Origin of the sequence: Puniceibacterium confluentis (genome assembly GCF_007923445.1) — a bacterium.
Classification (GTDB): Bacteria; Pseudomonadota; Alphaproteobacteria; order Rhodobacterales; family Rhodobacteraceae; genus Puniceibacterium; species Puniceibacterium confluentis.
The window spans coordinates 1-56309 of record NZ_VOJI01000015.1; the positions used below are offsets into that span (position 1 = coordinate 1).

At 62.0% G+C, this 56309-nt stretch carries 55 protein-coding genes (1 of these 55 running past the window's edge); 36 read left to right on the top strand and 19 right to left on the bottom strand.

Going from position 1 to position 56309, the window contains the following annotated elements; translation table 11 throughout:
- Both FOY53_RS16220 and FOY53_RS16225 read left to right on the top strand, forming a co-directional pair.
- Window positions 1-744: peptidoglycan-binding protein (locus FOY53_RS16220; RefSeq protein ID WP_222435273.1), on the top strand; the 744-nt coding region annotated here is incomplete at its 5' end.
- A 102-nt stretch (window positions 745-846) separates the two neighbouring features.
- Window positions 847-1059, top strand: coding sequence for a hypothetical protein (locus FOY53_RS16225; RefSeq protein ID WP_146590773.1), 213 nt, complete (start codon window positions 847-849; stop codon window positions 1057-1059).
- Window positions 1060-1503: 444 nt separating this feature from the next.
- Here FOY53_RS16225 and FOY53_RS16230 read toward each other — a convergent pair whose 3' ends face one another.
- A complete protein-coding gene (locus tag FOY53_RS16230; protein WP_146590776.1) occupies window positions 1504-1824 on the bottom strand; it encodes a hypothetical protein in 321 nt (106 codons plus the stop codon).
- Between the two features lie 868 nt (window positions 1825-2692).
- Between FOY53_RS16230 and FOY53_RS16235 the strand changes: the two genes are divergently transcribed.
- Window positions 2693-3421: a Crp/Fnr family transcriptional regulator gene (locus FOY53_RS16235; RefSeq protein ID WP_246107436.1), complete on the top strand. Its 729-nt coding sequence runs from the start codon at window positions 2693-2695 to the stop codon at window positions 3419-3421.
- Between the two features lie 15 nt (window positions 3422-3436).
- Here FOY53_RS16235 and FOY53_RS16240 read toward each other — a convergent pair whose 3' ends face one another.
- Window positions 3437-3697 (bottom strand): hypothetical protein, encoded by a 261-nt coding sequence (locus tag FOY53_RS16240; protein ID WP_222435274.1) that lies wholly within the window; start codon window positions 3695-3697, stop codon window positions 3437-3439.
- Window positions 3698-4962: 1265 nt separating this feature from the next.
- Between FOY53_RS16240 and FOY53_RS16245 the strand changes: the two genes are divergently transcribed.
- Complete coding sequence (locus FOY53_RS16245) at window positions 4963-5913, top strand: hypothetical protein (RefSeq protein WP_146590780.1); 951 nt, start codon at window positions 4963-4965, stop codon at window positions 5911-5913.
- Window positions 5914-6168: 255 nt separating this feature from the next.
- Here the strand turns inward: FOY53_RS16245 and FOY53_RS16250 are convergent, their stop codons facing one another.
- On the bottom strand, window positions 6169-6801 hold the full coding sequence (locus tag FOY53_RS16250) for a tyrosine-type recombinase/integrase (RefSeq protein WP_146590782.1): 633 nt from the start codon (window positions 6799-6801) through the stop codon (window positions 6169-6171).
- A gap of 373 nt (window positions 6802-7174) precedes the next feature.
- Between FOY53_RS16250 and rsgA the strand changes: the two genes are divergently transcribed.
- From rsgA to FOY53_RS16265, 3 genes are all read left to right on the top strand, one after another.
- Window positions 7175-8260, top strand: coding sequence for a ribosome small subunit-dependent GTPase A (gene rsgA, locus FOY53_RS16255; protein WP_146590784.1), 1086 nt, complete (start codon window positions 7175-7177; stop codon window positions 8258-8260).
- Window positions 8257-8685 (top strand): GNAT family N-acetyltransferase, encoded by a 429-nt coding sequence (locus FOY53_RS16260; protein WP_146590786.1) that lies wholly within the window; start codon window positions 8257-8259, stop codon window positions 8683-8685. Before rsgA ends, FOY53_RS16260 begins: the two co-directional genes overlap by 4 nt.
- 492 nt (window positions 8686-9177) lie before the next feature.
- Window positions 9178-9846, top strand: coding sequence for a MarC family protein (locus tag FOY53_RS16265; RefSeq protein ID WP_146590788.1), 669 nt, complete (start codon window positions 9178-9180; stop codon window positions 9844-9846).
- Window positions 9847-10255: 409 nt separating this feature from the next.
- Here FOY53_RS16265 and FOY53_RS16270 read toward each other — a convergent pair whose 3' ends face one another.
- The 4 genes from FOY53_RS16270 to FOY53_RS16290 form a co-directional block, all read right to left on the bottom strand.
- Window positions 10256-11536, bottom strand: coding sequence for a Tad domain-containing protein (locus tag FOY53_RS16270; RefSeq protein ID WP_439332547.1), 1281 nt, complete (start codon window positions 11534-11536; stop codon window positions 10256-10258).
- On the bottom strand, window positions 11536-11949 hold the full coding sequence (locus tag FOY53_RS16275; protein WP_186766635.1) for a TadE/TadG family type IV pilus assembly protein: 414 nt from the start codon (window positions 11947-11949) through the stop codon (window positions 11536-11538). Before FOY53_RS16275 ends, FOY53_RS16270 begins: the two co-directional genes overlap by 1 nt.
- A 781-nt stretch (window positions 11950-12730) precedes the next feature.
- On the bottom strand, window positions 12731-12997 hold the full coding sequence (locus FOY53_RS16285) for a hypothetical protein (protein WP_146590795.1): 267 nt from the start codon (window positions 12995-12997) through the stop codon (window positions 12731-12733).
- 1059 nt (window positions 12998-14056) lie between these two features.
- A complete protein-coding gene (locus tag FOY53_RS16290; protein WP_146590797.1) occupies window positions 14057-14947 on the bottom strand; it encodes a LysR family transcriptional regulator in 891 nt (296 codons plus the stop codon).
- Window positions 14948-15055: 108 nt separating this feature from the next.
- On the opposite strand from FOY53_RS16290, the gene FOY53_RS16295 reads away from it, so the two are divergent.
- A complete protein-coding gene (locus FOY53_RS16295; protein ID WP_146590799.1) occupies window positions 15056-15553 on the top strand; it encodes a lactoylglutathione lyase family protein in 498 nt (165 codons plus the stop codon).
- A 204-nt stretch (window positions 15554-15757) separates the two neighbouring features.
- Here the strand turns inward: FOY53_RS16295 and FOY53_RS23165 are convergent, their stop codons facing one another.
- Complete coding sequence (locus tag FOY53_RS23165; protein WP_186766636.1) at window positions 15758-15916, bottom strand: hypothetical protein; 159 nt, start codon at window positions 15914-15916, stop codon at window positions 15758-15760.
- A 1648-nt stretch (window positions 15917-17564) separates the two neighbouring features.
- Between FOY53_RS23165 and tsaE the strand changes: the two genes are divergently transcribed.
- From tsaE to FOY53_RS16345, 10 genes are all read left to right on the top strand, one after another.
- Complete coding sequence (gene tsaE, locus FOY53_RS16300) at window positions 17565-18104, top strand: tRNA (adenosine(37)-N6)-threonylcarbamoyltransferase complex ATPase subunit type 1 TsaE (protein WP_146590801.1); 540 nt, start codon at window positions 17565-17567, stop codon at window positions 18102-18104.
- Entirely contained in the window at window positions 18101-18748 is a 648-nt protein-coding gene (gene tsaB, locus FOY53_RS16305) for a tRNA (adenosine(37)-N6)-threonylcarbamoyltransferase complex dimerization subunit type 1 TsaB (RefSeq protein ID WP_146590804.1), read from the top strand. Before tsaE ends, tsaB begins: the two co-directional genes overlap by 4 nt.
- A gap of 172 nt (window positions 18749-18920) precedes the next feature.
- Window positions 18921-19547, top strand: coding sequence for an L-threonylcarbamoyladenylate synthase (locus FOY53_RS16310; protein WP_146590807.1), 627 nt, complete (start codon window positions 18921-18923; stop codon window positions 19545-19547).
- Complete coding sequence (gene tsaD, locus FOY53_RS16315; RefSeq protein WP_146590809.1) at window positions 19544-20542, top strand: tRNA (adenosine(37)-N6)-threonylcarbamoyltransferase complex transferase subunit TsaD; 999 nt, start codon at window positions 19544-19546, stop codon at window positions 20540-20542. The genes FOY53_RS16310 and tsaD overlap by 4 nt, the downstream gene beginning before the upstream one ends.
- A 43-nt stretch (window positions 20543-20585) precedes the next feature.
- Complete coding sequence (locus FOY53_RS24070; protein WP_342784266.1) at window positions 20586-21308, top strand: TRAP transporter large permease subunit; 723 nt, start codon at window positions 20586-20588, stop codon at window positions 21306-21308.
- Window positions 21309-21587: 279 nt separating this feature from the next.
- Entirely contained in the window at window positions 21588-24101 is a 2514-nt protein-coding gene (locus tag FOY53_RS16325; protein ID WP_146590813.1) for a PIG-L family deacetylase, read from the top strand.
- Window positions 24102-24278: 177 nt separating this feature from the next.
- Window positions 24279-24566 carry an Asp-tRNA(Asn)/Glu-tRNA(Gln) amidotransferase subunit GatC gene (gene gatC, locus FOY53_RS16330; RefSeq protein WP_146590815.1) on the top strand — a complete coding sequence of 96 codons (288 nt, stop codon included), beginning with the start codon at window positions 24279-24281 and terminating at the stop codon, window positions 24564-24566.
- Window positions 24566-26053 carry an Asp-tRNA(Asn)/Glu-tRNA(Gln) amidotransferase subunit GatA gene (gene gatA, locus FOY53_RS16335; RefSeq protein WP_146590817.1) on the top strand — a complete coding sequence of 496 codons (1488 nt, stop codon included), beginning with the start codon at window positions 24566-24568 and terminating at the stop codon, window positions 26051-26053. The genes gatC and gatA overlap by 1 nt, the downstream gene beginning before the upstream one ends.
- 34 nt (window positions 26054-26087) lie before the next feature.
- Window positions 26088-26792, top strand: coding sequence for a hypothetical protein (locus FOY53_RS16340; protein ID WP_146590819.1), 705 nt, complete (start codon window positions 26088-26090; stop codon window positions 26790-26792).
- Window positions 26753-27448, top strand: a complete 696-nt coding sequence (locus FOY53_RS16345; protein WP_372833771.1) for an N-acetylmuramoyl-L-alanine amidase — start codon at window positions 26753-26755, stop codon at window positions 27446-27448. The genes FOY53_RS16340 and FOY53_RS16345 overlap by 40 nt, the downstream gene beginning before the upstream one ends.
- 15 nt (window positions 27449-27463) lie before the next feature.
- On the opposite strand, the gene FOY53_RS16350 is transcribed toward FOY53_RS16345, so the two are convergent.
- Both FOY53_RS16350 and FOY53_RS16355 read right to left on the bottom strand, forming a co-directional pair.
- A complete protein-coding gene (locus FOY53_RS16350; protein WP_146590821.1) occupies window positions 27464-28864 on the bottom strand; it encodes a helix-turn-helix domain-containing protein in 1401 nt (466 codons plus the stop codon).
- A gap of 45 nt (window positions 28865-28909) precedes the next feature.
- Window positions 28910-30136, bottom strand: coding sequence for a multidrug effflux MFS transporter (locus FOY53_RS16355; protein ID WP_146590823.1), 1227 nt, complete (start codon window positions 30134-30136; stop codon window positions 28910-28912).
- 174 nt (window positions 30137-30310) lie between these two features.
- On the opposite strand from FOY53_RS16355, the gene FOY53_RS16360 reads away from it, so the two are divergent.
- From FOY53_RS16360 to FOY53_RS16390, 8 genes are all read left to right on the top strand, one after another.
- Complete coding sequence (locus tag FOY53_RS16360; protein WP_146590825.1) at window positions 30311-31843, top strand: acyl-CoA carboxylase subunit beta; 1533 nt, start codon at window positions 30311-30313, stop codon at window positions 31841-31843.
- Window positions 31844-31899: 56 nt separating this feature from the next.
- A complete protein-coding gene (locus FOY53_RS16365) occupies window positions 31900-32355 on the top strand; it encodes a hypothetical protein (protein ID WP_246107437.1) in 456 nt (151 codons plus the stop codon).
- Window positions 32355-32852 carry a DUF6497 family protein gene (locus FOY53_RS16370; RefSeq protein ID WP_246107438.1) on the top strand — a complete coding sequence of 166 codons (498 nt, stop codon included), beginning with the start codon at window positions 32355-32357 and terminating at the stop codon, window positions 32850-32852. Before FOY53_RS16365 ends, FOY53_RS16370 begins: the two co-directional genes overlap by 1 nt.
- Before the next feature lie 214 nt (window positions 32853-33066).
- Entirely contained in the window at window positions 33067-33210 is a 144-nt protein-coding gene (locus FOY53_RS23170) for a hypothetical protein (RefSeq protein WP_186766638.1), read from the top strand.
- A 90-nt stretch (window positions 33211-33300) separates the two neighbouring features.
- On the top strand, window positions 33301-33660 hold the full coding sequence (locus tag FOY53_RS16375) for a hypothetical protein (RefSeq protein WP_146590827.1): 360 nt from the start codon (window positions 33301-33303) through the stop codon (window positions 33658-33660).
- Between the two features lie 349 nt (window positions 33661-34009).
- A complete protein-coding gene (locus FOY53_RS16380) occupies window positions 34010-34216 on the top strand; it encodes a DcrB/PsbP domain-containing protein (RefSeq protein WP_146590829.1) in 207 nt (68 codons plus the stop codon).
- 144 nt (window positions 34217-34360) lie between these two features.
- Window positions 34361-36361 carry an acetyl-CoA carboxylase biotin carboxylase subunit gene (locus FOY53_RS16385; protein WP_146590831.1) on the top strand — a complete coding sequence of 667 codons (2001 nt, stop codon included), beginning with the start codon at window positions 34361-34363 and terminating at the stop codon, window positions 36359-36361.
- A gap of 37 nt (window positions 36362-36398) precedes the next feature.
- The gene (locus tag FOY53_RS16390) at window positions 36399-37148 is read left to right on the top strand and encodes a hypothetical protein (RefSeq protein WP_146590833.1); all 750 of its coding nucleotides are present in this window, start codon (window positions 36399-36401) and stop codon (window positions 37146-37148) included.
- A gap of 85 nt (window positions 37149-37233) precedes the next feature.
- Here the strand turns inward: FOY53_RS16390 and FOY53_RS16395 are convergent, their stop codons facing one another.
- A complete protein-coding gene (locus tag FOY53_RS16395; RefSeq protein WP_146590835.1) occupies window positions 37234-37695 on the bottom strand; it encodes a DUF4174 domain-containing protein in 462 nt (153 codons plus the stop codon).
- A gap of 166 nt (window positions 37696-37861) precedes the next feature.
- Between FOY53_RS16395 and FOY53_RS16400 the strand changes: the two genes are divergently transcribed.
- From FOY53_RS16400 to FOY53_RS16430, 7 genes are all read left to right on the top strand, one after another.
- Complete coding sequence (locus FOY53_RS16400; RefSeq protein WP_146590837.1) at window positions 37862-38803, top strand: hypothetical protein; 942 nt, start codon at window positions 37862-37864, stop codon at window positions 38801-38803.
- On the top strand, window positions 38766-40895 hold the full coding sequence (scpA, locus tag FOY53_RS16405) for a methylmalonyl-CoA mutase (protein ID WP_146590839.1): 2130 nt from the start codon (window positions 38766-38768) through the stop codon (window positions 40893-40895). The genes FOY53_RS16400 and scpA overlap by 38 nt, the downstream gene beginning before the upstream one ends.
- Before the next feature lie 142 nt (window positions 40896-41037).
- On the top strand, window positions 41038-41652 hold the full coding sequence (locus FOY53_RS16410; RefSeq protein ID WP_146590841.1) for a VOC family protein: 615 nt from the start codon (window positions 41038-41040) through the stop codon (window positions 41650-41652).
- Window positions 41649-42128 (top strand): GNAT family N-acetyltransferase, encoded by a 480-nt coding sequence (locus FOY53_RS16415; protein WP_146590843.1) that lies wholly within the window; start codon window positions 41649-41651, stop codon window positions 42126-42128. Before FOY53_RS16410 ends, FOY53_RS16415 begins: the two co-directional genes overlap by 4 nt.
- Window positions 42129-42226: 98 nt before the next feature.
- Window positions 42227-42910 carry a molecular chaperone DjiA gene (locus tag FOY53_RS16420; protein WP_146590845.1) on the top strand — a complete coding sequence of 228 codons (684 nt, stop codon included), beginning with the start codon at window positions 42227-42229 and terminating at the stop codon, window positions 42908-42910.
- 23 nt (window positions 42911-42933) lie between these two features.
- Window positions 42934-43944, top strand: a complete 1011-nt coding sequence (locus FOY53_RS16425; RefSeq protein ID WP_146590847.1) for an endonuclease/exonuclease/phosphatase family protein — start codon at window positions 42934-42936, stop codon at window positions 43942-43944.
- Between the two features lie 38 nt (window positions 43945-43982).
- Window positions 43983-44339: a hypothetical protein gene (locus FOY53_RS16430; protein ID WP_146590849.1), complete on the top strand. Its 357-nt coding sequence runs from the start codon at window positions 43983-43985 to the stop codon at window positions 44337-44339.
- A gap of 12 nt (window positions 44340-44351) precedes the next feature.
- Here FOY53_RS16430 and FOY53_RS16435 read toward each other — a convergent pair whose 3' ends face one another.
- From FOY53_RS16435 to FOY53_RS16450, 4 genes are all read right to left on the bottom strand, one after another.
- On the bottom strand, window positions 44352-45896 hold the full coding sequence (locus FOY53_RS16435) for a Ppx/GppA family phosphatase (RefSeq protein WP_146590851.1): 1545 nt from the start codon (window positions 45894-45896) through the stop codon (window positions 44352-44354).
- 100 nt (window positions 45897-45996) lie between these two features.
- Window positions 45997-48174 (bottom strand): RNA degradosome polyphosphate kinase, encoded by a 2178-nt coding sequence (locus FOY53_RS16440; RefSeq protein ID WP_146590853.1) that lies wholly within the window; start codon window positions 48172-48174, stop codon window positions 45997-45999.
- Window positions 48175-48213: 39 nt separating this feature from the next.
- Window positions 48214-48909 (bottom strand): P-loop NTPase family protein, encoded by a 696-nt coding sequence (locus tag FOY53_RS16445; protein ID WP_146590855.1) that lies wholly within the window; start codon window positions 48907-48909, stop codon window positions 48214-48216.
- 3 nt (window positions 48910-48912) lie between these two features.
- A complete protein-coding gene (locus FOY53_RS16450; RefSeq protein WP_146590857.1) occupies window positions 48913-50001 on the bottom strand; it encodes an AI-2E family transporter in 1089 nt (362 codons plus the stop codon).
- Window positions 50002-50229: 228 nt separating this feature from the next.
- Here FOY53_RS16450 and proS point away from each other — a divergent pair, with 228 nt between their 5' ends.
- From proS to FOY53_RS23990, 3 genes are all read left to right on the top strand, one after another.
- Entirely contained in the window at window positions 50230-51573 is a 1344-nt protein-coding gene (gene proS, locus FOY53_RS16455) for a proline--tRNA ligase (protein WP_146590859.1), read from the top strand.
- 77 nt (window positions 51574-51650) lie between these two features.
- Window positions 51651-51854: a DUF2937 family protein gene (locus FOY53_RS23985; RefSeq protein WP_146590861.1), complete on the top strand. Its 204-nt coding sequence runs from the start codon at window positions 51651-51653 to the stop codon at window positions 51852-51854.
- 13 nt (window positions 51855-51867) lie between these two features.
- Window positions 51868-52140, top strand: a complete 273-nt coding sequence (locus FOY53_RS23990; RefSeq protein ID WP_281289581.1) for a DUF2937 family protein — start codon at window positions 51868-51870, stop codon at window positions 52138-52140.
- Between the two features lie 117 nt (window positions 52141-52257).
- Here the strand turns inward: FOY53_RS23990 and glmM are convergent, their stop codons facing one another.
- From glmM to FOY53_RS16485, 4 genes are all read right to left on the bottom strand, one after another.
- Window positions 52258-53601: a phosphoglucosamine mutase gene (gene glmM / locus FOY53_RS16470; RefSeq protein WP_146590865.1), complete on the bottom strand. Its 1344-nt coding sequence runs from the start codon at window positions 53599-53601 to the stop codon at window positions 52258-52260.
- A complete protein-coding gene (folP, locus tag FOY53_RS16475) occupies window positions 53591-54610 on the bottom strand; it encodes a dihydropteroate synthase (RefSeq protein WP_146590867.1) in 1020 nt (339 codons plus the stop codon). Before folP ends, glmM begins: the two co-directional genes overlap by 11 nt.
- A 40-nt stretch (window positions 54611-54650) precedes the next feature.
- Entirely contained in the window at window positions 54651-55577 is a 927-nt protein-coding gene (locus FOY53_RS16480; protein ID WP_146590869.1) for a dihydroneopterin aldolase, read from the bottom strand.
- A gap of 103 nt (window positions 55578-55680) precedes the next feature.
- Window positions 55681-56309 carry the 3' portion of a cell wall hydrolase gene (locus tag FOY53_RS16485; RefSeq protein ID WP_146590870.1) on the bottom strand. 10 nt of this gene lie beyond the right edge of the window, so the window shows 629 of its 639 coding nt (coding positions 11-639); the start codon falls outside the window, past its right edge — the gene reads right to left on this strand; its stop codon occupies window positions 55681-55683.

Consider the following 56309-nt stretch of genomic DNA (forward strand, 5'->3'; position numbering starts at 1 on the left):
GACCTGCACACCCGCCCCGCCATCGCGCGGGGCTTTTCCTTGGAGCGGACAATGACCTTCACCAAATGGCTGCAGTCACGGCTGACAGCGCACCAGTTCCCCTGTGGCCCCATCGACGGCATCGTCGGCGATCTCACCACCGCCGCGCTGCGGGCGTTTCAGGCGGCAAAGGGTCTGAGTGTCACCGGCACCGCCACGCCCGAGACCGTGACCTTCCTGCGGATGAGCGCCACCGATTTCGCGGCCCCGATGCCGGAGCGCGAACATATCGACCCGGCGGCCGTCTGGCCGCGCCAGAGCGATGTGCCGGAGCATTTCGGCGCGGTTGGTGAAAACCAGACCACGATCGAGGTGCCCTTCGACATGGTTTTGGCCTGGGACACCTCGCACCCACTGCGCCGCATGACTCTGCACCGGCAGGTGGCCGGCAGTGCGCTCGCCGTCCTGAACCGGGTGGCGGAGATCTATTCGGAGCGCGAGATCAGGGATCTGGGCCTGCACCTGTTCGGCGGATCGCTGAACGTCCGGCGCATGCGCGGCGGCAGCAGCTATTCCATGCACAGCTGGGGCATCGCGATCGACTTTGATCCGCAGCGCAACCAGCTGAGCTGGAACCGGCCCCGGGCGCGGCTGTCGCAGGAGGATGCCGAACCGTTCTGGACCGCCTGGGAGAACGAAGGCTGGGTGAGCCTTGGCCGGTCGCGCAATTTCGACTGGATGCACGTGCAGGCGGCGCGCCTGTGATCCGCTTCCCCCTGATCCCCATCACCGACCGGCGCCTTGCGCTGGCCCTCTCCGCGGCTGCGGCCGCCTCCACGCGGCGTGGCCGCTGAAAGGAACTGACCCATGAACAACCAAGTGAAATCGTTTCTCGCCTCCAGGACGATCTGGGGCGCCGCGATCGCGGTGGCCCCGCAGGTGCTGAGCCTGCTGGGCCTCACCGTCACCGCGGACGACGCGGCGGAGACCGCACGGCTGATCGAGGCGATCGTCACCGCCGCTGGGGGGCTGCTGGCGATCTACGGCCGCGTGACAGCCACCAAGGGAATCGGGCTGTGAAACGCCTAGCCCTGTGTCTCTGCGCATCCGGCGCGTTTCGTGTTTCCACTCTATCGCAAAGCTATTGATGTTCGGGCGGGGGCTGAGCTTCCCAGGAAGTAATATGCGGCGGAGTCAGTCAATATCATAAGTTTCTGTTAACAGGAACTTTGTCAAAAAGCCAAGGGGCTGAAGCGGTATTGGGATTGAGCAAATTGAGCGCAAAGATCCCTTCCTTGGGAAGCCATTTCCTTATGAGAATGAAGGGGCAGAGACGCGGCGCTCAAGAGCGTTGAAGAGCTAAACGTAGGCTTGAAAGCTCCTCTGGTGACACAATTCTGGTCAAGCCCCTGTAAGGGCCGGGGATTCGGGCAGGGTTCCCGACAGTCGGCGTGATCTTGCGTCGCCAGCCAGAGGGCTCCACCGGTCGCAGTGAGAACAGTGATCCAGCCAGCAAATGTCGTGTCACTGATCTGGTCCCAATACCCCGGTTTCCGCAAGGGCCAGCACCGCAGGGCGGGCCTGCGCTTTGACGCTGTGCCGTCTTGACGTCCCTACGCGATTAATATTGGCATGTGTCGAGGTTCTTATTTCCGACCGTACGGCGACAGCGGTAATAAATCCTGACCTTTCAATAGCTTCTTTCTCACTTTCGGCTGCAACAGCCTTGATGTCCAAGAGGCGGTCGTCAAGACTGTCGAGCGAAATAACCAAGTACATTGAAGACATGGCAGTTCCCGATTTCTGCAGTTGGCTTTGGGTCTTCCAGTTGGAAGCGTTGGCCAAGATCCAGTTCTTCGAGCCTATGGCCGACTCGCGGGAGGCCCTGGCCGACCCAACATAACACACTGCCTCTCAGAGCGTGCAGGTGCGTGCGGTTGCGCACCAAACTCGCTCGTGCTGATTTCGTTATGCTGTCGTTTCCGAGAAGTCGTGAGGGCATGATCTCGTGACCTTGGTGGTCATGCCGAGTGGAGTGGAGGATCTCCTCCTTGTCGATCCGGGTCAGCGCCTTGCTCACCACGCACCGGGCGGAGGTCTGCCAGTTGATGGCACAAACCGATTCCACATTGTCGTCGCCATGAGACGCCAGCGAGGTGGGCAATGCGTCCATCGTCACCATAGACCATGCCGTCTGGTTCCGATGTGACCGGGGGCGGAGTGCTTTCGGAGGCCCGAGACCAGGAAACCGGTCACAGGCCAGATGACCGGGATGAGATTCACTCAGGCAAAGCGGCGGTCAGTGCGACGTCAGGCGGAACACCGGGGGAGAGCGATGAAGGTACGAAAACGTACCCGGAGTTGTTGCACAACCGACAAAATAGTAACTTTGCAGGTGATGTTCGCGGTGCATATTCAAACTGGCGAGCTCTATATGGCACGAGAATGTATTCTACGGCAACTTTTCTACGGTTACCATTCCTATGGTGCTGCGAACATCACTTCGATTGCCGATGCAAGTGCGACTTCTCATCTTGATCCCACCGGCTTCCGACGCTGGCCATTGGGTACGGTTCCGTACACAATCTGAAAATGGACTCCGAGAAATGTAACCGATTGTGCTACGATGCCCCATTGGTTGCCATTCAATCAGGGCGGCGCTGACTAAGAGACGCCGTACACCGAGCTCTTGCCCCAAGGCCAAGGGTTCGCCGTGATCAAGGAACATTCTTCCCCGTATGGGCAAAGCAATCTGATCTTAACACTGTCCTCCATTGATCGAAACCTGATCGAACCACATCTGAAACCCGTGGCTCTCGATAAGGGAACCGTTCTGGAAGACGCCAACACACCGATCAAGACTGTGTATTTCCTCACGTCAGGGATCGGCTCGACCGTCGCATCCACCAAGAAGGGCCGTTCGGTCGAAGTCGGCCTCTTCGGCTACGAAGGAATGTCGGGAACGGCAATCGTGACGCAAGGCGAGTACTCCTCCCTCTCGTCGTTCATGCAAATAGGTGGAAAGGGGTTGACTATCGAGGCTGACAGACTTCTTGAACTGATGCAGCTGAGCCCGACCTTGCAGCGCCATTTGCTACGATATGTTCAGGTCCTGATGACCCAAACCTCCCAGACAGCGCTGTCGAACGGCCAGTCGGGATTGGAAGAACGGCTCGCCCGGTGGCTTCTGATGTGTCACGACCGGATAAGCGGTAACGTGATCAAGCTGACTCACGAATTCCTGGCGATCATGCTGGGTGTGCGACGCGCGGGGGTAACCGTCGGTACGCATGTTCTCGAGGGCCAGGGACTGATCCGAGCCGAGCGCGGCAAGATCGTCATTCTCGACCGCGATGGACTGGTGAGAAGAGCGAAGGAGACGTACGGAGTTCCCGAAGCCGAATATGCACGCCTGATCGGCTTTGATCAACCGGGCCCGTAGAGCAAGAGGTAACTCTCAAGCATCATCAATGGTGAATTTCAGCTTCACCAAACCCTCCAGGATCATCTCCAGCGGCAGGCCGGAAGTGCGGCTTATTTCAAGTGGATCAAGGCCGAGATCAAGGAACATCACCAGGATAGACTGAAGCATTTCTTCGCTAATCAGCGTTGATCGTGCCTTGCGAGGCGCTTCTCGCCGACGTCGCATGATTCCTTGATTCGCGGCGAAAGAATTCTGGCATTGAAGTTTGATCATATTGAAAGTACCGCCCTTCATAAAAAGCAACGATAAATCGTGCGGTTCAGCTGACCATTTGCGTGCTGATCATAAATGAAACCAAGCCCTTACATCTGCGGGCCATCGGCCCTGTCGGGGCTCAAGCTTGCGATGTCTTGCTGAAACTTCCTTGACAGTTCCTGAGCATGATCACGGTATTGAGTCACAGCTCTTACCAAATATCCCCACTGCACCCCAACCACCTCCGCGGAATGTCGGCAAGACGTCAACGAATTCCAGGCATCAAGGTTTGCGCGCCGCCGAGTGTGCATAAACAAGTTCATGGTTTCTGCCATATCGATGGTCCGGCTTATCAGGATGCTCTTAGTTTGCATCCAGCAATCCATGTCGAGATTGTTGACCAGAGCGTCATCTGGTGTCTCTGGGATAACCCGCGACCGAGCGTTCGCCTTTCTGGCGATTTGTGATTGAGTACTGGGCATATGACCGCTTCCCGTTTGAAGTGGCGTTTCTGACTGTCAATGCGGCAGTGTCGATTCGCACAGGAATATAGCACACCGCTTTTTAGCGAGCGCAGGTGGGTACGATTGCGCACCAAACACGACCTTGCGTCCTCATTCCGGTGTCGACGGTCCCTGATAAGTCCGCCCGTGGTGCAACCGCCATCGGCGCCGAACACCAAAGCCGTCGGCGAACGCCTCGCGCTTGGGCGCACATCGAAGGTCGCACCCTGGCTTGCGCAGCAATGCGTGCCGTTGCCCGACAGTCTGGACGGGGACAGTTGAAATGCTGGGGATCCGCGGTTTTTCGCTTGACTGCTCGGCCCTTCCCCAGCTGCCATTCGGCTTGCTGATCGTCCCAGCAGCGAGAGTGCGTTTGACTCTTGAAGCAAGAACACAGCCTCTATGCAACGCATAGGCTACCGCGGTAGCGGACTTTGGTCATGAACGGCCGGTGGTGCCGGTTGCAGGCTTGGGCTTTGCAGCTTCAGCGACACCCCGAAATCCGCCCATCGTGACTGTGGCACCTGTCAGGCGGAGTGTCCCGACGAATGTCTTGTAAGGGCTGGGTGCGGTCTCATGCGCGAGCGCCAACAGGTGGATCTGATGTTCCAGCGCAACGACCACCACGCTGCACTGCCGCAAGGCAGCTGTGAGCCCCCTTTACCGATTTTCTGTAATGCAGCTAATGTCCGCAACCACGTGAAGGCCAAAAGCCTTCGACAATTTCTTAGATTAGATATCTGGACCGCAAACAGTGTGCGGACCTTCGTCACCATGTATCATTGCTGAGGAGAAGCAGCTATGTCCGACAATCTATGCCACATATCTAACTTTCAAGAACGCGACATCGACCTCCTCCTCGCGGAAGAGCTACGAATGAATAATGCCTTCGCAACCTGGTTCACGAACCAAGTTGCGCCTGACGTCCAGGTTGAGGTTCCTGCCTTTCGAACCCGCGTCTCTGTAGTCGAGGACGGATCTGAAGCTGACGTGATCGCTTGTTTCCACCGTGAAGATGGCGGCATCCACAGAGTCTTTATCGAGGACAAGATTACGGCCTCAATGATGCCCGAACAACTTGAGCGTTACCAACGGAGAGCCACCGCCGAGTATGCCCGAAGCGAAAACCAGAGCTTCTCCGTGGTGCTTTTCGCCCCTGAGAGTTACCGTGCATTGCTGCCTGATGGCGTCGCTCATGTGACGTTTGGGGAGGCCGCAACAGCACTGGATCAGTCAACCGACGACCCCCGGGCAGCATACAAAGCATCCTTCTTGCGCGCTGCACGTCCATACTATTCGCCAGCGTCGAGAGATCTGCACGTTGCTGAAGTCGAGCCGTATGTAGTTGAATGGTGGGATGCCGTTTACGAAATGCTCGACCGCGAGTTTCCCAGCTTCTTTTTGCCACCAAGAACCAGGTATCCGCGAAGTGTCTACTTCGCACCGCGCACGAGCGGAATGGCCGAGTATATCCGAGTTGATTTCAAGGGGCATGCGGGAGAGGTCGACCTCGCCATCAAGAACGTAGGGTATTCGGAACTTGCAGAAGCACTCGCAGGGCTCGACCTGCCTGGGCGGCTGGTCGAAAATGGCAAATCGTCCGCGATCCGGGTCGACGGACTTTCAAAATTCGTAATTTCAGACGGATTTGCCGTAATTGAAACCGATGTTAGGGCCGCCTATGCAGCGACTGTAACCCTTCTTGAATTTTGGAAGGCCAATAGAGGCCAGTTCGACAGCCTTGTGCGATAAGTAGTGTCTTTACTCATCCACGCCAAAGACCAACGTTTGTTGAACGGTTAGAATTTTTGGGAGGTTGTGTCTGTTTCTGGGAAGCAGCCATTGATGCCATCAAGGGCAAGGCCCGCTAGGTCCGCTGACCGACGTTCTGGCCTACAAAATGCTACACGATCCACGAATGTCTCCTTCGACGGGCCGCACCGCAGCATTATTGGGTGATGGCCAACGGCAGCTCTGGGCCGGCCGCGACAGACCGGCCCCTGGCGCTTAGATCTCTACCGACTCTGCGATCGCGAGCGCATCCTCCAGTTCGACGCCGAGGTAGCGCACGGTGCTGTCCATCTTCGTATGGCCAAGCAATAGCTGCACTGCTCTAAGATTGCCGGTCTTCCGATAAATCTCCGCAACCTTGGTGCGACGCATGGAATGGGTGCCGTAGGCGCTCGGCTCGAGACCGATGGAGGCCACCCAGTCCCGGACGAGGCGAGCATACTGCCGCGTCGAAATGTGCAGCCGTTCGTGGAACCGTCCCGGCCAGAGATGCTCCGACCCAATCATGAGCGGGGATTCGAGCCAAGCTTCGATTGCTTTCCGAGTCCCTTCGGTAATCTCGAAGCTCACGGGCCTGCTTGTCTTGCTCTGGACAATCGCAGCGCGGTGCCTGACCTGCCCCGCGGCGTAGACGTCGGCGACCTTGAGCCGCACCAGGTCGCAGCCACGCAACTTGCTATCGATGGCGAGATTGAAGAGCGCCAGTTCTCGGGTCCGATGGGCGATCTCCAATCGGACCCGGATCGCCCAGACATGCTTCGGTTGCAGCGGACGTTTCTGGCCGACGATGCGCCCTTTGTTCCAAGCGGGACGGCAGGCACGGATTGCTGGTAGGTTGGCGGTAGGCATAGCGGTTCCTCCAATCCACCGGTCCCGCCACGTCTTCGGCGTTTCGCCGACGGCCAACTTTACAATTGATCTGCGGCGAAAGTCGGCTTCGAGCCCTAATTACCTGATGCTGCGGTGCGCATGACTGTCCGCTTTTCACATCCTGCATAGCTAAATAGCTTGCAAAAATTGCCGACTAGAGCTACTCATGCCGCACTTTCATGGAGATTTTATGTCCCGATAATGTGGGGAGGCAAAGCGTCCTCCCGGTGCAAATTTAAACCAAGCTAACGCCTCGCTTTATTGTCGGCGGCGAATGGTTTTTTGCAATCTAGTTAATCTACACATTTTGGCGTGGACTTGGCCTGCGCCCAGAACATGAAAGTTCACAACAATGACACGGGACTATTCCCAATTTTTGCCACCTTCGGGTTCCGGAAAGCTTCCAACACGCGAGCGTTCGTCATTGGAAAAACTTGGTTGGAAGCCTTTCTTTAGCCAACAAACCAGCATTGACACCGCTGTTGACACGCAGCCCGTTCGAGTGGTTGAAGTCCACAGAACAGGCCTGCATGCACTGGGTGAAGGTTTTGATGACGTTATTCCCCCGCGGCCTGACGCGACAGTCGGTGACTGGTTGCTCTATGATCAGCAACACCCATCCAACAGCAAGGTTTTGGAACGTAGCAGCGTTTTTGAGCGCCGTGCGCCCGGATCAGACCGCAAGAGGCAACTGATTGCTGCTAACGTGGATACGGTTTTTATCGTGTCTTCGTGCAACAAGGATTTTAATATCGCGCGGCTTGAGCGCTATGTTGCCTTGGCATTCGAGGCTGAAGTAACGCCTGTAATCTTGCTCACGAAGGCTGATCTCTGTGATGATCCTAATCTCTACGCCGACGAAGCAAGCGCGATCTCAAACCGTGTTCTGGTGGAAGTGCTTAATGCCTTGGGTGAGGAGCCAATTGCCAAGCTCGCTCCATGGTGCAAGCCTAGACAAACGGTTGCGTTTCTAGGGTCGTCAGGTGTTGGAAAATCCACATTGGTCAATGCTCTATTTATGGACGGTGTCGCTGATACGGCTGCCATTCGCGAAGAAGACAGCAAAGGTCGCCACACGACGACACGGCGACAATTGCACTTCACATCCGATGGCTGCGCGGTGTTGGACACCCCTGGAATGCGAGAGCTTCAGCTAACAGATGTCGAGGCGGGGATTGCCGACGTGTTTGCAGACATGGTCGCTTTAGCGGGCCAATGCCGTTTCGCCGATTGCAAACACGACACCGAACCCGGTTGTGCCATTCAAAGCGCATTGGAGCGCGGGGACATCGATTCCGTCAGACTTGCACGATGGACCAAGTTGACTGCGGAAGAGCGTTTCAACTCTTCCTCACTGGCCGAACGCAAATCCGCTGAAAAGTCCTTTCAAAAAATGATCAACACGGTTCAACAAAAAACCAGAAAGCGAAAAAAATGATCCGTAAATACAAAACTGAAGACGCCGATGCCCTGATTGCAATCTGGGATAACGCAGAAGCACTTGCTCATCCTTTCCTGTCGGATGACGTCAGAAACCAAGTGCGCAAAGACATACGTAACATGTATCTCCCGAATGCCGAAACATGGGTGCTGGAAGATGACGGGACCCCTGTCGGTTTCATTGCAATGATCGACAAAGAAATCGGCGGACTGTTTCTTGACCCTTCTCAACAAGGCAAGGGCATGGGCCGCCAGATGGTCGATCATGTCGTGTCGTTGAAAGGACCACTCACAGTGGAAGTGTTCAAGGACAACAAAATCGGTCTGCCGTTCTATAAAAGGTATGGATTTGAGGTAACCGGTGAGGGCACATTTGACGTCACCGGCGATGAAACATTCAAGATGGCTATGCCAGCCTCATAACAACCATGTGGAAGGCACCCTAAGTCGGTGCCTTCCAAACTCGGCCTATGCCTTTAGGAGACATTGGGATGGCTTGGGCGAGCGGCAGCAAGGTCCGCTCTGTTGCCGGTCGGGTGTTCTCGAATGAAGCAGCTGCAGCGAACGGCGGCTTCTGCTTTCGGCAGTGCAGCACGAAAAGTCGCCTTATAGCGTCAAAGGGCTGAGTTTGCAAAGGGCGCTATCTGCGCATTTCTGACGGTCGAACAACCTACAGCATCTTCGAGCGCCTCAAGCACCGTGCGAAGGAGAATAGGAGCGCTTCCTGGTCCATGAGCGCCAACCCAATCGGAAGCCGGATGTTACCGGCATCCTGCTGCGCCAGGGCGGAGGCAACTGCGAGGTTCAGAATCAGAAAAGATTTCAGTATCAGTGCTCTTAACATGACATTTGCCCCTCTTGCCCAACTTGCGGACGCAGGAGGCTGCAACCTATCAGGAAGAATGCTGACCGACCATGGACTGGGCCGCGCTTGCCAAGGAATTGATCACGCTGATCGTCGTCATTGACCCGGTCGGGTCTATCCCTGTATTTCTGTTTGCCGTTCAAGGGGTGCCTCGAACGCTGCACCGACGCTTCGCACTTCGCGCTGTCGTTATCGCAGCGCTTGTTCTGCTCGCGTTCCTTGTTGGAGGGCAGTTGCTTCTTGAAACGCTTGGCCTTCGCTTCGGCTCATTTCAGATCGCTGGCGGTGTTATTCTGTTCCTGTTCGCCATGACCATGGTTTTCGGTGAATCCAAACCCGCACGCGAGATCGAAGAAGCTGAGCGCGATCACCTCGCCGGGGCAGTGTTCCCGCTTGCGATGCCGTCCATCGCCTCACCCGGTGCGATGCTGGCCATTGTGATCCTGACGGACAATCACACCGAGTCGATTTCCGAACAGGCCGTCACCGCGGGCCTTCTGATGATCGTTCTGCTTATGACATTAGTCCTCTTGCTCGTGGCCAGCGCCGTCCACAAAGTGATCGGCAACACCGGTGCCAGTGTCATCAGCCGGGTCATGGGGATCATTCTGGCAACAATCGCTGTGGATTCTATACTTGGTGGCTTGGATGCACTCGGTGTTATGGATATTGCTCCGCCGCCGGTTGAAAGCCCCCTGACGCCATTGGAAACAGAGTGAATGCGGTCATTCGAAGTTGATCCGCCGAGCGGCAGGTTCGTCAGCACTGCAGCCCGTCGGCCGTGCTTTGGTAATGCGCCTGCGGCGAACGTCAGCTTCTGCTTTCGGCAGTGCAGCACGAAAAGTCGCCTGATCGCGTCAAAGGGCTGAGTTTGCAAAGGGCGCCTTCTGCGCTTGCCCGACTGTTAGGCGACCGCTTCCCTCGGGCCCGCCCCGGCGCTACATCTGCGCCATGCACTACCTCCACCTCATTTGAAGTTGCGGCCATTCGGCTGAGATCCCCTGGCGTTCGCCGTCTGGAGTCGTCCGCGCTGAGATTCAACCTCGGGCGCGTTGCTCGGTCTGCTGCGTTCCCGGGGCCGTCGACATGCGGCTTATCTGGTCGCCGGACCGCGCTGCACACACGCGCCTAGCGCAGGGTGACGGTATCGCCGTCTATCATCGTGGCCACGTTCTGGCAGACCGGCAGCAGGTCGAAATTCGTGGTGATCTCGCTGACATCTTCAGCGATGCCGCCGATGACCGGTCCCAGCGTAGCCAGTGTCTGATCGAGCACTGTGCCGGTGTCCGCAACGGTCTGATCGATCAGCGCGCCGAGCGGCGTTTTGGTGGATGCCAGTGCCGGGATATTGGACACGGCGTGCAGATCCGCATTCAGCAGCACCCGGAGGCCATCTCCCGGAGCGCAGGCCGGAGAGCCGGTGAGCACCGCATCCGGTGTCACTGAGATATCGCCAAGCCCATGCAAGACTGAGACGAGGTTGGAAACGACGAGGCTTGCCTTCAGCTTGACCTCGCCCTCGAACTTGATTGGGCAATCAGAGAAGATCGCCGCGTTTTCGACTACGAAACCTTCGCTCAGGCGCACTACTTCGTTGTCATCGCAGTCCACCCGGAAACTGCCGTTGCTCAGCACCGAGATGTTGTTCAGGTCTCTCGCATGAATATTCCGAGTTGCGGTGTTAACAGCCCGCTGCACTTCGCCGCGACTGATTCCCCGGCCGCCGAAGACGTTGAACTCCGTCGGGGTGACGGCCATGGTCAGAAGTTCGTCGATCAGGCCTGTGACATGTTTATGGTCCCAAACCGGCATGTCCCCATAAGTGGCGTCGGCCCTTGCCTTCAGGCAGATCCCGATAAAGGCGTTGGTCGACGACAGGTCGACGCGCGCCTGCAGTGACAGCAGCGGGTCGGTGCAGGCGGGGCCGGAGCGGGTCTTGATCAGGGCTGTGGCGCGGCCACGGATGTTCCAGGGGTCGTAATTGAACACCTTGAGGAACAACAGCGGTTCTGGATTGCCCTGCATGCTGTTGCGGTCAAGCGTCACCCGGACCGAATTGGCGGGATAGCTGTTGGGTGAAAATTCCCGGCTGGCTTCGTCGAGATAGCCCATTTCAAAGCTGCCCGGATGCCAGGCGTCTTCAAGCTTCGCGACTTGCAAACCAGTCATAGCGGTGCGTCTGGCAACGTCGAGCGGAGTCTCGCCAAGCCGGGGCTCCGAGGCGCGGATGGCCGCGCTGAGCGCCGCTGTCTCGGCGTTGGTCTGCAAGATTTCGCGGACGCGCCAGGCGTTGGCAGTGTCAATTGCCGCGCCGCCCACAAGAAGCGAAACAGTAAGCACAAAGAGGCAAGTCAGGGTGGCATAGCCGTCCTCGTGCCGCGCAAGGCCGACGAAGGAGAAGGTCTGCATTAGACAGGCTCCCGCAGCATGGACACTTTGGCCGACAGGGAGCCGGGCATGTAGCGGGACAGGAACGGCGTCATCGCCGCCTCTCCAACCGGCAGAGAAACTTTGACGAAGACGTCGTCGCGCGTGAGATCGATGCCGATCTCGTAAGGCTTGTCGGTAAAGAACATCGCGTTGCGTAGGTACATCTCGCCCTCATCGGCGGAGATGGTATGACGCGATAGTGCCCGGGCGGTTTCGCGGGAGGCGTTCCACATGCTCGCATTCAAGGTCAGAGAATAGGAAAAGTCGATGATGAGCATTATTGCCGTGACGATGAGCGGGGTCCAGATGACAAACTCGATGGTCGAGCTTCCGTCTTCGTCCAGCGCAAAATCCTGACCGAGATTTTTTAAATTATTATTGAAACGTTTCAATTTATTCTCCTGTGGTTGACCCAAGGTCACAGGCAATTTTCTCTTTTATTAAGGCAAAAATTTGACGACGCTCCCGATTAAGTTGCCAAAACTGCAAATTAAAAAATTTCAAGCTATTAAAGCGGAGAATTGTTCAAAAGTAGTATGGAAAATATCAACGGCGAGCATGAGTTTTGCGTGACCAGTGCCTTACTGGAGTGGCGGCCTTCGCAAAAGCGGCAATATTTCTAATCTTGAGAATCTTCGCCAGTAACTCCAGATCTCTGCGAGTGCGATTGAGGAAGGAAAAGGCATTTCGGCAGCGGTCGTGGCGCCGTGCCACACGTCACCTGTCCTTCAGCCTACCAAAACATGATCTCGATCCAATTACGGCACTTGTATCGTCGGTTGTTGTATTTGACGGTTGTCGTTCGCTGCCTTCCACTCGGGATACAGGCCTTTATCCCTTTGCCGTTCCAGCGCTTCCAAAAATCGTAGAACGTTTTGTGAAGGCCGCATTTTCCCGGCGCATCACGTTACCGTAAGCTACTGTGATTGATGAATATAATCCCGCTAAGCGCACGCCTGTCTAACCGCATGACGTGCCGTGGAGTTTGGGGAGGAAGGGTCAAAGTCGCGCCATGTGCACGTCGGTCCACTTAAAAAGATCAGATATGTTTACTGGCCGTTTTAAGCGTGGTGAATCACGCAGCACGACAGAAATTGATGGGGATTGATCCTGGAATTTTGACAGCGAAAACACTGGGATTTCAACAATGAGTAATGGTCAATGATTTTGGAGTTAATCCGAAGTCTTGGGGGTCAGAGTATTGATCGCGACCATGATCAATATGGACGCAGTCCCGAGTACGGCGTGCAACGGCACTGCCCACGCAAAGTGCAGATCGAATTTGACGATCACACCGGCCGTCAGAAGCAGTCCGGCAACGAATCCGATAAATAAAAGCGCCAGGCATTTGCTCGGAGGGCTGAGCTCAAGCTCGTATCGCGTGCTTATCGGCTGTCCGGTATTCTCGAACGAGCCATATTCAACGGATTGGTAGGCCATGACGAAAACTTTCCTGCTAAGGGCAACTCCGCGTCACAGCTTTATGAAGGTAAAACTCAGTTCCACCTTCTTCCGGCATGCAACGAAACCGAGCAGCCCTGAAGCCCAGCACAACCCAAGATAGCTCCTTTTTTGTCAACCAATCTAGAAGCAGTTTGTGTTAGGGTTGACCGGAATTGTGTCAGCAGGGGTGTTTTTAAGTCTACGTTTAGCTCTGGAACGGCATTGTTGCGCAACTCAGACCTGAGGACTGACAGCCCCATTCCCCTTTCCCTTAAGCCTCAGGCCACGCAAACGATCTCGGCCGTTCCAGGGGCGGAGAAGCCGTTGATCAGAGTCACGCGGATCTGGGCCGCCAGCGCCCTCTGCCGTCGGCACAAGGTGGTATCGTCTGGCTCGGACCAAGTCCCTGGCCTGCCATCTTCAAGATGCTGGCAACCACGCCCGTCGTTTATCGCAAAGGTAGTATGAACAGGGCCTAGATCGCAGGCAGTGCTGGATCGCTCCGTCGGCGAACACAGCGGGCCGCCCGGGGCTACCGTCGTGCGGCGCGAGCCAGGCCATATCCTTGTCCAACTAGATCAGCTGAGACTCGCGCTTGCGCACCGCCGCAGTGTAGCTGAACCAGTTTGGTGTGCGATAGCGGGCGGGTGATGGCTAGCTCATGCTGCCCGTCTAAACGCGTAGATTCACGCTGTGAATCCTCTCCCGCTAGGGCTGTGCAACAACGCCCGTTGAGAGACTCGATGTATGCCTGCTTGCGGGATGTACCGGCTGCCTGCCTGCCTGCCCGAAGCTTTGTCTGCATAATTCGCGGGCAGAGGATATGCGGTTAATCTGGCCGCCGGAAGCCAATGCGCTGGACAGGGCGCGGGTGGATTAGACGCGGCAGGTCCGGGCTCTCTGGGGATAACTCTGTGTATTATATTCCCAGATACCCGCAAATGTTCACGATTTTGCCCTTGTGATATTAGCGGGCTTGTTCCGCTAATGCCGCATAAAATTTGGGGGTGTCCGCATTTCGTGTTGGCCTGCCGTTTTAAGCGGACGATTTTGCGTTCATCGGAGTAGGTCAGCCGCTTCTTCGACCAAGTCCCGCGCGTAGCGGGCCCTGGCCGACAAGCAACGGCCGCGGCGCACGACGAGCCAAAGTTCGTGCCAACGGCGCTTCGGGAGCTGGAAGACGGAGAGGCTCGCTTTGTCGGCGAAAGCTTCCACGCCGCTTCGGGGCAGGAGTGTGTAGCCGATCCCCTTGGCCACTGGGGCAGGGATTTGACCTATCTGGTTGACTGAACCGCGCACGCTTAGCCGGTCGGCGCCAAGATAGTCGTCCGGGAAATTCAGCCGCAGCAAGTCATCGGCATAGCTGTAGCCATCGGGGTGCGAGATGAAACCACGAGCCTCGAGATCGGCGAAAGACATAGGCGTGTCGGCTGCGTCTGCTGGCAGGACAAGACACAGCTCTTCGCGTCCTAGGTTTTTGGCCTCCAGCCGCGCGTGGTCGGGGTCCGCCCCCAGCACGCCCAGGTCGAAACGTCCTTCCAGCAGCCCTGCCAGGATCTCGGCCTGCGGCGCCGCCTCGAGGTGAACACTCAGTTCGGGCGCAGCGCGCATCCAAGGCAGCAGGGTCGGGTAGAGTAGCATCGCGAAGCTGCCAGAGCATGCGATGTGAACCGGTCCCGCGTTCCGGTCGTCTGCCTCGATGGCGTCGCGCAGACGTTTCTCCTCGGCGCGGCGCGACAGACCAAGCTCAAAGACTACTTCACCCGCTGGGGTCAGGCTAAAGCTCTTGCCGTGTTGACTGATCAGCCCGTGTCCGACCTGCTGCTCGAGTTTCCTGAGATGCTGGCTCACGCCCGGTTGGGTCATGTTCAGACGCTCTGCGGCTTGGGTGAAGTGCTCGGTTTCGCAAAGAGTGGTGAAAGTCTCGAGCCAAGTGGCGTTGAGCATCGAATGATAACACTTCGTTTGGATTTCTATATCGATTGATATTTTCACAAAACGGTACGCGCAGTCCATATCGGCGTCAACGCAACGCAACTTGAATGGAGATATGAGATGACCCAGACACCACGCACTTTTTCCCACATCGGCCTGTCCGTTCCGGACCTCGATGCTGCCGTGAAATTCTACTCCGAAGTGCTCGGGTTCTACGTCGTGATGAAACCCTCTGAGGCCGTCGAGGACGATAGCGCTATCGGTATCATGTGCACGGACGTGTTCGGCCCCGGGTGGGGCTCGCTAAGGATCGCGCACCTGTCGACCGCCGACGGTATCGGCATCGAGATCTTCGAGTTTCCAGGCAACTACGCGCCCGAGGACAAGCTCGAGCACAAGCGCCAAGGCACCTTCCACTTCGCGGTGCAGGACCCGGACGTCGAAGGTCTCGCCCAACGCATCGTCGAGGCCGGCGGGCGGCAGCGGATGCCGGTGCGCGAATACTTCCCAGGGACCAAGCCCTACCGGATGGTCTACGTCGAAGACCCGTTCGGCATTGTCTTCGAGCTCTACAGCCACAGCTACGAGCTCACCTATTCCGCTGGCGCCTACCAATAGCTGGCCGCGCCGGCTCCGTGTGACACGGGGCCGACACAACCCGACATCGCATTCAACTGGGTCGGGCGGAAACTACGATGAACTGAAAATGTCCGCAGGCGACACCCCAGCCAGTCGCTCCTCCAGCCAGCGGATGTAGCTGTTGAGGTTCTTGGTGGCCGATCTGCAAAAGGGCTTGATTAACTTTTTGTAGCGGGCATGGAGCTAGTACACGTTGTGGATGTGATAGCAACCAGAGGCCACGCGCGTGCCAGCCTTGCTGCCGACTACGAAGTGTTCGATGCCTCTCGCCGCTGCGGGATTTTTGTAGCCGTTTGCTCCGTCCGAGCAGAACACGGTATCGCTCGGCACCAGTGGCTTCATGGCCCGCTCCAGCGAGACGCCTGTGCGGTTCGGCAGGCGGCGGAAGAGGTGCACGCCCCCGCGGTCTGCGACGGTGAAAATGGGAAACTGCCATTTCTAGAGGCATCGCATCAACTTCAGCCCCTGCGTGGTGAAATCTTAACATCTGGGACGGGGCGGCGGTGCGACCGTCTCCGGATCTGCGGAGTGCCGGATGCTCTCGCGAGATCCCTTGCGCGACTCCCGTTGGTAGGTCTCATCCGCCTCCACAACTCCCGAGAAGCTCATGGCGGAGCCACTTTCGATAATGGAGAACACCAGCATCCGCCAGCACCAGACCGTGTATTTGTTGACCCCGAGCCGCCGAGCGAGTCTGCGCACTGACTGCGGTGCGGAGGTGCCCAAAATGTCCCGCATCGCGACCATGAACAGGTCTGGACGACGGATACGACCGATGGCGCTGCCGGTTCGGCCGGAATAGGTCTTCTGACAGCCGGTGCAGCGGTAGCGCTGGACGTTGGTTCGCGTGCGCCCCACTTCTGGCGGCGCTCATCACCGCAGAAAGGGCACTTGTGATCTTGGCTTGTCCGCGCTTCGATCTCCGAGATCGCTTCCGTCTTTCGTTGGAGATCCCGGATCTACATCTGGGCGTCTTCGATTTGGACCGGGTTTAGGTCATCGAGGGCATCGAGAAAACGGCGAAAGTCGTGGTGTAACAAGGGCATCCTCCGCGGAAAAAGCGGAGTGATATAGGCCTTTCTACGAAGCAACGAAGCGCACCACAACGCTTTGCGGACACCCCCTAAAATTCTAATTTATAGGATAAATTTGTGGTGCGGGTGATGGAAACTGCACCTGTAACTGAAGCTTGGGAAGTCTCTGTGTCGGCGAGCAGTCGGTGACCAGGTGCAGATGGTCTGGTTCGTATGCCCGTGCACCTATGCCATATAGTAGTTGGCAGATATCGGCTACGCATTAAATACGCTGATTATGCCCCAAGATACTGCAATAATTAAGCAATCCGGTGCAGGCCACCCGCACCATTTCAGATTTCTTTCTTGCCCACAGCGCATGGTGACACACGGCCACCCGCGTCTGGTCTGGGAGGACAACGCCGGTCCGCACAAGATCTGACTGGCTGCGCCGGGCGCGCAAACCTTCAAGTTCCTGCAGGGATCTCGGCGTGCACCCAACCCGGAGGGCGCCGACAGGATCGCCTCGAGGCGCGCATTTGCCTGAGAAGGACCACGTGAAAACCGCCGCGTTTCAGCGGCGGTTTCAAGAAGCATCTCACGCGCTCTGTATGAAGGGATATCCTGATAATGAGGCGCTGTAGACTGGCTTCTGTAAGGCTTTTCATAGCACAAAAATGGCTGAGTCGCAGCAATAAAATAGGGCCGCCCGGACGGCGCGGTGATCACCGGCGGGCAGGCAGACCAGGACCCCGGCGTGTCTGGACCTGCGCGGCGGCACGGCGGCGTCCCGCGCACCCGGCCTCGGCCCGGCGCACGCACGGTCGGCGGACCTCGAAACCCTGCCGTCAATTCCGCCGTGAAAGACGACCCGTCCTGCCACAGGCTGCAAACTGGATTCTCCCGGACAGGTGCGGTAAGGCAGCCGCTGAAACGCGGCAGTTTTCGGCCGTGGCGGTCAACAGGAGCGGTGAGCTGTGAACAAGGGTCTGCAGGATGATGCGGCGCGGCTTGGGCCGGATGCGCGTGTGACATGCGTCTCTCGGATCGAAACGCAGGACCTCGCCCGGTATCTGGCCAGTCAGCTCAGGGTGGGTGACGTGGTCTTGCTGGACGGTGCGTTGGCGGCGGGAAAGACGACATTTGTCACCCAGATCTGCCGCGCGCTCGATTGCGAAGAGCAGCCATCCAGCCCGACCTATGCGATCTCGAATGTCTACACCTGTCCGCAGTTCGAGATATTCCACATTGACGCCTACCGGCTTGACGGACCACGGGCGTTTCAGAACCTCGGTCTGGACGAGTTCTTCCCCGAATCGCTGGCCCTGATCGAATGGGGCGAACGGGTGGCCGCGGTATTTCCCGACAGCCTGCATGTCAGGATCGGTTTTCTGGACGGGGCGCCCGACGCGCGGCACTTTGATTTTGCCGCCAGCGGCGGGCGCTGGCAGTCGCTGCTGGCGGATCTGGCCCGGTACGGTCGGGAACAGGCCACCGATGCGGGGTCGGCGTCGTGAAACTGATCGTCCAGACGTCGTCTGCCAGCTTCGGTCTCGGCCTCATGTCCGACGCCGGAGTCCTGCACCATGAAATCCACGGCACCGACCGCAGCGCACGCTCCAGAGACCTGGGCGCCCTGTTCCGCGACCTGACCCGATCGGCCGGATGTGCGCTGTCCGAGATTGACGCCGTCTGGGTGGATCTGGGGCCCGGCGGCCTGTCGTCGACCCGCGCCGGAGTGAGTTTTGCAAATGCGCTGGCCTTTGCGGCACCGGCACGACTTTGGGGGGTGTCGGCACTGGAACTGCTGATGCTGCATGCGCGCGAGCTCACGCAGCGCCCGGTGTGCAGCATGCGCCCGGCGCAGGGGGGGCTGGCGTTCTGGGCGCTGTACGAAGGGAGGCGCATGGTTGCCTCCGGCTGCGAGCGCCCCGAGCTCGTCTTGCCCCGCATCACGGCGGACCACGGCGCGGTGGCTCTCGCAGGTCCGCTGCCGCGGCTCAGACTGGCACCCGAGACCTTGAACGGGGTGGAGCCGCTGGAGATCGACCCGCCGGCGCTTAGGCATTTCGCACAGGCCACGCGCCGTGTCCCGGTGCGGGTCGGTGCCACGGAAATCCTTGAACCGATCACCGGTCCCGAAGCCCTTGCGGCCGGCTGAAACCTGCACCGCACCTGTGCCCTGTGGCCTTTTGAGTTGCGTGGATGGGGGCAGGCCAGTACAGCCGCCGCAGGGTTTGTGACATCGGGACAGGTGCGGTTCCTGCTGCCCCTTGCGAGGGCAGGCCGCGCTTTCGTTCCGGTCGGATGCGACAGGGCCAGAAGGACAGAACATGACGAACACCGCAACAGAACCCGCCGACACGGGGACCCAGCTTGTTCAGGCGGCGCGCTGTCTCGAGGCGGGCGGCGTTGTGCTTGTGCCGACGGACACGGTGCTAGGGCTCGCGGCGCTGCCGTCCCGGCCCCAGGCCGTCGCGCGGATTTTTGCCCTGAAGGACCGCCCGGCGCACAAGAACCTGCCGGTCATGGTCGCCTCGGTGCAACAGCTCGAAGACATCGGTGCCGACGTGTCGGCGGTGGCCCGCGCCCTGATTGCCTCGCCGTTCTGCCCCGGACCACTCAGCCTCGTGGTTGCGGTGCGTGGGCAGGGGCAGGCCGACTGGCTGCGCGGTCGCGAGGAACTGGCCTTCCGGATACCGGACGATGCGTTCCTGCTGGATCTGCTGCGGCTTGTCGGGCCGCTGATGGTCACCAGCGCAAACCGATCCGGCATGGACACCCCGGGCGATACGCTCGCCGCAGCGGCGCAGCTGACGGCAGAGCCCGACATGGTGGTTTCGGGACGCGGCGGCGGCCCGGTGCCGTCGACCCTGGTCAACTGCCGCGCCGTGCCGCCGGTGATCGAACGCATCGGCGCCATCCCGGCCGCGGCGCTTGCCGGATATCTGGGCACATGAGCACGGCAGACCTCATTCTCGGGATTGAGACCTCCTGTGACGACACATCGGTGGCACTGGTCGGCCGGGACGGTCAGGTCGTCGCCTGCGAGACGGTGTCACAATTCGACATCCACGCGGAATTCGGTGGCGTGTTTCCGGAACTCGCCAGCCGCGCGCATCTGGAGGCGATCCTGCCGACGGTGCACAAGGTGATGGCGGCCGTGGGGTCCGACCCGGCACGGATCCGCGCCATCGGCGTGACGCGCGGCCCGGGGCTTATCGGTTCGCTGATCGTCGGGGTGAACACGGCGCAGGCGCTGGGGATCGCCTGGGACCGACCGGTTTACGGCGTCAACCACCTGCGCGGGCATCTGCGCAGCCCCGACCTTGACGTGCGGCGGATCACCTATCCGGCGCTGCTGCTGCTTGTCTCGGGCGGGCACACGCTGTTGTGCCACCTGCAAAGCGCGGTGGACGTGACCGTGCTGGGCACCACCCGGGACGATTCGGTCGGCGAAACCTATGACAAGGTGGCGCGCATGCTTGACCTCGGGATGCCCGGCGGCCCGGCGCTCGACCGGCTGGCGGTGCAGGGACAGCCGGTGCACCGGTTTCCCCGGCCGATGATCCGGGACGGGTACGAATTTTCTTTTTCCGGGCTGAAATCCAGTGTGGCGCGCCTGCTGGAAAAGGATCCCGGTGTGGACCGGGCCGATGTGGCTGCGTCCTTTGTCGCGGCCTGCCTGGATGTGCTGGGGGCCAAGGTGCGCCGGGCGATTGCGGAATATCCCTCAGGGTCTCTGGTCGTCGTCGGCGGCGTGGCGGCCAGCCCGCAGATCCGCGCGCTGGTCGAAGGGATCTGCGCGGAGAACGCGCTGATCCCCTGTCTGCCCCCGCTGAAATGGGCCACGGACAATGCCGCGATGATTGCTCTGGCGACCTGGGACTATCTGGAAAACGATGCCCCCAAGGACCTGCGCACAACACCCAGCCTGTCTCTGGCGGCCTGGTAGCAGCCGAGCGGTTGGTTGCCGTCGGCGGACGGGAATGTGTTCGGTGCGCGCGTCTCTCCGACCTAGGGGGGGCACTACGCCGTGGCAGGAAACTGCCGGATGGACGCGGCGAAACTCCGACCATTGCAGAACAGTCGCCGCACAGTGGCTCAGCGCCAGGGGCACCAACCTGCGCGGAGTCTGCTGGGAACCGGAACGCGATACGCTGATTGCCGAATATCTGCCGGTGACCGTGGCGCAGCTGTTCGCGACGATTGCGGGCGGACTGGGCATTTCGGTCGTGGTTGTCGGGGTGCAGCTGGCCGCCACCACGGGCATTGTCGGTGCAACGGGTGTGGCGATGGGACTGATCCCGCTGCCGGTGATGGTGCGCAACGGGTATGCCAACCCGCTGTCCCCGGGGATCGTCGCGGCCTCTGGTACGCTGGGGCCGATCCCGGAAAGCTGGGCGGAGACGCAGGCGGCATACGGCGCAATCACCGCGGATGACCGGCGCCTGCGCACCATCTACCGGAGCGAAATCGACAGCCGTTCGGCCGATCCGGAACGCGCATTCCTGCTTGTCTCCGGGGCGCAAGAGCTTCTGGCCAGCGAGACTGCCTGGCGGGAGCGGGCGGGCAGGGAACTGCTGCCCGAACTGCGTGCCTGCGATCTGGCGATACAGGGCACCAACGGATTGCGTCAGCAGCCGCACCTGCCGCGCAGGCAGGCGTTGTTCGTCGCCTCCTGCAGTGCAGGCCGCCGCGACATTTCGCTGAACTTCTGACCCCCGCCGTGCGCATTGATCGCCCCGGACGCTGCGTCGATGCGGGTTTCGGCACGGGCCTTCTGTTCCAAAATGGAAATGGACAATTTCCGGAATCGCACCAATGGCTGCGTGTTTTCGGGTTTCCCTGTGGTAAAGTAACGCCGAAGCTGTCTTTCGGTGCGCCGGGGCGGGCGAGGTGTGACCGCGCAAATTGTAGTTGAAAATTCTTAACGACCGTTCGGTCAAGTCATTCAAATTGTCATGGCTCTGTACCGCGAGCAGCAGACAGGAGTTGAAATGCCGCCTTTTGACCCAGCCTTTCCCACAGGCAACATCGAAGACATCACCGGCGCATTCGAGATTGAAGTGATTGTGCGGTTTGACGATCTGTCGGGCGGATACTGGCAGCGCGCCTTTGATTTTGGCGACGGTCCCGACACCAACAACATACTGTTGTCGCAGTACGAAAATACGAGCGACATGACCTTCGTGCTCTACCAGGCCGGTCAGTCCTATCGCGTCACCGCCCCGGAGGCGATCATCGAGGGCGAGACCGCGACCTGGAACGTCGGCATTGCCGCGGACGGGGCCATGTGGATCGACAAGAATGGCGTCCGCCTGGCCGAGGCGCAGGGCGTTGTGCCGGTCGACATGCCGCGGCTGAACGAACTTCTGGGCCAATCCAACTGGTCCGAGGATTCACCTCTGGACGGTGCGGTTCTGGGTATTGATGTCACCAACGCCGGTGAGCCGGTGGACAATGGCCTGTTGAACGCCACGCCGCAGATCGACGGCGCCTTCCGGCTGGACGTCGTGGCGCGGTTTGATGATCTGGACGCCGGGCAGGGACAGCGGGTCTTTGATTTTGCCGATGCCACCGGCATCAACGCGCTGCGGTTGACCCAGGTCGGCACCAGCGACGACCTGCGGCTCGAACTGCTGCAGGACGGTCTGGTCTACAGCGTCACCGCGCCGGATGCGATTGTCGAGGGCGAACTGGCGCATTGGGCTGTCGGTATCGACGGTGACGGCGTGATGTGGCTGGAGAAAGACGGCACTCCTCTGGCCGAGGCGCAGGGCGTTGTGCCCTATGACATGGATCGGGAATCGCGGCTGATCGGCGACTCGAATGCCGAAGATGGCAGCCAGATCGACGGCGTGGTGCTTGGCCTGACGGTCACACCGGTGTCGGATGGCCCATTGCCCGCCGATCCGGTGGATCCGGTCGCGCCTGAGGATCCTGTCACCCCGCCGGACCCTGTCGAGCCGGTGGACCCGCTGCCGCCGCCCGATCCGGCCGACCCGCTGCCGCCGCCCGACCCGGTGGAGCCTGCGCCTGCCACCGGGCCACAGCAGATCGACGGGGCGTTCGAGATCGCGGTGACGGTCCGCTTTGACGATGTGCAGGGCGCATACTGGGGCCGTGCCTTTGACTTTGGCGACGGTCCCGAGACCAACAACATTCTGTTCAGCCAGGTCGAGAACACCACCGACATCATGCTCGAGATCTGGCAGGACGGCAGTGCCTACCGGGTCATTGCGGCGGATGCGATCGTGCAGGGCGAAACCGCCGACTGGACCGTGGGCGTCGATCCCGACGGGCTGATGTGGATCGAGAAGGACGGGGCGCTGCTGGCGGAAAACCAGGGGGTCGTCCCGGCGGATGTCGAACGGCAGAACCTGCTGATCGGACAGTCGAACTGGCCCGAGGATGCGCCGCTGGTCGGGGCTGTGTCCGACCTGAGCGTGACGCAGTTCGACGATTTGGTCGATCCGCCCGACCCGGTCGATCCGCCCGACCCGGTCGATCCGCCTGACCCGATTGATCCAGTTGATCCGGTCGATCCGCCCGATCCGGTTGACCCACCCGATCCGGTCATTCCGCCGCCGGTGACCGGGGCCGGGAACATGATCTTTGTCGCGCATCAGGATGATGACCTTCTGTTCATGAATCCGACGATCAGCGATCTCATCGACGCTGGTGAACCGGTAACCACGGTCTACCTGACGGCCGGCGATTTTGGCCTCGGGGAAGAGTACTGGGGCGCGCGCGAGATGGGGGAAAAGGCCGCCTACGGCTATATGGCCGGGGCCAACGACTGGGTGGACGAGACGGTGACCCTGTTGACGGACGGCACCGAGCACGAGATCGCCAGTTCCTACCTTGAAAGCCAACCGGATGTGCGGCTGTATTTTCTGCGCACACCGGACGGGTTCGACGGAAGCGGCTCGGACACCTACGGCAACGAAAGCCTGCAACGGCTGTCCGACGGCGTGATCGATCAGGTGACCACCGTCGATGGGGCCACCACCTATACGGACGCGGAATTCCGCAGCGTGCTGACCGGCCTGATGAACCTGCACCAGCCGGATCACATGCACATTCAGGACCACACCAGCGCCTATGCAGACCAGGAACATTCCGATCATTATCACGCGGCGGAATACGCGACCTCGGCGATGGAGGGGTATAATGCCGATTATACCGTCACCAGCTACGTCGGTTACGCCACCTGGGGCTTCGAGGAAAACCTGACCGGTTCGGTGCACGACGAAGTGAGCCAGACGTTCATGGAGTACGCTGCTTTCGATCCGCAGGTGTTTGGCAGCGACGGCACGCTGATCAATGCCTATCGCGAATGGGTGCAGCGGGAATACGTGGCGGATGAATACACTGTCAGCGCCACCCCCGAGGCCATCCAGACCGCGTCGGTCTTTGAGGCGCTGATGCTGACCGGTGACGCGGCGAGCTTTGATCTGACCGCCGGGACCGCAGCGGATGAAGAGGTCGAAGACGACGTTTTCGTCTAGCTGAGTTCAGGCTTGTGGCCACCTCCGGCCCGCCAATCACGCAGCTTATCCAGCCCGCGCCCGGCAAAATCGGCCGGAGAGGGCGCGTGGGGCCGTCAGATGCTTGCGGGCGGCAGCGGGCAGGGGTAAACGCATCCCCCAAGAGCACGCCACAGAATACTGATCAAAGAGGCCCCCATGTCCATCGACGTAGAGACCGCCGCCCGCGTGGCCAAACTGGCCCGCATCAAGGTGGCCGACGACGCCCTGCCGGCACTGGCCGAAGAATTCAACACCATCCTCGGCTTTATCGAGCAATTGGGTGAAGTGGATGTCGAAGGCGTCGATCCCATGGTGTCGGTCACGCCGATGCGTCTGCCACGCCGTCAGGATGGCGTCACCGACGGCGGCATGCAGGACCGAATTCTTGCCAATGCGCCCGATGCGCGCGAAGGTTTTTTTGCTGTGCCGAAGGTGGTGGAATAATGTCGGATCTCACCAAACTCAAGATTTCCGAAGCCCGGGACGCACTGCGCAAGGGCGAAGTGACGTCGGTCGCGCTGACCCAGGCCTGTCTCGCGGCAATCGACGGCGCCGATGCGTTGAACGCCTTTGTGCACAAGACTCCCGAACTGGCGCTGCAACAGGCCACTGCCGCCGATGCCCGCATCCAGGCCGGAGACAGCCCCGACCTCTGCGGCATCCCGCTGGGCATCAAGGATCTTTTCTGTACCAAAGGGGTGCCGAGCCAGGCCGCCAGCCGGATATTGCAGGGCTTTGTTCCTGAATATGAAAGCACGGTCACCAGCCAGCTGTTCAGCGCCGGCGCGGTGATGCTGGGCAAACTCAACATGGACGAATTCGCCATGGGCTCGTCGAACGAAACCTCGACCTATGGCGATGCGGTCAACCCCTGGCGGCGCGGCAACGACGAAACGCCGCTGACGCCGGGCGGGTCTTCGGGCGGGTCGGCCTCGGCGGTGGCGGCGGATCTGTGCCTTGGAGCGACCGGCACGGATACCGGCGGTTCGATCCGCCAGCCGGCTGCCTTTGCCGGGATCACCGGGATCAAACCGACCTATGGGCGCTGTTCGCGCTGGGGGATTGTCGCCTTTGCCTCGTCCCTCGATCAGGCCGGACCAATGACCAAGGACGTGCGCGACGCGGCGATCATGCTGGGCGCGATGTGTGGTCATGACCCCAAGGATTCGACCTCTGCCGACATGGCGGTGCCGGATTTCGAATCCATGCTGACCGGCGACATCCGTGGCAAGAAGATCGGTATCCCGCGCGAATACCGCATGGACGGCATGCCGGACGAGATCGAGACGCTCTGGGCGGACGGAACCGCGATGCTGCGCGACGCCGGAGCCGAGATCGTCGACATCTCGCTGCCGCACACAAAATACGCGCTGCCCGCCTATTATGTCATCGCCCCGGCCGAGGCTTCGTCGAACCTCGCGCGCTATGACGGGGTGCGGTATGGCCACCGCGCCAGTCTGGCGCAGGGTGACGGCATCACCGAGATGTACGAAAAGACCCGCGCCGAAGGCTTCGGGGCCGAGGTGCAGCGCCGGGTGATGGTCGGCACCTATGTGCTGTCTGCCGGGTTCTATGACGCCTACTACAACCGCGCCCGCAAGGTGCGCACCCTGATCAAGCGCGACTTCGAGACGGTGTTCGCAGATGGCATCGACGCCATCCTCACACCGGCGACGCCTTCTGCGGCGTTTGGCCTTGGCGAGATGAGCCATGCCGACCCGGTGCAGATGTATCTTAACGACGTTTTTACCGTTACAGTGAACCTCGCAGGCCTTCCGGGCGTTTCGGTTCCGGCGGGCATCGACCGGCAGGGGCTGCCTCTTGGCCTGCAACTGATCGGCCGACCCTGGGAAGAGGGCGATCTGCTGAATACCGCCTATGCCCTGGAACAGGCGGCGGGCTTTGTCGCAAAGCCGTCGCAGTGGTGGTAATGGCCCCGGAGAGACTCAGAGGATGACACGACGCATGACACGGTTTTTCTATCTTGGTGTGGCGGCCCTGACGCTGGCGGGATGTGCCGCGTCAAATGTGCCTGACAGCGGTGCGGGCGTCGGGTTCGGCGATTATGCTGACTATCAGGCGCGCCGCGAGGCCGAACTGCTGGGCAATGCGCCGGTGCGCACCACGGTGCCGCCGCCTGCCGGGGTCGTGTCGTCCAACCTTGATAACCCCGATCCGGCGATCGCTGCAGCCGAGCGCGCTCTGGCGCAGGATCCGGGGGCTGGCCCGATAGAGGCCGCTCCGGGCAATCCGGCGCCGCAGGTGGTCACGAATGCCGCCGGGATTTCGGAGGAAAACAGCTTTGACGCTGTGTCCGGAGAGCGGGACATCGCTGCTGACGCGGCACTGATCGCCCGCAACCGGGCACAGTACCAGGTGATCCAGCCGACCGCATTACCCAGCCGCAGCGGCGCCGAAGGACCGAACATCGTCGAATATGCGCTCAAGACGACCAACCCGCGCGGCACGTCGCTCTACAGCCGGTCGGCGTTCAACACCGAGGCCAAGGCTGCCCGTGCCTGTGCCGACTATTCCTCGTCGGATCTGGCACAGGAAGCGTTCCTTGCCGCCGGTGGTCCGGAAAAGGACCGTCGTGGCATGGATCCGGACGGCGACGGGTTTGCCTGTAGCTGGGATCCGGCGGCGTTTCGGTCGGTGCGCCGGAACTGACGGCGCTCTGGTATCCCTCTGGCAACTGTGGGCCGCGCCGCGACGGAGCGGTGCCATCTCTGGTTGTGATCCACTATACCGCGATGCCGTCGGCAGAAGGTGCCCGGGACTGGCTGTGTGATCCGCGGTCGCAGGTTTCGGCACATTACGTGATCTGTCCGGCGGGACGCCTGTGGCAGCTTGTGGACGAAGCCGAGCGGGCCTGGCATGCCGGCGCAGGTCAGTGGGGATCGCTGACGGATGTCAACTCGCACTCGATCGGGATTGAGCTGGCCAATACCGGCCTGCAGCCCTTTGCCGAACCACAGATGGCGGCGCTTGAAGACCTTCTTTCATCTATTCGGAAACGCTGGAAAATTCCGCCTGAAGGTGTGATCGGACATTCCGATATGGCGTTGGGACGCAAGATCGATCCCGGCCCGCGGTTCGACTGGCGCAGGCTGGCACGTCAGGGACTGTCGGTCTGGCCGCAGCCGCGGCGGGGCGGGTCGTTTTACGACGATGCACAGAGATTTGGCTATGCCATCCCGGCAGAGGGCAAGAGCCACTTGCTGCAGGCGTTCCGCCACCGTTTTCGCCCCGGCGCCTCGGGTCCGCTGGACGAGATCGACACCGCCTTGATGGCGGACCTGGCCACGCGCTGGCCAAGGGACTGACACCTGCAAGCAAAGTCATTCCAGCTCGTACGGCAGTACGCCGCGCCAGTTCGGCGGGACGTGCAACTTGCGTTCCAGCGGTGGCACCGAACGTTGGTGGCAGGTCATCCGCTCGCAGATCCGGCACGAGATACCGATGGGCTCGAAGGCCGCATCGCGATCTAGGTCGAGCCCGTCGGCATAGACCATGGCGCGGGCATGTTTCACCTCGCAACCCAGCGAAATCGCATAGCGCCGCACCGGCGCACCGTAATGGCCCCCCGGCTTGGTCACATCGCGGGCGAGGCTGATATAGCGCACCCCGTCCGGGGTTTCGGCCAGTTGGCGCAGGAACCGGCCCGGTGTTTCAAAGGCGCGGTGCACGTTCCACAGCGGGCAGGCGCCGCCAAACCGTGCGAACTGCAACCGGGTCGAGGAATGTCGCTTGGTGATGGTGCCGGCCTGATCGACACGCACAAAGAAGAACGGAATGCCCTTGGCGCCGGGTCTTTGCAGGGTCGACAGCCGGTGCGCCACCTGTTCGATCGATGCGCCGAACAGAATCGCCAATCGCTCGAGATCATGCCGCGTTTCCTGTGCGGCTTGCAGGAAGGCCACATAGGGCATCATCACGGCCCCGGCGAAATAGTTCGCAAGCCCGATCTTGGCGATGCTACGGGCCGCATCGGTCTGAAACCGGGCCAGATCGAGAGTCGCCTCGAGCAGCGGATCCTGACGCAGCAGCGCCACCTGCAAAAGCAACTGGAACGTCTGGGTCTCTGGCGGGGCAAGCGCCGACAGGACCAGCACGCCGGTTTCGGCATCGTACTGGCGCAGCGGCGTCGCGTGTTCGAACCGAACCTTCACCCCACGATGTGCCAGCCGGGCGATGGCGGCGCTGCGGATGTCACCTTCGCCCTGCAGCAGACCGGCAAAACGCTCCGCGGTCCGGTCGACAGCGTCGATATAGTTGTCGCAGTAATGGAAAAAGTCGCGGACTTCCTCCCAGGGGCTGGGCTGCAGCTGGGTACCTTCGCGGCCCAACGCCTCGTCCAGACTGGCGAGCCGTTCATGGGTGTGCCGGTACGCCTTGTGAAGTTCCAGAAAGGCGCGGGCGAAAGCGGGGGCATTCGAGGCCGTCAGCCGCAGGTCGGCCAGCGGCGGCGCGACATCGCCAAAGACGGGGTCGGCGAGGGCTTCGCGCATGTCCGTGACCAGGCGTTCGGAATCGCCCTGGCCGAGTTCGGTCACGTCGAGACCGAATTCCTGCGCCAGCGCCAGAACCACCGTGGTGCTGACCGGGCGGTTGTTGTTCTCCATCTGGTTGAGATAGGGCAGGGAGACACCCAGCTTGGTCGCAAAATCCTTCTGCGTGAGGCCAAGCCGCCCCCGGATCTCGCGCAGCTTGGCGCCAACATACAGCTTTCTGGAGGACATGCGGCAACCTCTTTGCAAATCAGTCCCGCAAGGTTTGCAAAGAACCTAGCCGCCGTCCAGTGCCGCCAGCTGCCTTTCGCGCCAGATCACGAAGCGAATGCAGGCGATGGCGAGCAGGCTGGTGATGAACATGATCCACAGCAGCGGCCATGCCCCGGTCCCGGGTTTGAGAAGGGCGCCCGCCAGCGCGGACAGCGCCGCGCCGCCGCCGATCATGATGGCGCCACCCAGTCCGCTGGCCGTGCCGGCAAGATGCGGACGCACTGACAGCATGCCGGCGGTGGCGTTGGGAATCGACATGCCGTTGCCCAGACCCACAAAGATCACAAACCCGAAGAAGCTGGTCACCGATCCGTAATCGGTGGCCATGACAATCAGGTTGAGCGCAATGCCCGCCGCGTTGAACAGCGTGCCCCAATACACCATGTTGTTCACGCCGACGCGCGCGGAATACCGGCCTGACAGATAGTTGCCGACAAAATATCCGACCGCCGGAGCGCCGAAATACAACCCCAGTTCCGACGGGGTCAGGGAAAAGACGACCGAACCGACAAACGGCGCGCCGCCGAGGTATGCAAAGAAGGCACCCGAGGCGAAACCCGAGGCAAGGGCGTAGCCCCAGAACCGCGGCGCACGCAGCAGTTCGGGATATTCGCGGAACTGCTGCCCGAGGGTGAGCGCGCTTTTCTTCGCCGTCTCACCCAGGTCCCGCCAGGTGAGCCAGAACAGGGCCAGCCCCAGCGCCAGCAACAGCCAGAAATTTGCCTGCCAGCCCAGCAACTCGTCCAGCACGCCGCCGATCGCCGGGCCGATCATCGGCACCACGGCCATACCCATGGTGACATAGCCGATCATCGAGGCCGCCTGATCCTGCGGGACCATGTCGCGGACCACCGCGCGTGACAGCACCATCGTGGTCACAATGACCGCCTGCAGCATCCTGAAAGCGAGGAAAACATAAGCGTCGCGCGCAATCAGGCAACCGATGGTTGCCAGACAGAAGATGGCAATGCCACCCAGGATCACCGGGCGGCGGCCCAGCTTGTCCGAGATCGGACCGATCAGGATCTGCAGCACGGCGTTGACGGCGAGATATATCGCGACGGAGAGCTGCATCAGACTGTATTCGGTGTCAAAGTATGCGGTCATATTGGGCAGGCTGGGCAAGAAGATGTTCATTGCCAGCGCCGAAAGACCCGCGAGCAGGATCAGCGTCGTGATGTGGGGCGGGGTTGAGCGGTCCAGAAATCGGACCAATGGGGCGTCTTGCATAATCAGTGTGTTAGGCCGATGCTTTGGCCGTGTCCAACGAGACCATGCGCTCGGTGTCGAATATGCAACTTTGCAATATGCACGCAACATTTTTTGCGCAATTTGCAAATTTGCCAAAAGGCACTTGAGGCAGCGCGCAGGCTCTGTATTTTCCGCCGAAACGAGGGGATCACGATGAAAGACATTCTTCAGGAACTCGAAAGCCGCCGTGCCGAGGCCCGGCTGGGCGGCGGCCAGAAGCGGATCGACGCGCAGCATGCCAAGGGCAAGCTGACGGCGCGCGAACGCATCGAGCTGCTTCTGGACGAGGACAGCTTTGAAGAATTCGACATGTTCGTCACGCACAGATGCACCGATTTCGGCATGGAGAACAACAAGGTCTATGGCGACGGCGTCGTGACGGGCTGGGGCACGATCAACGGGCGCATGGTCTACGTGTTCAGCCAGGACTTTACCGTCCTCGGCGGCTCGCTTTCGGAAACCCACGCCAAGAAGATCTGCAAGATCATGGATATGGCGATGCAGAACGGTGCGCCGGTGATCGGGATCAACGATTCCGGTGGTGCCCGCATCCAGGAAGGCGTGTCCTCGCTGGCGGGCTATGCCGAAGTCTTCCAGCGCAACGTGATGGCCAGCGGCGTGGTGCCGCAGATTTCGCTGATCATGGGCCCCTGCGCCGGCGGCGCGGTCTACTCCCCGGCGATGACCGATTTCATCTTCATGGTGCAGGACAGCTCTTACATGTTCGTGACCGGCCCGGATGTGGTCAAGACGGTCACCAACGAAGTGGTCACTGCCGAAGAACTGGGCGGTGCATCGACGCACACGCGCAAATCCTCGGTGGCGGACGGTGCTTTTGCCAACGATGTCGAAGCGCTTGCCGAAGTGCGGCGGCTGGTGGATTTCCTGCCGCTGTCCAACCGGGAAAAGCCGCCCGTCCGCCCGTTTTTTGACGAACCGGGCCGGGTCGAGCGCAGCCTTGATACCCTGATCCCCGAAAACGCCAACACGCCCTATGACATGAAAGAGCTGATCAACAAGATCGCGGACGAGGCCGACTTCTACGAGATCCAGGAGAATTACGCGCGCAACATCATCACCGGGTTCATCCGCCTCGAAGGTCAGACCGTCGGGGTGGTGGCAAACCAGCCGATGGTGCTGGCGGGCTGTCTGGACATTGACAGTTCGCGCAAGGCGGCACGGTTCGTGCGGTTCTGCGATGCCTTCGAAATTCCGATCCTCACGCTGGTGGACGTGCCCGGGTTCCTGCCCGGCACCGGTCAGGAATACGGCGGTGTGATCAAGCACGGAGCCAAGCTTTTGTTCGCTTATGGTGAGGCGACGGTGCCCAAGGTCACGGTCATCACCCGCAAGGCCTATGGCGGGGCCTATGACGTGATGTCCTCCAAGCATTTGCGCGGAGATTTCAATTATGCCTGGCCGACGGCCGAGATTGCCGTCATGGGGGCAAAAGGCGCGACCGAAATCATTCACCGTGCCGACCTGAAGGATGCGGAAAAGATTGCCGCCCATACAAAGAACTACGAAGACCGCTTTGCCAACCCGTTTGTCGCCGCCGAGCGGGGCTTTATCGACGAGGTGATCCAGCCCCGCAGCACCCGCAAGAGGGTCAGCCGCGCCTTTGCGGCGCTGCGCGGGAAAAAGCTTACCAACCCTTGGAAAAAGCACGACAATATACCGCTCTAAGTGACCCTTTCCGGGGCGTCCGGGCGCAACCGCAGACTGCAGGACCAAGAGGCTGAATGACACAGGATTTCGACCATCCGGATCCGTCTGACCGACCGGGCGCGGACAGCGGCAAGGCCCGGCTGTCCGGCGCGGACGGGCCGCTTGCCCATGCGGGCTTGCGGCCGCGGCGTGGCTGGTACACCACAGAGACCCGGGCGCGCTATACGCTGTCGCGCCATTGGCCGGTGGTTTTCGATCTGGTCGCCTGCACGCATCTGCCTTTGCTGCGTGCCAACCGCCTGGCGCGGCAAATCCGGCAGGATATATGGCGGGAACTGCGGCATCTGCGCGGGTTCTCTCCGGCTGTCGAGATTGTCCATGAGGGTGCCGGTCTGAAGGTCCGTGCCGGTGGCAGCCTGATGGCCGGAGCGGCGCCTGCGGGCACTTCGGCACAGTTGGCAGCCTTGCTGAACGACCCCGAGCGGCGCGCACGCTGGTGCCACTGGGCCCGCATCCGGGGGCAGGGCTGATGTCGCTGTTCTCCGGTCCAGTGATCTCGGTTTCGCGCTTGGTTCGTCCGGGTGACGGGCACTCGGGTCGTCGGTCGGGCTGGGCTGTTGCGAGTCTGACGGCTCTCGGGGCACTGGCGGTGACAGGCGCGGTGGCGGTGTTCGGGTTACCCGTGGGCACCGCCGGGGGGCAGACGGTCACGCTGCCGTCCGGCAGATCCGCGCAGTTTCAGGAGCTGATAGAGGAAGTCTCGGGCGAGATTTCGGTCGCGCGATTCCGCTTTGTCGCGCCCTGGGTTGCCGACGGCCCAGACTATGGTTCGGTGGCCGCGGACATGGAGGAACTGTGCCAGACCTATGCCGTCAGCGCGCTTGAGGGCGCCGCTGCGGATCCGGCGCGGATCATCATTTCCCTGGCCCAGAGCGCAACCGAATTCGGGGTCGCGAACCCTGATATTACGCAGTTTTTTGAGTCTTTCAGCCTGCGAAACGGGCTCTGTATCTGGGAGGCATTCTGATGGCTGCACAATATCTGGAGGCCTCCGGGGGCGGAGTGCTGTCTTATGAGGCTTTCGAGTCACAGATGCCCGACGTATCGGCGCCCACGTATCTTTTCCAAATCTTTTCCGATATTCTGCGGAACGGTTGCACCCAAGCGACCGTTACCTCGAGACGAGGACAGGCAGGGCCGTGTGGTCGCGTCGGTTCCGTTGAATCTGACAGGAGTAAGAAATGTCGAAAAGCATCAAGCTGGTTGCAATGTTCGGTTTTGTCGCAACGCTCTCCGCGTGCGGTCAGCAGCAGCAGGAAGAGTACGTTGTGGTTGACCCGGCGCCGATCTCTGTCGAGCCTGTTTACACCGGCAAGTACAAGTAAGACGATCCCGGGACGGGCTTTGCGGTCCGTCCCGGTTTCCATCCCCGGTTCCGGCCCGTTGTTGGCCCTTCACACAGAGGAGGGCCTGTCGTGCTGAAGCACCGCGGCTTTCCCGGGCGACTGCCCGGCACAGATTTCCAGTTCACCATCCGCCGCGCCAACTCCAAGGGCGCCACGCCGCTGACCAAACGCGAGCGCTACGCGGACCGTCGCCCGCCGGACAAGCGCGCCGACCTGTGGTTCATGGCGGCCCTCTGGGCGCATTTCGGCAACGAGCCGTTTGAACGCGGCAATCTGGATGCCGGTCGGCTGAGCTGGCTGTTCGGGCGCGAAGTTCTGCCGGTGGATGACCCCTTCGACCCGCTCAGCTATGAGTCGCTGCTGGTGATCAACGAGCGGCAGGCGCGGATTGCTTTTCCCGAGGCGTTCGAAAAGGGATTTTGGGCATGATTCTGCTGCCGGGGCCGGATAATGCGCGGGATCGAGCCGACGCGGCGTTCGTGGAGTCCCGGCGCTTGGCAGCCGACTCGGTTTTTGCCAGCCTTGTCAGTGATCCCTGTGGTCTGACCTCATACCTGCCGCAGGATCGCCGTTACCCTTCCACTGACGGGCGGCGCGGTAAATCCCCTTGCCTGCCGCCCGATTTTTCAGCTGAGAACGGCCTTTTTCCGCGCGTCACCGGGCGCCGGCGGCAAAGGTCCGCCGACTGTTCGCCCGATTGCAAAAAGCGCTGGAACAACACCCCTGATCCGGGAGTTATGCCGTCATCGACAGGCACAAAAAATAAGGAGTCCACTCGATGCGGAACTTTGCGAAATTCACAGCTATCCTCGCCCTCACCGGCCTCGCGGCATGCGAAGGCACAGATCTTGAGCGCGGTGCACTGGGCGGCGTCGGCGGTTATGCAATCGACCGCGCCACAGGCGGCGATGGCAAGATCGGCGCGGCTGCCGGTATCGTTGCAGGTGTCACCTGTGACGACATCACACCGGGCGTCTGCCGCTGATCTGACATACCGGGCCGTTCGCGGCCCCTTCAGACTACCGAAAGCCATCAGAGCCACGTGCTCTGGTGGCTTTTTCGTTTGCGTTGCTGCGGGTCCGGCAGAGCCGCCGACCGGTGGCCAAGACATGCATTGAAAGGGACAGATATGTTCAACAAGATCCTGATCGCCAACCGGGGCGAGATCGCCTGCCGGGTTATCAAGACGGCCCGCAAGATGGGCATCAAGACCGTGGCGATTTATTCCGACGCTGACCGCAATGCCCTGCATGTCGAAATGGCGGACGAGGCGGTGCACATCGGCCCGTCCCCCGCGAACCAGTCCTATATCGTCATCGACAAGGTGATGGAGGCCATTCGAAAGACCGGCGCCGAGGCGGTGCACCCGGGCTACGGCTTTCTGTCGGAGAATTCCAAGTTTGCCGAAGCACTCGCGGCCGCGGGTGTGGCCTTTGTCGGCCCGCCGGTCGGGGCCATCGAAAAGATGGGCGACAAGATTACCAGCAAGAAAATCGCCCAGGAGGCCGGGGTCTCCACCGTGCCTGGCTATATGGGCCTGATTGCCGATGGTGATGAGGCGGTGAAAATCTCGGGCGAGATCGGCTATCCGGTGATGATCAAGGCTTCTGCCGGCGGCGGCGGCAAGGGGATGCGCATCGCCTGGAAGGAAGACGAGGTCCGCGAAGGCTTTCAGTCCTCCAAGAACGAGGCCGCAAGCAGCTTTGGCGACGACCGGATCTTCATCGAGAAGTTTGTGACCCAGCCCCGCCATATCGAAATTCAGGTGCTGGCCGATGCCCATGGCAACTGCATCTATCTGGGCGAGCGGGAATGTTCGATCCAGCGCCGCAACCAGAAAGTCATCGAAGAGGCGCCGTCGCCCTTTCTCGATCCCGCAACGCGCAAGGCGATGGGCGAACAGGCCTGCGCGCTGGCTCAGGCCGTTGGCTACACAAGTGCCGGCACGGTGGAGTTCATCGTCGATGGCGACCGCAAGTTCTACTTCCTTGAAATGAACACCCGTCTGCAGGTCGAACATCCGGTGACCGAGCTGATCACCGGCGTCGATCTGGTGGAGCAGATGATCCGCGTCGCCAACGGCGAGCCGCTGTCGATCACGCAGGAGGATGTAAAGCTCAACGGCTGGGCGATGGAATCGCGGCTGTATGCCGAAGATCCCTACCGCAATTTCCTGCCCTCCATCGGCCGTCTGACCCGCTACCGCCCACCCGCCGAGCTCGCGGTCGAAGGCGCGAAGGTGCGCAATGACACCGGTGTCTTCGAAGGCGGCGAGATCAGCATGTATTACGATCCGATGATCGCCAAGCTGTGCACCTGGGCGCCCGACCGGGGGCAGGCGATCGAAGCGATGCGCAACGCCCTGGACGCTTTCGAAGTCGAGGGGATCGGTCACAACCTGCCGTTCCTGTCGGCGGTGATGGACCATCCAAAGTTCGTCAGCGGGAACATCACCACTGCCTTTATTGCCGAAGAATACCCCGAGGGGTTCCAGGGGGTCGCGCTGTCCGATGATGCGCTGCGCCGCATCGCCGCCGCCTGCGTGGCGATGAACCGCGTGGCCGAAATCCGCCGCGCCCGGGTGTCCGGCACGCTGGACAATCATGAACGCAAGGTCGGTGACAACTGGAACGTGACGTTGCAGGGGCAAAGCTATGATGTGGCGATCGCCGCCGATCAGAAAGGTGCCAACGTCACCTTTGCCGACCAGGAAACCTTCCGTGTTGCGGGTGACTGGACGCCTGGTGATCAACTGGCGACCATGGATGTGAGCGGCACGCTTCTTGTGCTGAAGGTCGGCAAGATTTCGGGCGGCTTCCGCATCCGTTCCCGCGGGGCCGACCTCAAGGTGCACGTGCGCAGCCCGCGTCAGGCGGAACTGGCACGGCTGATGCCGGAAAAGCTGCCGCCGGACACTTCGAAACTGCTGCTGTGCCCGATGCCCGGACTCATTGTTTCGGTGAATGTCGAGATCGGCGACGAGGTGCAGGAAGGTCAGGCCCTGTGCACGGTCGAGGCGATGAAGATGGAAAACATCCTGCGTGCCGAACGCAGGGGCACGGTTTCCAAGGTCAATGCCGCCGCGGGCGACAGCCTGGCCGTGGATGACGTGATCATGGAGTTCGAATAACTCGATGACCGGCGCCACGCCCCAGAGCAGTTCTTTCATGCGCTTTCTGAGCGGCCTGAAAGATCTGTTCTGCGGCGACGAGGCGCGGGTTGCGCAATCGGTGATCCTGCAGTTCTTTGTCACCATCGCGCTGCCGGTGATGGCACTGCTCGGATTGCCGACCGTGCTGCTGTTTGCCTTGATGGGCGCGGACCCGCGTCTGTGGCAGGCGCTGATCGCCGGTCTGGTGATTGCCACCGGCTGGCTGACCACGGCGATCTTTGCCGAACTGGGGCGGCGGCGACTGAAGGCCGAGCGGCTGCGCGACTATCACAAGGCGCTCTATGCCGAGATCGGCAATGCCCTGCGCGCGCTCTGGGACGAGGGGCGGTCCGAAGACCATGTCGCCAAACTCTCGGCGCGGATGCGCGAGGATGCCGAGTTCGTGCCCTTCATTCCGCAGGAACAGCACGACCGGGTCTATCTGGCGATCCTGGACGAGATCGAGGTGCTGCCACGCCAGACCATCGACGCGGTGGTTGCCTATTACAGCCAGATGGCCGCGCTGGGGCACATGGTCGAGGACATGCGGGGCGAGACGTTCCGCACCGTGCTGACGCAGGACCGTCGGATTGCCATGTACGAGGATTACAGCTCGATGCGCAGGCAGGCGTTCATTCTGGGCCAGTATGCGCTGGAACTGATGCGTGCCTATGCCGCCGGGGGGGCCGAGGCCGCCGAGGCGGTGATTGCGCGGGTCAGTAGCCCGGCCGCGGACCGGTCCGGCCCGTCAGCGGGATCGGAGTGAACGGAATGCTGGGATCTTTTTCCATTATCGGGTCTCCTTGCTCTGCTGCCAAGATAGGGTCTGACGCGGCTTTTTGCAATTCTCCTCAGCGCCGCAGCACGTCGCGGCGGTCGCGGATTTCCTGCTGGCGCAACGGCAGTTTGTCGATCGAGCGTGACAATTCGCGCACGTCCCAGGGAAACGGTTTGCGCAGCACCACCGTGCCTTCCTTGGAGATCAGCACGATCATGAAATCCCGCGCCCGCAGTTTCTGGCGGATGGCGCTGCGGGCGCCCGGATCGGTGTCGGTGATCACCACCACGTCGCGGTCGGCCAGCACATCGAGCCGTTCGTTGATCAACTGCATCTGCTCGACATATCGCGGATCTGCGGGACTGTTGGCAAACACCACCACCGGCCGCTTGAGCCACTGGAATTCACTCAAGTCCCGGCCCTCAGCCGACAGGATGAGACCGTCGGGATCCAGGGTCGCATCGGTGGCGGCCGCGCTTCCCGCCAGTGGGGCGCAAAAAAGAGCTGCGATTGCAAGGGCGAAGCCTGTTTTCATACTCCTAGATATAGGTGTTCATGCCGGCAATGCGAACTGCCAATGTATCCCGGACCCGGAAAATTTTAACGTTAAGGTCTTTGTGAGGGGTCTGCCGACATGATCGGGGCCAATCCCACCAGACCGGGCCGGGGTCGGCCTGGGCGGAATACAGGCGGACCATTGCGTGGACATCATTCTGCATCTCGGGGCCCACAGGACGGGTTCGACCAGCTTCCAGCGCTATATGCGTGCGTCCGAGGACCGGCTTGCCAATCTGGGCATCGGTTTTTGGGGGCCGGGGCGCACCCGCAACGGATTGTTCCACGATGTGCCGATCCGGCCCAGATCGCCGCAGATCGCCCGGCGCGCGGCGGGGCGGGTGCGCCTGGCCTGTCATGCGACAGCGCAGCGCGGGATTGCGGTGCTGGTGATCAGCGACGAAAACATGATCGGCACCCCCCGCAACATGATCGCCGCGCGCACGCTCTATCCGCAGCTGGGCGAACGCATGGCGCGGTTCCATCACGCCTTTGGCGGCCGGATCCGGCGTGTGTCGCTGCAGATCCGCTCGCTCGACACCTACTGGGCGTCGCTCCTTGCCTACGCACTGCCGCGCGGCAATCCGCTGCCGGACGGCGACACACTCCGCCTGATGGCGCAGGCGCAGCGCAGCTGGCGCGCAGTGATCACCGATCTGGCCTGTGCCCTGCCGGGGGTCGAAATCGTCGTGACGCCGTTCGAACGCTTTGCCGACCGGCCGGACCGGCTGCTGGCGCAGATGAGCCGCACGCCGTTTCTGCCAGCAGCCCAGCCGGGCGAATACTGGTTCAACCGGTCGCCGGATCTGGCGGCGCTGCGCGGGGTTCTGGCCGACAGGGGCGAAAACCCGGACCGGCTGCCGCGGCTGCCGGGCCGCTGGCAACCCTTCACAGCCGGTCAGACCGGCCTGCTGCGCGAAACCTACAGCGACGACCTGTACTGGCTGCGCGCGGGCGCGGACGGGCTGGCCCGCTATATCGAGGAAACGGAACCGGACAAGACCAGGCTCACCTGGCCGCCGGACCCAGCGACAAGAGGACACACACACCATGACAGTCATCAACGAACACTGGCGCAAACTCGCTGAAAAAGAGCTGCGCGGGCGCAGCGTCGACGACCTGACCTGGAAGACACTCGAAGGAATCGAGGTCAAACCGGTCTATTCGGCAGCGGATCTGGACGGGCTGGACCACATGGGTACCTTGCCGGGGCAGGAGCCATTTACCCGGGGCGTCAAGGCCACGATGTACGCCGGCCGCCCCTGGACCATCCGGCAATACGCCGGTTTCTCGACGGCCGAAGAATCCAACGCCTTCTACCGTCGCAACCTGGATGCCGGCCAGCAGGGCGTTTCCGTAGCCTTCGATCTGGCCACCCACCGGGGTTATGACAGTGACCACCCCCGGGTCGAAGGCGATGTCGGCAAAGCCGGAGTCGCCATCGATTCTGTCGAGGACATGAAGATCCTGTTCGACGGCATCCCGCTGGACCAGGTCAGCGTGTCGATGACGATGAACGGCGCGGTGATCCCGATTCTGGCGAGCTTCATCGTCGCCGGGGAAGAACAGGGCCACGACCGCAAGGTGCTGTCGGGCACGATCCAGAACGACATCCTCAAGGAATTCATGGTGCGCAACACCTATGTCTATCCGCCGGAGCCGTCGATGCGGATCATCGCCGACATCATCGAATACACCAGCGCCGAGATGCCGAAATTCAACTCGATCAGCATCAGCGGCTACCACATGCAGGAGGCCGGGGCGAACCTGGTGCAGGAACTGGCGTTCACTCTGGCGGATGGCAAGGAATACGTGAAGACAGCCCAGGCGCGCGGCATGGATATCGACAAGTTCGCCGGGCGGCTGTCGTTCTTTTTCGCCATTGGCAAGAATTTCTTCATGGAAGCCGCGAAACTGCGCGCCGCGCGGATGCTCTGGCACCGCATCATGACCGAACTGGGGGCCCAGGATGCCCGCTCCAAGATGCTGCGGACCCATTGCCAGACGTCGGGCGTGACGCTGGCGGAACAGGACCCCTACAACAACGTCATCCGCACGGCTTACGAGGCGATGAGCGCGGTGCTGGGGGGCACGCAGTCGCTGCACACCAATGCCCTGGACGAGGCGATAGCCCTGCCGACCGACTTTTCCGCCCGCATCGCGCGCAACACCCAGCTGATCCTGCAGGAGGAAACCGGCGTCACCAATGTGGTCGACCCGCTGGCAGGATCTTATTACGTGGAAAAGCTGACGGCCGATCTGGCCGAGGCCGCCTGGAAGATCATCGAGGAAGTCGATGAACTGGGCGGCATGACCAAGGCCGTGGCGACCGGCATGCCCAAGCTGCGGATCGAAGAGACGGCGGCACGGCGTCAGGCCGACATCGACCGGGGCACCGAGGTGATTGTCGGTGTGAACAAGTACCGCAAGGACCGCGAAGACCCGCTCGACATCCGCGACATCGACAATGACGAGGTGCGCGAAAGCCAGATCGCCCGGTTGAAGCGCATTCGCGGCAGCCGTGACGAGGCCGCCTGCACCGCGGCACTGGACGAACTGACCCGCCGGTCCGGCGAAGGCGGCAATCTGCTGGACGCCGCGGTCGAAGCCGCCCGCGCCCGGGCAACGGTAGGAGAGATCAGCATGGCAATGGAAAAGGTGTTCGGTCGCCACCGGGCCGAGGTCAAGACTCTGGCCGGGGTCTATGGCGCGGCTTACGAGGGGGACGCGGGCTTTGCGGCCATCCAGAAATCGGTCGAGCAGTTCGCCGAGGACGAGGGGCGCCGGCCGCGGATGCTGGTGGTCAAGATGGGGCAGGACGGCCATGACCGCGGTGCCAAGGTGATCGCCACGGCCTTTGCCGACATCGGCTTTGACGTCGATGTCGGCCCGCTTTTCCAGACACCGGAAGAGGCGGCGCAGGATGCCGTCGACAACGACGTGCATGTGATCGGCATTTCCTCTCAGGCGGCGGGGCACAAGACGCTTGCCCCGAAACTGGTGCAGGCGCTGAAGGATGCCGGAGCCGGTGATATTCTGGTGATTTGCGGTGGGGTGATCCCGCAGCAGGATTACCAGTTCCTCTATGACGCGGGGGTCAAGGCGATTTTCGGGCCCGGCACCAACATTCCCGAGGCGGCTCAGGATATCCTGAAACTGATCCGCGCCGCGCGGGACTGACGACGCAGCAGCGGGCAACACCGGTTTACCGCCGGTTGCCCGCGACACCGGGGCCAACGAACGGCCGGATCGACCGCCAAATGTTCAGCCAGATGTCAGCTGGCGGTTGTCGGCAGGCCATCGCAGGAAAGGGCGCGCAGAATTGCTGGTTCTGGATCACATCGCGGTTCTGGGGGAAACGCTGGACGCAGCCACTGTCCATGCTGAAACCGCTCTTGGCGTGCCTTTGCTGCCCGGCGGCAAACACGAACATTTTGCCACCCACAACCGCCTGCTCGGGTTGGCTGACGGGCTGTATCTCGAAGCGATCGCCGTGGATCCCGCAGCGCCGCCAAAACCCTATGCGCGTTGGTTCGCGCTGGACGACTTTCGCGGTCCGGCGCGGCTGGACAAATGGATCTGTCGGGTCTCCGACATCGGCGCGGCGCTGGACAGCCTGCCGATGGCGGGACGTCCGGTGCGACTGGGTCGCGGGGCTCTGGAATGGACGATGGCCGTGCCCGAGGATGGCTGCCTGCCGTTTGACGGGATGTTTCCCGCCCTGATCGAATGGCACAGTCCGGTGCCGCCGGGCACCCTCATGGATACCGGAGGGCCGATGCTCGACCAGCTTCTGGTACGTCACCCCGAGGCCGCAGCGCTTGCCGCACTGCTGGGGCCGCACCTGACGGACGGTCGCGTCGCGTTCACGCCGGCGGCGACACCAGGATTGCAGGCGACCTTCAGCACCAGGTCCGGGCAAAGGACACTGCAATGAGGCTGCGTCAGGCACAGGCCGACGACGCGGCGGCGATTGCGGACATCTGGAATGCGGTGATCCGCGACACTGCCATCACCTTTACCACAGAGTTCAAGACCGAGGCCGGTTTGGTCGCCGATATCGCGGCACGGGGCGGTGCCTTTCAGGTTGCCGCCCTGGACGGGCGGATCCTGGGCTTTGCCACCTATTCGGCGTTCCGCAACGGACCCGGTTATGCCAGGACCAAGGAACATTCGATCATGCTGCATCCAGATGCCCGCAGGAGCGGTCTGGGCCGGGCCTTGATGCAGGCGCTGTTCGATCATGCGCGCGAGGCAGGCGTGCACAGCCTCTGGGCGGGGATCAGCGCCGAGAATCCGGCTGCAGTGCCGTTTCACGCGGCTCTGGGATTTCACGAAGTTGCCCGGCTGCCGGAAGTGGGCCAGAAATTCGGGCGCTGGATCGACCTGATCCTGATGCAAAAAATGCTGTGATGCCAAATTGATCGCAATACAATTCACGAGAACGCCAGAAATGCTGCAAATGCACGATGTGCGCTGACAAGCCCCAGTGGATTGCCTAAGCTCGGGCCATGTCGATCTGGAGCCGCATATCCGAAGCCGTCGCCGCCCTTGCCAAGGGGGAGGGGCTGTCGGCTGTTTTCGACAAGCTGCGCGCCCCGCCGGAACGCTCTGTCGCCTTCACGATTGCGGTGATCGCGCTCAGCGCCAAGATGGCCAAGGCGGACGGTCTGGTCACACGCTCCGAGGTGTCGGCCTTTCGGGAGGTGTTTCAAATCGCCCCCGAGGACGAGGCCGGGGCTGCGCGGGTGTTCAACCTCGCGCGACAGGACGTTGCGGGATTCGAGGAATACGCCCGCCGGATCGGCACCATGTTCGGCGCCGAGACCGGCACGCTTTGTGATCTGATGGAAGGGTTGTTCCGCATCGCCATTGCCGATGGCAGCTATCACCCGGCCGAGGATGCGTTTCTGATCCGGGTGGCCCAGATATTCGGCCTCACCGACAGTCAGTTTCGCGCCCTGCGCTCGCGGTTTGTGCCAGATGCGGTGCCCGATCCGTTCTGCGTGCTGGGGGTGACCCCCGAGACTCCGCTCGAGGATGTGCGCCGCGCCTGGAAGGCGCTGGTGCGCGAAACCCACCCTGACCGGATGATCGCGCGCGGGGTCCCGGCAGAAGCCGTGAAGATGTCGGAACGCCGTCTGGTCGATATCAACCGCGCGTGGGAAGACATCTCGTCGCGCGCAACCGCGTGACGCCGCGCGCGGCAGGGGCGACCGTGCGGCTGGCCACATACAACGTCGAATGGTTCGATGCCCTGTTCGACGATGCGGGCGCGATGCTGATGGATGACCACCCGTCCGCGCGCCACGGCATATCCCGGGCGCAGCAGACCGAGGCGCTGGGCATGGTGTTTTCGGTGCTCGACGCCGACGGCATCATGATCATCGAAGCGCCCAATACCGGCAGGCGACGCAAGACCGCCATCGCACTTGAGAACTTTGCCCGTGCCTTTGATCTGCGTCAGGACCGTGTTGCGACAGGATTCGTCAACGACACCCAGCAAGAGATCGCATTCTTGTATGATTCCAGCGTTTTGGAGGTCACTCATGATCCAGTGGATGAAGGCGTGCCGCGCTTTGACGGCGTGTTCCACCTTGATCTCGACGTCGACGCGACCCGGGACCGGGTGGCATTCTCCAAACCGCCGCTCGAACTGGCGGTGACCACGGCGACCGGGCGCCACCTGCGTCTCATCGGGGCACATCTGAAATCAAAGGCGCCGCACGGGGCCCGCAGCCGCGACGAGGTCATGCGCCTGTCGATCGCCAACCGTCGCAAGCAGCTGGCGCAGGCAGTCTGGCTGCGCGCACGGATCGGGCTGCATCTGGAACGGGGCGAGTCGCTGATCGTGATGGGCGATCTGAATGACGGCCCCGGTCTGGATGAGTTCGAGGATCTGTTCGGCCGCTCGTCTGTCGAGATCATCCTCGGCGGCGGGTTGGACGACGCAGCCATGCAGCTGTTCGACCCGCACGCTGCACAGGCCCTGAATCGCCGCATCGGCGCGCAACCCTCGACGGCCCGGTTCTATATCAAGCCGCAAAACCGCTATCTGTCGGCTCTGCTGGACTACATCATGGTGTCGCAGGACTTGCGGGCACTCGGTCCGGTCTGGCGCATCTGGCACCCGTTCGAAGATGCGGACTGCTGGACGAACAGCGAATTGCGCGACGCGTTGCTGGTTGCCTCGGACCATTTCCCGGTGACGCTCGATATTGCGCTGTGACCCTTTGCGCAGAGCGTCGGCGCCCCTATATTCGGTCCATGAACAAGTTGTCCGCCGCCCTTCTTGTCGTTGTACTGGCCACGCCCCTGACCGCGCAGGAGAGTGACAGCGAAGGCTTTGACCTGATGAAAGAGGGCGCGCGGCTGCTGTTTCGCGGCTTGATCGAAGAGATGGGGCCGGCGCTGGAGGATCTGCAGGATCTTGCAGAGGATCTGCGCCCGAGGATCAAGGATTTTGCGCAGGAAATGGGGCCCGCCCTGCGGGATCTGATGGCCGAGGTCGACGACTGGTCGCTGTACTATCCGCCCGAGATGCTGCCGAACGGCGACATCATCATGCGCCGCAAGACACCCGAGGAACTGGCGCCGCAGCCGGGCGAAGAGATCGAGCTGTAGCGCGTTGCGGGTTCAGAGCAGTTTGATTTCGCTTTGCGCACCCATCGCGCGCGCGAGCGAGCCAAAGCGGGATTCGGCCACTTCACCGAACAGAGGCTGCGCATCCCTGGTCAGGATCAGCCGCAGAACCTTGTTCTTGGGCTGCCACTGAAGCGTCGCGCCATCCTGCGACGTGTCGGACATCCACAGCATTGCACCAAAGCGCATCGCCTTGCCCAGTATTTCGGCCTGTTGCTTGCCCGGACCGTCAAGCAGGTCGTAGAGATCCTCGAACCGGGTACCTTCGCGTTTGTTGCGGTACCGGTGCAGCAGGGCAAGCCCGAGAAACACCCGCTCTGCATGGCTGAGCCCGCCCAGGTTGGCGCGGGTGGCATTGTCAAAACAGGTTTCGGCCCGATAGTCCGGATGCGCCCGCCAGCTCACGTCGTGCAGCAGGCAGGCCGCGCGGACCAGCCGCTGGCGCGATGCCGGGCTGTTGCGAAAGATCGGCAGCACAAACTTGTACAGCTTTTTGCCAAAGCCGGGCAGGCGGGCGTCCTTGGCCTCGGCAAAGCGGCAGGCCTCGATCAGCGGATCCCGGTCACGCAGAGCCTGCGGCATCTGTTCGTACAGCAGTCCTTCGCGGATGCCATAGCTGGAAATCGCGATATCCTTGGGTTTGAACACCTGCACCAGGCGACGCAGCACTTCGGCGGCATAGGGCACAAGCGACATCCGGGCAGAGGACAAGGAACACTGGCCGCGCAGCTCTTCGAGATCGGACTTTTCAATGTATTTCACAGTTGCCTGCACCGACTTCGAAGTCATCCGGTATTCGTGCAGCACATGCAGCGGATACCCCTGGCGGTGCATGTCGATGCGCGCAATCGCCCGCCAGGATCCGCCAACCAGAAACAGACGGTCGCGCTGGGTGCCCATGGTCTTGGACAAATGGTCCAGTGTTTCGCGGATCACCGCGTCGCGCGCTTTTTTACCGCCGGCCAGATCGCGCAGTTTCAGGGGTCCGAGCGCCGAGGTCATGCGCTTGCCGACCCGGCCATCGGCAATCTCGGCCAGTTCCATCGACGACCCGCCGACGTCGCAAATCAGCCCGTAGCTGCCCGGCCAGCCCAGCAGAACACCCTGGGCGGAAAGCCGCGCTTCTTCTTCGCCGTCAATGACCCAGATGCGCAGGCCGGTTGCGGCCTCGACTTCGGCGCGAAAGGCGGGGCCGTCCTCGGCTTCGCGCATCGCGGCTGTCGCGACGGCGGTCAGGGGGGGCAGGTTCATGCCGTCGGCCAGCATCTGGAACCGGCGGATGGCGCCAAAGGCCCGGGCCTTGCCTTCGGGGTTCAGGCGTCCGGTTTCGGACATGCCGGCCCCCAGGCCGCACATGATCTTTTCGTTGTAAAAATAGGCAGGGGACCGGGCGGCGCCGTCGAACACCACAAGCCGGACCGAGTTCGAGCCGATGTCGATCACGCCGACACGGGACAGGGCGCGGGCCAGCGGGTCGTCAAACAGGGGGCGTCCGAAGGGCCCCCAATCCGGGTGGGACGGGTCCAAGGTGTTGTCCATAATCATCCCCTTCAGCCTCGGGGCAACATGACGCAGGCTCTGCTGCCCGTCAAGAAACCAGCCGGTTTTCTCGGGAGTCCAGAAGGGTAGGAAACCGCCCCTAGCTGTCGTCGGTGTGGGTCAGTTGCGGCACATCCTTGGCCCCGGCGGACCCGCGGCCCGACAGCGACGGATTTTCCATGAAGAAGCGGTGGCAGTTGAAGGCGAATTCGCCTTCCGGCACCGGGTGGCGGACAAAGGCGCCCGAGGGCTCCATCACCCAGCTTTGTGCGGTATCGGCAAGGTTCGCCGCCATGATCTGGCTCACGATCTGTGCCTTCACGGTGTCATTTTCAATCTCGATCAGTGTTTCGACCCGGCGCGCCAGATTGCGGCCCATCCAGTCGGCGGACGAGATGAACACCCGGGACTTGCGGTGCGGCAGACCGTGGCCATTGCCGAAACAGGCAATGCGGCTGTGTTCGAGAAACCGCCCGACGATGGATTTCACCCGGATATTTTCCGACAGGCCCTTGATGCCCGGGCGGATGCCGCAGATGCCGCGGATCACCAGGTCAATCCTTACACCGGCCTGCGAGGCGGCATACAGCGCGTCGATGATGTCCGGCTCGATCAGCGAGTTCATCTTGACCCAGATCTGCGCCGGCTTGCCGGCCTGCGCGTGGGCTGCCTCGGCCTCGATCATCTCGATGATCCGCGGCTTGAGCGAATGCGGCGAGATGGCGAGGTTTTCCAGCCGTTCGGGCAGGGCGTAGCCCGACAGGTAGTTGAACACCTTCGACGCATCGCGCCCCAGCTTGCGGTCACAGGTGAAGAACGACAGGTCGGTATAGATCTTGGCGGTGATCGGGTGGTAGTTTCCGGTGCCGTAATGGGTATAGGTCACCAGCTTTTCGCCTTCGCGGCGGACCACGGCGCTGATCTTGGCGTGGGTCTTCCAGTCCAGAAAGCCATAGACAACATGCGCGCCCGAACGTTCCAGCCGCCGCGACTGGCGGATGTTGGCGGCCTCGTCGAAACGGGCCTTGAGCTCGACCAGAGCCGTCACCGATTTGCCGTCCTCGGCCGCCTCGCACAGGGCATCGACGATGGGTGAGTTGCGCGACGTGCGGTAGAGCGTCTGCTTGATTGCCACCACGTCGGGGTCGCGCGCCGCCTGCGCCAGAAACCGCGTCACCATCTCGAAGGTTTCGTAGGGATGGTGCAGCAGCATGTCCTTCTGACGGATCGCGGCAAACATGTCGCCGTCGTGGTCCTGCACCCGTTCGGGAACGCGCGGGGTGAAAAGCGGCCACAGCAGGTCGGCACGGGAATCCAGGACAAGTTCCTTGAGATCGGCGGCGCCGATCATGCCTTCGAGCTCGATCACCTCGTCGTCCTTGACGTGCAGTTCACGCATCACGACCGATTTCAGCCCTTTGGGGGCGCCGGCAGAGATGGTCAGACGGACAACTTCGCCCCGGCGGCGGCGCTTGAGCGCAACCTCGAATTCGCGCACCAGATCTTCGGCCTCTTCCTCGACTTCGAGATCGCTGTCGCGCAGCACGCGGAACCCGAACTGGTCCTTGACGCGGTAGCCGGGGAACAGGCTGTCGATGTGCAGCAGCAGCACGTCTTCGAGAAAGATGAAGCGGCTTTGGCCCTCTTCACAGGGCAGGGCGACAAAGCGGTCGATCTGCGCCGGGATCGGCAGCAGCGCCTGAAGCCCGCGTTTGTCGCGGCTGCGTTCCAGTTGCAGCGCAAGGCAATAGCCGTTGTTGGCGATGAACGGGAAGGGATGTGCCGGGTCGATGGCAAGCGGCGACAGCACCGGAAAGATCTGTTCAAGGAACGTCTCGGCCAGATGTTCCTGGTCTGCCTTGGTCAGCGCGTCGCGGTTGACGACGGTGATGCCATGGGTTTCCATCTCGGCGCGCAGCGCGGTCAGCACCCGCTGCTGCGATGCCATCAGGGCGCGGGCGTCCTCGTTGATCAGCACCAGCTGCGCCAGCGGTGTGAGCCCGTCAGCGGCCGGCGTGGTGTTGCCCGCCTGCGCCAGTTCGCGCAGCCCGGCAACACGAACGGTGTAGAATTCGTCAAGGTTGGCGGCCGAGATCGACACGAAGCGCAGGCGTTCCAGCAGCGGGACACGCGGGTTCTCGGCCTCTTCCAGCACCCGCCAGTTGAACCCCAGCCAGCTGAGTTCGCGGTTGTAGAAGCGGCCCGGCCCGGACAGGTCCGTGTCGGGCAGGTCGACCGGGGCGGGCAGTGCGGCTTTGAGAAAATCTGCTTGTGTCATGAGGGCCTTATTGGGGGCGCGTGTAAAGTCTGTGTGACGTCAGGTGGCGTCTTCGTCAAATTGGGGTTCGATCTCTGCCAGGATCCGGCGGGCAAGGCTGCGGCTGGCGCCTTTGGGGGTGCCAAGGGCCGCATCGTCGATCGCGTCCACCAGACGCCCGGCCATGTCAAAGGACCGCGGCATGTGGCGGACAAGATAGCTGATCGCATCGGGCGCCGGAACGATCTGGCGGTCCGCGAACAGCTTGGCCAGCACGGCGCACAGCAGGTCATCGTCCGGGTGGGTAAGGCGGGCCGCCTGGGTGCCCATGACGCGGCTGGCAAGGTCCGGCAGGCCCAGCCGCCACTGCGCCGGCGGGGTGATCGCGGTCAGCAACAGCGAGTTGCCCTGTGCGAGGGTCAGGTTGTGCAGATGGAACAGCGCCTCTTCGGCCTCGGCGATGCCGGCCACGGCGGGAACATCCTCGACACAGACATGCGCCTCTGCCAGCTGCGGGATGTCGGCATCGGGCAGGTCGCGCGACTGCAGGATGGCGGCACCGGACTCGGCGCGCCAGACATGGGCGAGATGGGTCTTGCCGGACCCCTTTGGCCCGGTCAGCACCAGCTTGCGGCCGGGCCAGTCGCGCCAGCCGTCGATCTGCGCGGTGGCCAGCGCATTGGCGTCGGAGACATAGAAATCGCCGCGACCCAGGGCGGGGCGGAACGGAAGGTCAAGTTTGAGCTGGCGTGCCATGATCTAGTCCAGGCGTTCTGGGAGGGGGGCCACATCCCCCGGCAATGTCCCGGTATAAAGGCTGCTGCCCTTGTAGCGCGCCACGGCAAAACGGGCGATCACGCCCAGTGCGGCGGCCATCGGAACAGCGATCAGCATCCCGACAAAGCCGAAGAGGGTGCCAAAGACCGACAGGGCAAAGATCAGCCAGACCGGGTGCAACCCGACGGAATTGCCAACCAGTTTCGGCGTCAGCACGTTGCCTTCGATGACCTGACCCAGCACGAAGATCCCGGCGACCAGTCCCAGCGACAGCCAGTCGCCCCAGAACTGGAACAACCCGAGACCGATCGCCAGCGCGCCGCCGACCAGCGCCCCGACGTAGGGAATAAAGGTGATCAGCCCGGCGACAAAGCCCACCACAAGACCGAACTGCAACCCGACCAGCATCAGCGCCAGCGCATAGTATGTGCCCAGGATCAGGCAGACCGTGCCCATGCCGCGGATGAACGATGCCAGAGTGTTGTCGATTTCGCTGGCCAGGTGACGGATCGTCGGGGCGTGGTCGCGCGGCAATAGCTCGTCTATCCGCGCCACCATCCGGTCCCAGTCCAGCAGCAGATAGACGGCCACCACCGGCACGATGATGAACAGCACGACGATGTTCAGGATGGAGGCGGCGGATGACAGCGCGGTATTGAGCAGCTCCCCGCCGCGATCGCGGATGGTGTTGCCGATGGACACCAGGGTTTCGCGGACCACGCCGCCTTCATCCAGCAGATTGGGGAACCGCTCGGCCAGAAAGGTTTGCAGGTTGTTGAACAGCTGCGGCGCGGTGTTGATCAACTGTCCGGTCTGCTGGATCAGCAGCGGCACCACCAGCAGCATGAGCAGCACAAAGATCAGCAGCGCGACCAGCGTGATCGTCGCCGTGGCCAGCGCCCGGCTGAATCCCAGTCGTTCGAGCCGGTCGGCGACCGGGTCAAGGAAATAGGCAATTGCACCGCCCACCAGAAACGGCAGCAGTACGTTGCCGAGATACCAGAGCGCCACCGCAAAGACGAGCGTGGCAATGCCCCAGTATTTCAGCTGATCGCGTGCGGGCAACGCCATGATCGTCACAAACTCCTGTAGCTACGCCCTACATCGCGGTTTGTTGGCAGGGATTCAAGGCCCCGGGGCTGGCGGGGGCGGTCCAACCGCCCGAACCGGCGTTTTATGCTCCGCAGGCCGGAGGGCACGGTGCCGCAGTGTGACACTGGCCGGATTTGGCCCCCTTGCCAAGAGGGGTCCCTTGGCTCACAACCCAAGGCGACCCATTTTTCGTCCAGAGGAACACCGATGCGCCTGAGCCGTTACTTTATGCCTGTCCTGCGCGAGACACCTGCGGAAGCGCAGATCGTCAGCCACCGCTACATGCTGCGCGCCGGTATGATCAAACAGGCCGCGGCAGGGATCTATTCCTGGCTGCCGCTGGGCTACAGGGTGCTGCGCAACATCGAGCGGATCGTGCACGAGGAACAGCAGCGCGCCGGCCACATTCCAATGCTGATGCCGACGCTGCAGTCGGCGGATCTGTGGAAGGAATCGGGGCGTTATGACGCCTATGGCCCCGAAATGCTGCGCATCAAGGACCGTCAGGACCGCGACATGCTCTACGGTCCGACCAACGAGGAAATGATCACCGACATTTTCCGCAGCCACGTCGGGTCATACAAGGACCTGCCGATGACGCTGTACCACATCCAGTGGAAATTCCGCGACGAGATGCGCCCCCGCTTCGGGGTCATGCGTGGCCGCGAATTCCTGATGAAGGACGGCTACAATTTCGACCTGACCAAAGAGGACGCCTTGCACGCCTACAACCGGCACCTGGTCAGCTATCTGCGCAGCTACGAACGGATGGGCCTGCAGGCGATCCCGATGCGGGCGGATTCCGGTCCCATCGGCGGCGACGACACCCACGAATTCCTGGTGCTGGCGGACACCGGAGAATCCGAGGTGTTTTATGACAGCGACATCACCGAACTGAAGTTCGGCGACCGCACCATCGACTATGACTCGGTCGAGCAGTGCCAGGCGGTGCTCGAAGAGTTCACGTCGCGCTACGCCCGCACCGATGAAACCCATGATGCCGCCTTGTTCAACGAGGTTCCCGAAGCGCGCCGCCGGGTCGCGCGCGGCATCGAGGTCGGGCAGATCTTCTATTTCGGCACCAAATATTCCGCCGCCATGGGGGCCACGGTGGTGGACGAAACCGGCGCAAAGGTTCCGGTGCACATGGGTTCGCACGGGATCGGCGTGTCGCGTCTTCTGGGCGCGATCATCGAGGCAAGCCATGACGACAAGGGCATCATCTGGCCCGAGGGTGTGACGCCTTTCCATTGCGGGATCGTGAACCTGCGCCAGGGCGATACAGAGGCGGATGCCGCCTGTCAGTCACTGTACGACGCGTTGACGGCCCTGGGGCTGGAGCCTCTCTACGATGACAGGGATGAACGCGCAGGCGCCAAGTTCGCGACCATGGACCTGATCGGGCTGCCGTGGCGCATCACCGTGGGTCCGCGCGGGCTCAAGAACGGCGTGGTGGAACTGACGTCGCGCCGCACCGGCGACAGCGAGGAACTGCCCCCCGCAGCGGCCATCGCGAAGATTGCGGCCATCTACGGCGCGATCGCGGCCTGAAGACTGGCTGGCGCGCCGGGAACCTGCCAGGTTATCTCCTGCATCCGCAAAGAGGGTGACCATGAGGAACAAGCCGCATGATCCTGCGCGCCATCGCCCTGGCTGCCGGGCGGGGCGGCGCTGTCGGGCTGTCGCAATTCCCGGAATTTTCGCAACAGTATTTGCTGCGGCTTGGCGGAGCGGTGGACGGCCTCGCGCGGGTGATCCGGCAGTTTGACAGAGATGCAGCCAAGGTCAGTTTCAGTCGCGGAACTGAGGCAAAGCGGTGCCTTCGGTGCTGAAAGGACCAGAACCATGCAGGATACCCTGGCCGGGTACCGACGCCTGAGCCGTGACCACATCGCGCTCGAGGCGGCAGACCCGTTCACACGTGTGTGCCTTGCGGGACATTTGCATGACGCCGAAATCGCCGCGCGGACATGGACAGCTTACCGGCCCGCGCTGCCGGTGTCCTTCGAGGCGGCAGTCTTCGGCAGTGGCGGGAGCGCGTCGTTCGCAGGCGCAACTGCCGGGCACTTGTCGCTGTTCCCGGGACGCCTTCGCTGCCGACGCCGCGCGCCGGGCTGAGACGGTTGCGGCTCCGGCGTTCGGATCCTCCCGCGACCGGGGCGCAAAACTTTTCCTGAAAAGTTTTGCCAAGAGTTTTTTCAAAACTCTTGCGCGCACCTGCGCCGACACTGCTGGTCAGACAGCTGCTTCGACTTCACCGACGATGCTGTCGACCACCGAACGCAGGATCGTCTCGTCTTCGCACTCGGCCATCACCCGGATCAGCGGCTCGGTTCCGGATTTGCGTATCAGCAGTCGTCCCCGGTCGCCAAGTGTCGACTCCGCTGCCGCGATGGCGGCTATCACGGCGGCATTTTCCAAGGGGCTCTGACCGGCCGCATAACGGACATTGCGCAGCAACTGCGGCACAGGGTCAAAGTTGCGGCACAGCTCGCTGGCCGGTTGCCCGGTCCGTACCATTTCCGCCAGAAACTGAAGACCGGCCATGAGTCCGTCGCCGGTTGTGGCAAATTCCGTCATCACGATGTGCCCAGACTGTTCTCCGCCGAGGTTCCATCCGCCGCGGCGCATCGCCTCGACCACGTACCGGTCGCCAACCCCGGTCCGCTCCAGCCGCAGGCCGCGTCCTGTCAGGAATCGCTCCAGCCCGAGGTTGGACATCACCGTGGCCACCAGTGTGCCATCCTTCAGGCGACCTTCCTCAGCCCAGCGGGCTGCCATCATCGCCATCAGCTGGTCGCCATCCGCCACCGTGCCGGTTTCGTCGATGATCATCACCCGGTCGGCATCGCCGTCGAGGCAGATACCGATCTGGGCGCCATGGGCCACGACCGTCTCTGCGGCCACCCGGGGCTTGGTCGAGCCGCAGTCCAGGTTGATGTTGGTCCCATTGGGCGACACCCCGATCGGGATCACGTCCGCACCCAGTTCCCAAAGCACTTCGGGCGCCGCGCGCCAGGCCGCACCGTTGGCGCAGTCGATCACCACCTTCATCCCATCAAGGCGCATGCCCGCCGGAAAGGTCGATTTGACCCGTTCCTGATACCGCGAGCGACCATCGTCGATGCGGCGGGCGCGGCCGATGTTGTCCGCAGCGGCCGGTGCGACGCCTTCGGTGACAAGGGCCTCGATCTCGGCCTCGGCCTCGTCCGACAGTTTGAAGCCGTCGGGGCCGAAAAACTTGATTCCATTGTCCTGGCTGGGATTGTGCGACGCTGAAATCATGATTCCAAGGTCGGCCCGCATCGACGGGGTGAGCAGTCCGACCGCCGGTGTTGGCACCGGGCCGAGCAGCAAGACGTTCATACCGGTCGAGGTGAGGCCCGCGGTCAGGGCATTTTCGAACATGTATCCCGACAGCCGCGTATCCTTGCCGATCACGACGCGATGCACGCCGCCTCTGTCCCGGCGAAAGTACCGCCCCGCGGCCGCGCCGATGGCAAGCGCCATCTGGGCCGTCATCGGATGGATGTTGGCCGTGCCCCGCACGCCGTCGGTGCCGAAAAGCTTACGTGTCATCGCTTTCTCCTCTCTCTACCGCGGACCAGAGCGCAAGCGCCTGGGCCGTCTCGGCCACATCGTGTACGCGCAGGATCTGCACCCCCTGTGCAACCGCCGCCAGCGCGACAGCAATCGAGCCGGGCATGCGGCGGTCTGCGTCCTGCACGCCCGATATGCGCCCGATGAAGCCTTTGCGCGACGCCCCCACCAACACCGGGCAACCCAGCGCATGGAACAGGCTGACATTGCGCAGAATGGTCAGGTTGTGCGCCAGGTTCTTGCCGAATCCGATGCCCGGATCGACAAGGATGCGGCCGCGTGGAATGCCCAGGTCCTGGAGCATCAGGACCTGGGCGGCCAGGAAATCGTAGACATCCAGCAGCACGTCATCGTAGCGCGGGTTGTCCTGCATCGTCTCGGGGTCGCCGCTTGCGTGCATGACGCAGACAGGCAGGCCCTGGCGGGCGCAGTACTGGCCCAGCATCCTGTCGTAGGTGAACCCGGAGACATCGTTCACCAGCGACGCGCCGGCCTTGATCGCCGCCTCCGCCACACTGTATTTGCGGGTGTCGATGGAGACCGGAACAGAGACCGCGCTGCTGAGGGCGGTGATGACCGGTTCGATCCGCGCAATTTCGCTGGGGATGGGGACGGCGGCGGCCCCGGGGCGGGTCGATTCACCGCCCACGTCGATGATGTCGGCCCCGTCGGCAACCATCTGCCGGGCGTGGGCCGCGGCTCGTGCCGGGCCGCTGAACCTGCCGCCATCGGAAAAGCTGTCCGGTGTCACGTTGATGATGCCCATGATGCGGGGCCGGTCGAAGCTCATGCCACAGACCGGCGGACGCGCCGCGGACAGGGTGTCCAGCACAGCACCGGGCAGGGCCGAGGCGGGTACACGTTCGGCGGGAGCGTCGCGGCGCAGATGTTCGACATGGCTGAACCAGGCCGGTCCGCCGGCAAGGGGCACGGCGCCGTCGGGACGGGGCCGGTCGTTCCGGACAAGGGGGCGGAAATAGTCGCTCATGCGGTCTTGAATGGGGTATGGGGTGGCTGTTGGCAAGCGCTCAGATCGCGCTGTCCAGATTGGCCGCGCTGCGTACCGGCACCTGTGCCGACCCCGGCAGCGGTGCGCCAACGACCAGCAGTTCGCGCGCAGTCATCTGATCGGAAAACCACAGCGCCAGCGCAACGGCACCGCCGCGCGGCGTACTGGCACCGTGCGCGGCATCCAGCACCATCTTGGACGGCGCCCAGACGCAGATCTGGCCATTCTTCATCGCCCAGTCGAGTTCGGTTCGGGTGGCGACCACCTTGCAGCGTGGATCGCGCCCGGCAAGCACCCAGGCATTCTGCTCGATCCCGAGCAAGTCGATCCGGCGCTGCGCCAGCTTGTGTCCCGCGTGCGGCAGGGCAGTGTCGGGCGGTCCGACGCAGAGGATTGCCGGGACATCCGAAGATTGCAAACGATCGATCCAGTCCGTCAGAGTGGCTTCCGCAATGGCCTCGTTGGACAGATAGATCACCCGCGGATGGGGCCGTTCCTGCGCCGCCTCGTGCAGCCGCGGTCCCAGGTCCCGGCGGGTCCGGACGATTTCGACACCCAGCGCGCCGGGGCCGCGGTCCAGTTTTTCGATCCGGACAAAGGTGCGCATGGCCTGCGGTTCGGTCAGGATCCGTTCGGCGACGCGCTCGGCCAGAGTTTCCAGCAGGTTCACACGCTCGGCGGCCAGTTCGTAGGCAATCGCCTCGGTCACCCGGTCATAGGACAGGATGCGGTCAACGTCGTCGTCCAGCGGTCCGGTAAACGGGGTGACCTCGACCACAATGTTGAAGCAGATCCGCTGGGTTGTGCCACGCTCGGCCTGAAAGGCACCGATTTCGACCTCGACAATATGGTTGCGCAGGGAAATGCGGTCACGCGGCTCATCCGAGGCGGTCACAAGCGACCTTTCTGACGGGTGCGAAAAGGCAAGGTGGATTTCGTTGGTCATTTGGGCATCCGGAACAGCAGCGTTTGCGGCAGACTAGCAGCGCCCGGACCAGGGCACACCCGTCGAAAGCGACGGATCGTGCCATCTTTGGTATCGGTCGGGCTCAGTTCCGGCTCAGACGTGTGGGCTGCCGGTAAAACAGGTGCGTGCCAATCTGTGCCGTCAGAGGGAACTTTTTGGCCCAGTTGGGCTTTACCTTACCAGTATGGTAGTGTGTCGCACCGGCGGTCAGGGCACGGGGCGCGCCAGCCAGCATCATTTTGGCGACCTTGCCCACCTGGCTGTAGGCACGTTTTTCGTGGATCGCCTCGGGGTTGCCGTCGCAGGTGTAAGAGAACTGGCAGGCATATTTCTTGCCGGTGCCCTGGTTGACGACGCCGCAGACCGAGTTGGGGTAACGCGGGCTGTCCACGCGGTTGAGGATGACCTCGGCAACGGCGAACTGGCCCTTGACGGTCTCGCCGCGCGCCTCGAAATAGAGCGCCTCTGCAAGGCATTCCCACTGTTTGTCCCCTACGGCCTTGGGCTGTCGGCCCAGAAAGTCACGGCTATAGTTGACGTCGCTCGGCCCCGGCAGCCCGGTGGCTGTCAGCAGTTTGGCAAGGTGGGCCGGTTTTGCGGCACTCAGGCCACGCTGTTCAAGTTTAAACAAGGAAGCGGTGTTTGTAACTTCACGGTCGGCAAATGCAGGCTGATAAAATGCAAAGGTCGCAAACAAGGCGACCGAAAGTG

What these genes read in the sequence shown, in the direction of transcription:
- FOY53_RS16365 (WP_246107437.1), top strand. Translation starts at nt 31,900, where the DNA reads ATGACACAGGATTTCGACCATCCGGATCCGTCTGACCGACCGGGCGCG.
- FOY53_RS23165 (WP_186766636.1), bottom strand. Translation starts at nt 15,916, where the DNA reads ATGAAGCCACTGGTGCCGAGCGATACCGTGTTCTGCTCGGACGGAGCA.
- FOY53_RS16290 (WP_146590797.1), bottom strand. Translation starts at nt 14,947, where the DNA reads ATGCTCAACGCCACTTGGCTCGAGACTTTCACCACTCTTTGCGAAACC.
- FOY53_RS16350 (WP_146590821.1), bottom strand. Translation starts at nt 28,864, where the DNA reads ATGTCCTCCAGAAAGCTGTATGTTGGCGCCAAGCTGCGCGAGATCCGG.
- FOY53_RS16240 (WP_222435274.1), bottom strand. Translation starts at nt 3,697, where the DNA reads ATGAAGGGCGGTACTTTCAATATGATCAAACTTCAATGCCAGAATTCT.
- FOY53_RS23985 (WP_146590861.1), top strand. Translation starts at nt 51,651, where the DNA reads ATGATCCTGCGCGCCATCGCCCTGGCTGCCGGGCGGGGCGGCGCTGTC.
- FOY53_RS16420 (WP_146590845.1), top strand. Translation starts at nt 42,227, where the DNA reads ATGTCGATCTGGAGCCGCATATCCGAAGCCGTCGCCGCCCTTGCCAAG.
- FOY53_RS23990 (WP_281289581.1), top strand. Translation starts at nt 51,868, where the DNA reads ATGCAGGATACCCTGGCCGGGTACCGACGCCTGAGCCGTGACCACATC.
- FOY53_RS16395 (WP_146590835.1), bottom strand. Translation starts at nt 37,695, where the DNA reads ATGAAAACAGGCTTCGCCCTTGCAATCGCAGCTCTTTTTTGCGCCCCA.
- FOY53_RS16430 (WP_146590849.1), top strand. Translation starts at nt 43,983, where the DNA reads ATGAACAAGTTGTCCGCCGCCCTTCTTGTCGTTGTACTGGCCACGCCC.
- FOY53_RS16385 (WP_146590831.1), top strand. Translation starts at nt 34,361, where the DNA reads ATGTTCAACAAGATCCTGATCGCCAACCGGGGCGAGATCGCCTGCCGG.
- FOY53_RS16245 (WP_146590780.1), top strand. Translation starts at nt 4,963, where the DNA reads ATGTCCGACAATCTATGCCACATATCTAACTTTCAAGAACGCGACATC.
- FOY53_RS16450 (WP_146590857.1), bottom strand. Translation starts at nt 50,001, where the DNA reads ATGGCGTTGCCCGCACGCGATCAGCTGAAATACTGGGGCATTGCCACG.
- FOY53_RS16285 (WP_146590795.1), bottom strand. Translation starts at nt 12,997, where the DNA reads ATGGCCTACCAATCCGTTGAATATGGCTCGTTCGAGAATACCGGACAG.
- FOY53_RS16265 (WP_146590788.1), top strand. Translation starts at nt 9,178, where the DNA reads ATGGACTGGGCCGCGCTTGCCAAGGAATTGATCACGCTGATCGTCGTC.
- rsgA (WP_146590784.1), top strand. Translation starts at nt 7,175, where the DNA reads ATGACACGGGACTATTCCCAATTTTTGCCACCTTCGGGTTCCGGAAAG.
- scpA (WP_146590839.1), top strand. Translation starts at nt 38,766, where the DNA reads ATGACAGTCATCAACGAACACTGGCGCAAACTCGCTGAAAAAGAGCTG.
- FOY53_RS16340 (WP_146590819.1), top strand. Translation starts at nt 26,088, where the DNA reads ATGACACGGTTTTTCTATCTTGGTGTGGCGGCCCTGACGCTGGCGGGA.
- folP (WP_146590867.1), bottom strand. Translation starts at nt 54,610, where the DNA reads ATGAGCGACTATTTCCGCCCCCTTGTCCGGAACGACCGGCCCCGTCCC.
- FOY53_RS16440 (WP_146590853.1), bottom strand. Translation starts at nt 48,174, where the DNA reads ATGACACAAGCAGATTTTCTCAAAGCCGCACTGCCCGCCCCGGTCGAC.
- FOY53_RS16225 (WP_146590773.1), top strand. Translation starts at nt 847, where the DNA reads ATGAACAACCAAGTGAAATCGTTTCTCGCCTCCAGGACGATCTGGGGC.
- FOY53_RS16415 (WP_146590843.1), top strand. Translation starts at nt 41,649, where the DNA reads ATGAGGCTGCGTCAGGCACAGGCCGACGACGCGGCGGCGATTGCGGAC.
- FOY53_RS16380 (WP_146590829.1), top strand. Translation starts at nt 34,010, where the DNA reads ATGCGGAACTTTGCGAAATTCACAGCTATCCTCGCCCTCACCGGCCTC.
- FOY53_RS16270 (WP_439332547.1), bottom strand. Translation starts at nt 11,536, where the DNA reads ATGCAGACCTTCTCCTTCGTCGGCCTTGCGCGGCACGAGGACGGCTAT.
- tsaD (WP_146590809.1), top strand. Translation starts at nt 19,544, where the DNA reads ATGAGCACGGCAGACCTCATTCTCGGGATTGAGACCTCCTGTGACGAC.
- FOY53_RS16480 (WP_146590869.1), bottom strand. Translation starts at nt 55,577, where the DNA reads ATGACCAACGAAATCCACCTTGCCTTTTCGCACCCGTCAGAAAGGTCG.
- FOY53_RS16445 (WP_146590855.1), bottom strand. Translation starts at nt 48,909, where the DNA reads ATGGCACGCCAGCTCAAACTTGACCTTCCGTTCCGCCCCGCCCTGGGT.
- FOY53_RS16295 (WP_146590799.1), top strand. Translation starts at nt 15,056, where the DNA reads ATGACCCAGACACCACGCACTTTTTCCCACATCGGCCTGTCCGTTCCG.
- FOY53_RS16355 (WP_146590823.1), bottom strand. Translation starts at nt 30,136, where the DNA reads ATGCAAGACGCCCCATTGGTCCGATTTCTGGACCGCTCAACCCCGCCC.
- gatC (WP_146590815.1), top strand. Translation starts at nt 24,279, where the DNA reads ATGTCCATCGACGTAGAGACCGCCGCCCGCGTGGCCAAACTGGCCCGC.
- FOY53_RS16435 (WP_146590851.1), bottom strand. Translation starts at nt 45,896, where the DNA reads ATGGACAACACCTTGGACCCGTCCCACCCGGATTGGGGGCCCTTCGGA.
- FOY53_RS16250 (WP_146590782.1), bottom strand. Translation starts at nt 6,801, where the DNA reads ATGCCTACCGCCAACCTACCAGCAATCCGTGCCTGCCGTCCCGCTTGG.
- FOY53_RS16390 (WP_146590833.1), top strand. Translation starts at nt 36,399, where the DNA reads ATGCGCTTTCTGAGCGGCCTGAAAGATCTGTTCTGCGGCGACGAGGCG.
- proS (WP_146590859.1), top strand. Translation starts at nt 50,230, where the DNA reads ATGCGCCTGAGCCGTTACTTTATGCCTGTCCTGCGCGAGACACCTGCG.
- FOY53_RS16260 (WP_146590786.1), top strand. Translation starts at nt 8,257, where the DNA reads ATGATCCGTAAATACAAAACTGAAGACGCCGATGCCCTGATTGCAATC.
- FOY53_RS23170 (WP_186766638.1), top strand. Translation starts at nt 33,067, where the DNA reads ATGTCGAAAAGCATCAAGCTGGTTGCAATGTTCGGTTTTGTCGCAACG.
- FOY53_RS16360 (WP_146590825.1), top strand. Translation starts at nt 30,311, where the DNA reads ATGAAAGACATTCTTCAGGAACTCGAAAGCCGCCGTGCCGAGGCCCGG.
- FOY53_RS16325 (WP_146590813.1), top strand. Translation starts at nt 21,588, where the DNA reads ATGCCGCCTTTTGACCCAGCCTTTCCCACAGGCAACATCGAAGACATC.
- FOY53_RS16310 (WP_146590807.1), top strand. Translation starts at nt 18,921, where the DNA reads ATGACGAACACCGCAACAGAACCCGCCGACACGGGGACCCAGCTTGTT.
- glmM (WP_146590865.1), bottom strand. Translation starts at nt 53,601, where the DNA reads ATGACACGTAAGCTTTTCGGCACCGACGGCGTGCGGGGCACGGCCAAC.
- gatA (WP_146590817.1), top strand. Translation starts at nt 24,566, where the DNA reads ATGTCGGATCTCACCAAACTCAAGATTTCCGAAGCCCGGGACGCACTG.
- FOY53_RS16370 (WP_246107438.1), top strand. Translation starts at nt 32,355, where the DNA reads ATGTCGCTGTTCTCCGGTCCAGTGATCTCGGTTTCGCGCTTGGTTCGT.